General features: G+C 58.8%; 56 protein-coding genes (2 of these 56 only partly in view). 26 read left to right on the top strand and 30 right to left on the bottom strand.

Annotation, left to right across the window (positions count from 1 at the left end; genetic code table 11):
• The 3 genes from glmU to ASC90_RS10415 form a co-directional block, all read left to right on the top strand.
• Nucleotides 1–1,113 carry the 3' portion of a bifunctional UDP-N-acetylglucosamine diphosphorylase/glucosamine-1-phosphate N-acetyltransferase GlmU gene (gene glmU / locus ASC90_RS10425; RefSeq protein ID WP_056539301.1) on the top strand. The gene continues 249 nt to the left of window position 1, outside the view, so the window shows 1,113 of its 1,362 coding nt (coding positions 250–1,362); its start codon lies beyond the left edge, outside the window; the stop codon is at nt 1,111–1,113.
• 108 nt (nt 1,114–1,221) lie between these two features.
• Nucleotides 1,222–3,048, top strand: coding sequence for a glutamine--fructose-6-phosphate transaminase (isomerizing) (gene glmS / locus ASC90_RS10420; RefSeq protein ID WP_056539298.1), 1,827 nt, complete (start codon nt 1,222–1,224; stop codon nt 3,046–3,048).
• A 119-nt stretch (nt 3,049–3,167) separates the two neighbouring features.
• Complete coding sequence (locus tag ASC90_RS10415) at nt 3,168–3,872, top strand: DUF502 domain-containing protein (protein WP_056539295.1); 705 nt, start codon at nt 3,168–3,170, stop codon at nt 3,870–3,872.
• 24 nt (nt 3,873–3,896) lie between these two features.
• Here ASC90_RS10415 and recG read toward each other — a convergent pair whose 3' ends face one another.
• Nucleotides 3,897–6,002 (bottom strand): ATP-dependent DNA helicase RecG, encoded by a 2,106-nt coding sequence (recG, locus tag ASC90_RS10410; protein ID WP_056539290.1) that lies wholly within the window; start codon nt 6,000–6,002, stop codon nt 3,897–3,899.
• Between the two features lie 92 nt (nt 6,003–6,094).
• Here recG and ASC90_RS10405 point away from each other — a divergent pair, with 92 nt between their 5' ends.
• Both ASC90_RS10405 and mfd read left to right on the top strand, forming a co-directional pair.
• Nucleotides 6,095–6,412 (top strand): succinate dehydrogenase assembly factor 2, encoded by a 318-nt coding sequence (locus tag ASC90_RS10405; protein ID WP_056539287.1) that lies wholly within the window; start codon nt 6,095–6,097, stop codon nt 6,410–6,412.
• On the top strand, nt 6,409–9,915 hold the full coding sequence (gene mfd, locus ASC90_RS10400) for a transcription-repair coupling factor (protein ID WP_056539284.1): 3,507 nt from the start codon (nt 6,409–6,411) through the stop codon (nt 9,913–9,915). The genes ASC90_RS10405 and mfd overlap by 4 nt, the downstream gene beginning before the upstream one ends.
• Nucleotides 9,916–9,922: 7 nt before the next feature.
• Here mfd and ASC90_RS10395 read toward each other — a convergent pair whose 3' ends face one another.
• Together ASC90_RS10395 and ASC90_RS10390 are read right to left on the bottom strand one after the other, a co-directional pair.
• A complete protein-coding gene (locus ASC90_RS10395; RefSeq protein ID WP_056539281.1) occupies nt 9,923–10,594 on the bottom strand; it encodes a DsbA family oxidoreductase in 672 nt (223 codons plus the stop codon).
• Between the two features lie 86 nt (nt 10,595–10,680).
• Nucleotides 10,681–12,486 carry an extracellular solute-binding protein gene (locus ASC90_RS10390; protein ID WP_056539278.1) on the bottom strand — a complete coding sequence of 602 codons (1,806 nt, stop codon included), beginning with the start codon at nt 12,484–12,486 and terminating at the stop codon, nt 10,681–10,683.
• Nucleotides 12,487–12,755: 269 nt separating this feature from the next.
• On the opposite strand from ASC90_RS10390, the gene ASC90_RS10385 reads away from it, so the two are divergent.
• On the top strand, nt 12,756–13,415 hold the full coding sequence (locus ASC90_RS10385; protein WP_056539275.1) for an invasion associated locus B family protein: 660 nt from the start codon (nt 12,756–12,758) through the stop codon (nt 13,413–13,415).
• A gap of 115 nt (nt 13,416–13,530) precedes the next feature.
• On the opposite strand, the gene hspQ is transcribed toward ASC90_RS10385, so the two are convergent.
• The 3 genes from hspQ to ASC90_RS10370 all read right to left on the bottom strand — a co-directional run bounded on the left by hspQ (nt 13,531) and on the right by ASC90_RS10370 (nt 15,821).
• Nucleotides 13,531–13,860 (bottom strand): heat shock protein HspQ, encoded by a 330-nt coding sequence (gene hspQ, locus ASC90_RS10380; protein WP_056539272.1) that lies wholly within the window; start codon nt 13,858–13,860, stop codon nt 13,531–13,533.
• 156 nt (nt 13,861–14,016) lie between these two features.
• Nucleotides 14,017–15,426 (bottom strand): type I glutamate--ammonia ligase, encoded by a 1,410-nt coding sequence (glnA, locus tag ASC90_RS10375; protein ID WP_056539270.1) that lies wholly within the window; start codon nt 15,424–15,426, stop codon nt 14,017–14,019.
• 56 nt (nt 15,427–15,482) lie between these two features.
• On the bottom strand, nt 15,483–15,821 hold the full coding sequence (locus ASC90_RS10370; RefSeq protein ID WP_003539626.1) for a P-II family nitrogen regulator: 339 nt from the start codon (nt 15,819–15,821) through the stop codon (nt 15,483–15,485).
• Nucleotides 15,822–16,161: 340 nt separating this feature from the next.
• Between ASC90_RS10370 and ASC90_RS10365 the strand changes: the two genes are divergently transcribed.
• Nucleotides 16,162–17,637: a bifunctional ADP-dependent NAD(P)H-hydrate dehydratase/NAD(P)H-hydrate epimerase gene (locus ASC90_RS10365; RefSeq protein WP_056539267.1), complete on the top strand. Its 1,476-nt coding sequence runs from the start codon at nt 16,162–16,164 to the stop codon at nt 17,635–17,637.
• Between the two features lie 10 nt (nt 17,638–17,647).
• Here ASC90_RS10365 and ASC90_RS10360 read toward each other — a convergent pair whose 3' ends face one another.
• Both ASC90_RS10360 and uvrA read right to left on the bottom strand, forming a co-directional pair.
• The gene (locus ASC90_RS10360; RefSeq protein ID WP_056539264.1) at nt 17,648–18,454 is read right to left on the bottom strand and encodes a DUF72 domain-containing protein; all 807 of its coding nucleotides are present in this window, start codon (nt 18,452–18,454) and stop codon (nt 17,648–17,650) included.
• Nucleotides 18,455–18,500: 46 nt separating this feature from the next.
• A complete protein-coding gene (gene uvrA / locus ASC90_RS10355; RefSeq protein ID WP_056539261.1) occupies nt 18,501–21,425 on the bottom strand; it encodes an excinuclease ABC subunit UvrA in 2,925 nt (974 codons plus the stop codon).
• A gap of 249 nt (nt 21,426–21,674) precedes the next feature.
• Between uvrA and ASC90_RS10350 the strand changes: the two genes are divergently transcribed.
• Entirely contained in the window at nt 21,675–22,238 is a 564-nt protein-coding gene (locus ASC90_RS10350) for a single-stranded DNA-binding protein (protein ID WP_056539257.1), read from the top strand.
• 59 nt (nt 22,239–22,297) lie between these two features.
• Here ASC90_RS10350 and ASC90_RS10345 read toward each other — a convergent pair whose 3' ends face one another.
• Nucleotides 22,298–22,939 (bottom strand): MarC family protein, encoded by a 642-nt coding sequence (locus tag ASC90_RS10345; RefSeq protein ID WP_056539254.1) that lies wholly within the window; start codon nt 22,937–22,939, stop codon nt 22,298–22,300.
• A 225-nt stretch (nt 22,940–23,164) separates the two neighbouring features.
• Between ASC90_RS10345 and gyrA the strand changes: the two genes are divergently transcribed.
• A complete protein-coding gene (gene gyrA, locus ASC90_RS10340; protein ID WP_056539251.1) occupies nt 23,165–25,951 on the top strand; it encodes a DNA gyrase subunit A in 2,787 nt (928 codons plus the stop codon).
• Nucleotides 25,952–26,143: 192 nt separating this feature from the next.
• Here the strand turns inward: gyrA and ASC90_RS30255 are convergent, their stop codons facing one another.
• From ASC90_RS30255 to ASC90_RS10335, 3 genes are all read right to left on the bottom strand, one after another.
• On the bottom strand, nt 26,144–26,278 hold the full coding sequence (locus ASC90_RS30255; RefSeq protein WP_280138318.1) for a hypothetical protein: 135 nt from the start codon (nt 26,276–26,278) through the stop codon (nt 26,144–26,146).
• A 33-nt stretch (nt 26,279–26,311) separates the two neighbouring features.
• Entirely contained in the window at nt 26,312–26,467 is a 156-nt protein-coding gene (locus tag ASC90_RS29305) for a hypothetical protein (RefSeq protein ID WP_200950873.1), read from the bottom strand.
• Nucleotides 26,468–26,557: 90 nt separating this feature from the next.
• Entirely contained in the window at nt 26,558–26,875 is a 318-nt protein-coding gene (locus ASC90_RS10335; RefSeq protein WP_082519868.1) for a hypothetical protein, read from the bottom strand.
• A 79-nt stretch (nt 26,876–26,954) separates the two neighbouring features.
• Here ASC90_RS10335 and coaD point away from each other — a divergent pair, with 79 nt between their 5' ends.
• The 5 genes from coaD (at nt 26,955) to tgt (ending at nt 30,870) form a co-directional block, all read left to right on the top strand.
• Nucleotides 26,955–27,449 (top strand): pantetheine-phosphate adenylyltransferase, encoded by a 495-nt coding sequence (gene coaD, locus ASC90_RS10330; protein WP_056540206.1) that lies wholly within the window; start codon nt 26,955–26,957, stop codon nt 27,447–27,449.
• A 26-nt stretch (nt 27,450–27,475) separates the two neighbouring features.
• A complete protein-coding gene (locus tag ASC90_RS10325; RefSeq protein ID WP_056539247.1) occupies nt 27,476–28,048 on the top strand; it encodes a peptidylprolyl isomerase in 573 nt (190 codons plus the stop codon).
• A gap of 23 nt (nt 28,049–28,071) precedes the next feature.
• On the top strand, nt 28,072–28,581 hold the full coding sequence (locus tag ASC90_RS10320) for a peptidylprolyl isomerase (RefSeq protein ID WP_056539244.1): 510 nt from the start codon (nt 28,072–28,074) through the stop codon (nt 28,579–28,581).
• Between the two features lie 72 nt (nt 28,582–28,653).
• Nucleotides 28,654–29,736, top strand: a complete 1,083-nt coding sequence (gene queA, locus ASC90_RS10315; RefSeq protein ID WP_056539242.1) for a tRNA preQ1(34) S-adenosylmethionine ribosyltransferase-isomerase QueA — start codon at nt 28,654–28,656, stop codon at nt 29,734–29,736.
• A complete protein-coding gene (gene tgt / locus ASC90_RS10310; RefSeq protein WP_056539239.1) occupies nt 29,737–30,870 on the top strand; it encodes a tRNA guanosine(34) transglycosylase Tgt in 1,134 nt (377 codons plus the stop codon).
• Between the two features lie 83 nt (nt 30,871–30,953).
• Here tgt and ASC90_RS10305 read toward each other — a convergent pair whose 3' ends face one another.
• Complete coding sequence (locus ASC90_RS10305) at nt 30,954–31,382, bottom strand: DUF4864 domain-containing protein (protein WP_056539236.1); 429 nt, start codon at nt 31,380–31,382, stop codon at nt 30,954–30,956.
• 410 nt (nt 31,383–31,792) lie between these two features.
• On the opposite strand from ASC90_RS10305, the gene ASC90_RS10300 reads away from it, so the two are divergent.
• From ASC90_RS10300 to ASC90_RS10275, 6 genes are all read left to right on the top strand, one after another.
• Nucleotides 31,793–32,101: an MliC family protein gene (locus tag ASC90_RS10300; RefSeq protein ID WP_162246966.1), complete on the top strand. Its 309-nt coding sequence runs from the start codon at nt 31,793–31,795 to the stop codon at nt 32,099–32,101.
• Between the two features lie 178 nt (nt 32,102–32,279).
• The gene (locus tag ASC90_RS10295) at nt 32,280–33,416 is read left to right on the top strand and encodes a calcium:proton antiporter (RefSeq protein ID WP_056539230.1); all 1,137 of its coding nucleotides are present in this window, start codon (nt 32,280–32,282) and stop codon (nt 33,414–33,416) included.
• Between the two features lie 87 nt (nt 33,417–33,503).
• A complete protein-coding gene (locus ASC90_RS10290; RefSeq protein WP_056540201.1) occupies nt 33,504–34,061 on the top strand; it encodes a DedA family protein in 558 nt (185 codons plus the stop codon).
• A gap of 150 nt (nt 34,062–34,211) precedes the next feature.
• On the top strand, nt 34,212–34,688 hold the full coding sequence (locus tag ASC90_RS10285; RefSeq protein ID WP_056539227.1) for an Rrf2 family transcriptional regulator: 477 nt from the start codon (nt 34,212–34,214) through the stop codon (nt 34,686–34,688).
• A gap of 59 nt (nt 34,689–34,747) precedes the next feature.
• The gene (locus ASC90_RS10280; protein ID WP_056540199.1) at nt 34,748–34,987 is read left to right on the top strand and encodes a hypothetical protein; all 240 of its coding nucleotides are present in this window, start codon (nt 34,748–34,750) and stop codon (nt 34,985–34,987) included.
• An 8-nt stretch (nt 34,988–34,995) separates the two neighbouring features.
• Entirely contained in the window at nt 34,996–35,661 is a 666-nt protein-coding gene (locus ASC90_RS10275) for a DUF2161 family putative PD-(D/E)XK-type phosphodiesterase (RefSeq protein WP_056540196.1), read from the top strand.
• Nucleotides 35,662–35,715: 54 nt separating this feature from the next.
• Here ASC90_RS10275 and ASC90_RS10270 read toward each other — a convergent pair whose 3' ends face one another.
• The 7 genes from ASC90_RS10270 to ASC90_RS10240 form a co-directional block, all read right to left on the bottom strand.
• Nucleotides 35,716–36,480 (bottom strand): FadR/GntR family transcriptional regulator, encoded by a 765-nt coding sequence (locus ASC90_RS10270; RefSeq protein WP_244480360.1) that lies wholly within the window; start codon nt 36,478–36,480, stop codon nt 35,716–35,718.
• A gap of 25 nt (nt 36,481–36,505) precedes the next feature.
• Nucleotides 36,506–37,564 carry a four-carbon acid sugar kinase family protein gene (locus ASC90_RS10265; RefSeq protein WP_056539219.1) on the bottom strand — a complete coding sequence of 353 codons (1,059 nt, stop codon included), beginning with the start codon at nt 37,562–37,564 and terminating at the stop codon, nt 36,506–36,508.
• On the bottom strand, nt 37,561–38,553 hold the full coding sequence (locus ASC90_RS10260) for an oligopeptide/dipeptide ABC transporter ATP-binding protein (protein ID WP_056539216.1): 993 nt from the start codon (nt 38,551–38,553) through the stop codon (nt 37,561–37,563). The genes ASC90_RS10265 and ASC90_RS10260 overlap by 4 nt, the downstream gene beginning before the upstream one ends.
• Nucleotides 38,553–39,557: an ABC transporter ATP-binding protein gene (locus ASC90_RS10255; protein WP_056539213.1), complete on the bottom strand. Its 1,005-nt coding sequence runs from the start codon at nt 39,555–39,557 to the stop codon at nt 38,553–38,555. Before ASC90_RS10255 ends, ASC90_RS10260 begins: the two co-directional genes overlap by 1 nt.
• Entirely contained in the window at nt 39,557–40,516 is a 960-nt protein-coding gene (locus ASC90_RS10250) for an ABC transporter permease (protein ID WP_056539209.1), read from the bottom strand. The genes ASC90_RS10255 and ASC90_RS10250 overlap by 1 nt, the downstream gene beginning before the upstream one ends.
• Before the next feature lie 2 nt (nt 40,517–40,518).
• Nucleotides 40,519–41,475 (bottom strand): ABC transporter permease, encoded by a 957-nt coding sequence (locus ASC90_RS10245; protein ID WP_056539206.1) that lies wholly within the window; start codon nt 41,473–41,475, stop codon nt 40,519–40,521.
• A gap of 140 nt (nt 41,476–41,615) precedes the next feature.
• A complete protein-coding gene (locus ASC90_RS10240; RefSeq protein ID WP_056539202.1) occupies nt 41,616–43,265 on the bottom strand; it encodes an ABC transporter substrate-binding protein in 1,650 nt (549 codons plus the stop codon).
• A 302-nt stretch (nt 43,266–43,567) separates the two neighbouring features.
• Here ASC90_RS10240 and ASC90_RS10235 point away from each other — a divergent pair, with 302 nt between their 5' ends.
• The 4 genes from ASC90_RS10235 (at nt 43,568) to pdxA (ending at nt 48,117) form a co-directional block, all read left to right on the top strand.
• Nucleotides 43,568–44,482, top strand: coding sequence for a dihydrodipicolinate synthase family protein (locus ASC90_RS10235; protein ID WP_056539199.1), 915 nt, complete (start codon nt 43,568–43,570; stop codon nt 44,480–44,482).
• Nucleotides 44,483–44,484: 2 nt separating this feature from the next.
• Nucleotides 44,485–45,666, top strand: coding sequence for an exo-alpha-sialidase (locus ASC90_RS10230; RefSeq protein WP_156392899.1), 1,182 nt, complete (start codon nt 44,485–44,487; stop codon nt 45,664–45,666).
• A 296-nt stretch (nt 45,667–45,962) separates the two neighbouring features.
• On the top strand, nt 45,963–47,096 hold the full coding sequence (locus ASC90_RS10225; RefSeq protein ID WP_056539197.1) for an iron-containing alcohol dehydrogenase: 1,134 nt from the start codon (nt 45,963–45,965) through the stop codon (nt 47,094–47,096).
• A 31-nt stretch (nt 47,097–47,127) separates the two neighbouring features.
• Complete coding sequence (pdxA, locus tag ASC90_RS10220; protein WP_056539194.1) at nt 47,128–48,117, top strand: 4-hydroxythreonine-4-phosphate dehydrogenase PdxA; 990 nt, start codon at nt 47,128–47,130, stop codon at nt 48,115–48,117.
• Nucleotides 48,118–48,311: 194 nt separating this feature from the next.
• Here the strand turns inward: pdxA and recX are convergent, their stop codons facing one another.
• From recX to msrB (ASC90_RS10195), 5 genes are all read right to left on the bottom strand, one after another.
• Nucleotides 48,312–48,872 carry a recombination regulator RecX gene (gene recX / locus ASC90_RS10215; RefSeq protein WP_056540191.1) on the bottom strand — a complete coding sequence of 187 codons (561 nt, stop codon included), beginning with the start codon at nt 48,870–48,872 and terminating at the stop codon, nt 48,312–48,314.
• Between the two features lie 40 nt (nt 48,873–48,912).
• The gene (gene msrA / locus ASC90_RS10210; protein ID WP_056539191.1) at nt 48,913–49,437 is read right to left on the bottom strand and encodes a peptide-methionine (S)-S-oxide reductase MsrA; all 525 of its coding nucleotides are present in this window, start codon (nt 49,435–49,437) and stop codon (nt 48,913–48,915) included.
• A complete protein-coding gene (gene msrB, locus ASC90_RS10205; protein WP_056539188.1) occupies nt 49,434–49,883 on the bottom strand; it encodes a peptide-methionine (R)-S-oxide reductase MsrB in 450 nt (149 codons plus the stop codon). Before msrB (ASC90_RS10205) ends, msrA (ASC90_RS10210) begins: the two co-directional genes overlap by 4 nt.
• A 30-nt stretch (nt 49,884–49,913) precedes the next feature.
• Entirely contained in the window at nt 49,914–50,561 is a 648-nt protein-coding gene (gene msrA, locus ASC90_RS10200; RefSeq protein ID WP_244480367.1) for a peptide-methionine (S)-S-oxide reductase MsrA, read from the bottom strand.
• 155 nt (nt 50,562–50,716) lie between these two features.
• Nucleotides 50,717–51,208 (bottom strand): peptide-methionine (R)-S-oxide reductase MsrB, encoded by a 492-nt coding sequence (msrB, locus tag ASC90_RS10195; RefSeq protein ID WP_056539182.1) that lies wholly within the window; start codon nt 51,206–51,208, stop codon nt 50,717–50,719.
• 361 nt (nt 51,209–51,569) lie between these two features.
• Here msrB (ASC90_RS10195) and ASC90_RS10190 point away from each other — a divergent pair, with 361 nt between their 5' ends.
• On the top strand, nt 51,570–52,028 hold the full coding sequence (locus ASC90_RS10190) for a GNAT family N-acetyltransferase (protein WP_056539178.1): 459 nt from the start codon (nt 51,570–51,572) through the stop codon (nt 52,026–52,028).
• Nucleotides 52,029–52,072: 44 nt separating this feature from the next.
• On the opposite strand, the gene ASC90_RS10185 is transcribed toward ASC90_RS10190, so the two are convergent.
• The 4 genes from ASC90_RS10185 to ASC90_RS10170 all read right to left on the bottom strand — a co-directional run bounded on the left by ASC90_RS10185 (nt 52,073) and on the right by ASC90_RS10170 (nt 54,881).
• Nucleotides 52,073–52,330 (bottom strand): hypothetical protein, encoded by a 258-nt coding sequence (locus tag ASC90_RS10185; protein ID WP_056539176.1) that lies wholly within the window; start codon nt 52,328–52,330, stop codon nt 52,073–52,075.
• A gap of 121 nt (nt 52,331–52,451) precedes the next feature.
• A complete protein-coding gene (locus ASC90_RS10180; RefSeq protein WP_056539173.1) occupies nt 52,452–53,144 on the bottom strand; it encodes a TfuA-like protein in 693 nt (230 codons plus the stop codon).
• Nucleotides 53,141–54,295, bottom strand: coding sequence for a YcaO-like family protein (locus ASC90_RS10175; RefSeq protein ID WP_056539170.1), 1,155 nt, complete (start codon nt 54,293–54,295; stop codon nt 53,141–53,143). Before ASC90_RS10175 ends, ASC90_RS10180 begins: the two co-directional genes overlap by 4 nt.
• Nucleotides 54,296–54,431: 136 nt before the next feature.
• Nucleotides 54,432–54,881: a helix-turn-helix transcriptional regulator gene (locus ASC90_RS10170; RefSeq protein ID WP_056539167.1), complete on the bottom strand. Its 450-nt coding sequence runs from the start codon at nt 54,879–54,881 to the stop codon at nt 54,432–54,434.
• Nucleotides 54,882–55,317: 436 nt separating this feature from the next.
• Here ASC90_RS10170 and ASC90_RS10165 point away from each other — a divergent pair, with 436 nt between their 5' ends.
• Nucleotides 55,318–55,515, top strand: coding sequence for a hypothetical protein (locus tag ASC90_RS10165; protein ID WP_056539165.1), 198 nt, complete (start codon nt 55,318–55,320; stop codon nt 55,513–55,515).
• A 213-nt stretch (nt 55,516–55,728) separates the two neighbouring features.
• Here ASC90_RS10165 and ASC90_RS10160 read toward each other — a convergent pair whose 3' ends face one another.
• A protein-coding gene (locus ASC90_RS10160; protein ID WP_056540189.1) for a GntR family transcriptional regulator crosses the window boundary here: on the bottom strand, nt 55,729–56,210 show its 3' portion. It continues 211 nt past the right edge of the window; only the last 482 of its 693 coding nucleotides appear in the window; the start codon falls outside the window, past its right edge — the gene reads right to left on this strand; its stop codon occupies nt 55,729–55,731.

The following is a 56,210-nucleotide window of genomic DNA, read 5'->3' as shown; positions in this document are numbered from 1 at the left end:
GGTCATGCGGTGCTCGCGGCGCGAGAAGCGATCGCGCGCGGATATGACGACATCATCGTCACCTACGGGGACGTTCCCCTGCAGACAGAGGAGCCGCTGAAGGCAGCCCGCCAGGCGTTGGCCGACGGGAGCGACATCGTCGTGATCGGCTTTCACACCGACAAGCCTACGGGCTACGGCCGTCTTTTGGTCAAGGACGGTGAACTGATCGCCATTCGCGAGGAAAAGGATGCCACAGATGCCGAGCGCGCCGTTACGTGGTGCAACAGCGGCTTGATGGCGATCAACGGCCGCAAGGCACTCGATCTCCTGTCGCGCATCGGAAACAGCAACGCCAAGGGCGAATATTACCTGACGGACCTCGTCGAAATCGCACGCTCGGCGGGTGGCCGCGTTACGGCTGTCGACGCGCCAGAAGTCGAGATGACCGGCTGCAACAATCGCGCCGAACTCGCCGTCATCGAAGGCCTTTGGCAGGCGCGGCGGCGGCACGACATGATGATTTCGGGCGTGACGATGATCGCACCCGAAACCGTGTTCTTGTCGTACGACACTGTCGTCGGTCAGGATGCATTGATCGAACCGAACGTGGTGTTCGGGCCTGGTACAGTGATCGATGGCGGAGCGGTCATCCACGCGTTTTCGCATATCGAAGGAGCACATGTCAGCGCCGGCGCAACCGTCGGACCCTATGCGCGGCTGCGGCCCGGCGCCGATCTGGGAGCAAGCTCAAAGGTCGGAAACTTCTGCGAGGTGAAGAACGCGAAGCTCGGCGAGGGCGCCAAGGTCAACCACCTGACCTATGTCGGCGACGCGACCGTAGGCGCCGGAACGAACATCGGCGCGGGGACGATTACCTGCAACTACGACGGCGTCAACAAGCACGAGACGCTGATCGGCGAGAACGCTTTCATCGGGTCCAACTCCTCGCTGGTGGCGCCGGTCAGCATTGGCAACAACGCCTATGTCGCTTCAGGCAGTGTCATCACTTCGGATGTTCCAGCAGGTGCGCTTGCACTCGGTCGGGCGCGCCAGGAACTGAAGCCAGGTCGGGCAACTGTGCTGCGCGAACTTGCACTCGCGATAAAGGCTGCGAAGAAGGCAAAAGGCTAGCCGCCTTCCGTAACGGCCGGACATCGAAAGTGACCGCTGAGCCGATTGAGAAAAAAGAGAAAATTGCTACGACTGGCCTCCGATAGCGGACGGCTTTTGGGGATTTATATGTGCGGAATTGTTGGGATCGTCGGAAACAGCCCGGTCGCGGAGCGCCTCGTTGATGCGCTGAAGCGACTTGAGTATCGCGGCTATGATTCCGCCGGTGTCGCGACCATTCATAACGGTGTGATGGAGCGTCGCCGTGCCGAAGGCAAGCTGTTCAATCTCGAGAAGCGATTGGATAGCGAACCGTTGCCGGGAACGACCGGGATCGCTCATACGCGGTGGGCAACGCACGGTGTGCCCAACGAAACCAATGCGCATCCGCATTTCGTCGAGGGCGTCGCTGTCGTCCACAACGGCATCATCGAGAACTTTTCGGAACTTCGCGACGAACTGACACACGAAGGCGCTGTCTTTGAGACCCAGACCGACACCGAGGTGATTGCGCACTTGATGGCGAAGTATCTGCGCGAGGGATTCGCACCTCGTGCAGCGATGCTGCGGATGCTCAATCGGGTGACGGGTGCCTATGCCTTGGCGGTCATGCTGAAGATCGACCCCGGCACGATCATGGCCGCGCGCTCCGGTCCGCCGCTGGCGATCGGCTACGGCAAGGGGGAGATGTTCCTCGGTTCGGATGCGATTGCGCTTTCTCCATTCACCAACGAGATCACCTATCTCGTCGATGGTGACTGGGCGGTGCTAACGACCACTGGCGCGACGATTCTCGATTTCTCGGGTAACCAGGTAGAGCGGCCGCGACAAATCTCGCAAACGACTGCCTATGTTGTGGACAAAGGCAACCACCGTCACTTCATGGAGAAGGAAATCTACGAGCAGCCGGAGGTGATTTCCCGTGCTCTCAGCCAATACATGGATTTCGCCAGCAATACGATCAGTCCCAGTGCCGCGGCAATCGACTTCAAAACGGTGACAGGGCTCGCCATCTCTGCTTGCGGGACGGCATATCTGGCAGGCCTCGTCGGCAAATACTGGTTCGAGCGCTACGCGCGTCTGCCGGTCGAGATCGATGTCGCCTCCGAATTCCGCTACCGCGAAATGCCCCTTTCACCTTCGCAGGCCGCACTGTTCATTTCACAGTCGGGCGAAACAGCCGATACGCTGGCTTCGTTGCGCTATTGCAAGGAGAACGGTCTCAAGATCGGGGCGGTCGTCAACGTCAAGGAATCGACAATCGCGCGCGAGGCCGATGCGATCTTCCCGATCATGGCCGGGCCGGAGATCGGCGTAGCGTCGACCAAGGCGTTCACCTGCCAGCTCGCAGTTCTGGCTTCGCTGGCACTCGGCGCTGGCAAGGCGAGGGGAACGATGAGCGTAGAGGAGGAGAAGGTGCTCGTCCGGCATCTCGCCGAAATGCCACGCATCATGAGTCGTGTGTTGAACCTCATTCAGCCGCAGATGGAAAGTCTGGCTCGCGAACTTTCGAAGTGCCGCGACGTTCTCTACCTCGGCCGTGGTACCAGCTTTCCGCTTGCGATGGAGGGGGCGCTAAAACTCAAGGAAATCTCCTATATCCACGCAGAAGGGTATGCCGCGGGCGAACTCAAGCACGGGCCGATCGCCCTGATCGACGAAAACATGCCTGTCATCGTTATTGCTCCGTGTGACCGTTTCTTCGAGAAGACTGTGTCCAACATGCAGGAAGTCGCGGCGCGCGGTGGCCGAATCATCTTCATCACGGATGAAGCGGGTGCCGCCGCATCCAAGTTGCCGACGATGGCGACGATCGCGCTTCCGAACGTGGATGAAATCATCGCACCGATGATCTTCTCGCTGCCGATCCAGTTGCTGGCTTACCACACTGCCGTCTTCATGGGGACCGACGTTGACCAGCCGCGCAACCTGGCGAAATCGGTAACGGTTGAGTGAGGGGTATTCCTCCGTCTGACGCTTGTGCAGCACGGTAAAGTCTGGCAGCTTTGGCGTGGAAGCGGAGGGGGAACTGATTTCCGGTTGCCGGTACACTCAACGGAGTTCATCTGCAAGCGATGAAGGAAAATTTGCCCCGACTGCCGATTGCCACACGCATCAGAAACAACTTTCTGGCTGGTTTGATCATTTGTGCGCCAATTGCGATCACGCTTTGGCTGACCTGGTCGGTCGTCCGCTGGGCCGACAGCTGGGTAAAGCCTTATATTCCGGCGCGATACGATCCCGACAGCTACCTGAACTTTGCCGTGCCAGGGTCGGGTCTACTGATTGCGCTTATCGCGATCACCGTCATCGGATTCCTCGGCAAGAACCTGATTGGACAGACGATCGTCCAGTTCAGCGAGTCGCTGGTTCGACGGGTACCGCTGGTGCGAAGCATCTATGTGAGCGTGAAGCAGATTTTCGAGACCGTATTAAAGGAACGCAGGAACTCCTTCAAACGGGTAGGGCTGATCGAGTATCCGAGCGCCGGCCTTTGGGCACTGGTCTTTATCGCGACGGATGCGCGAGGCGAAATCGCATCGAAGTTCAATGCCATGGGGCACGACATGGTGAGCGTCTTCCTGCCGCCGACTCCGGTGCCGACGGCTGGGTTCCTGATATTCATTCCTCGGGAGAAGATCGTTTTGCTCGACATGTCGGCGGAGGATGCAGCCAAGCTCCTTATTTCCGGCGGCCTTGTTACGCCGGAGGAGTTGATTGGACGACTGCCTAAGCAGGAACGCCCGGTTGCAGCGATGCCGGCTCCTATCGAGATGTGAACTGCCAACGCGTCACGCCTGCCATCAACCTGCATGCAGGAAGCGAATGGCTTCGTCGCGCCGGAACAGGTAGAGCAACGTGCGCACGGCTTTCCCGCGTTCGCTGGTCAGTTCGGGATCGCGCTCGATCAAATAGGCTGCGTCGCGCCTGGCGATCTCGAGCAGATCGGCATGCGCCTCCAGGCTAGCGATGTGAAACCCGGGCGTTCCGGATTGCCGTGTGCCGAGAAGTTCGCCTTCGCCGCGCAGCTTCAGATCCTCCTCGGCGATGCGGAAGCCATCCTCCGTTTCCCGCATGATGGCGAGACGCGCGTGGCCGATTTCGCCGAGTGGCCCCTTGTAGAGCAGAATGCAGGTGGAGGCCTCGTCGCCGCGCCCGACACGGCCGCGCAGCTGGTGGAGCTGCGCTAGGCCGAAGCGCTCGGCGTGCTCTATTACCATGATGGTTGCGTCCGACACATCGACGCCAACCTCGACGACGGTCGTCGCCACCAGCAGACGGATTTCGCCGTTCTTGAACGCCATCATCGCGGCGTCCTTTTCCTGCCCCGACATTCTGCCGTGGATAAGGCCAACTCCGGGGCCGAGTGCCGAAGTCAGCGTCGCGTGGCGCTCCTCGACCGACATCAGGTCGAGCTCTTCGGACTCTTCTACGAGCGGACAAATCCAGTAGGCCTTTCTGCCCTCCTTCAAGGCGCCCTGCAATCGTGCAACAATTTCGCCGGTGCGTTCCGTTGGAACAGTGATGGTCTGTATCGGTTTGCGACCTGACGGCTTTTCCGTAAGTTTCGAGACATCCATGTCGCCGAAGGCCGCCAGCACCAGCGTGCGGGGGATCGGCGTGGCAGTCATCACCAGCATGTGCGGCGAGATGCCCTTTGCCGTCAGCCGCAGGCGCTGGTGGACACCAAAGCGATGCTGTTCATCGACAACGGCGAGCATCAGGTTGTGATAGTTCACGCTGTCCTGGAATAGCGCGTGCGTCCCGATGATGATCTGCGCATCTCCTGATGCAATCCGGCCGAGGATCTCATCGCGTTCACGGCCCTTCGTGCGTCCGGTGAGTACCTCGATGCGAAGGCCGACCGTCTCCGCGAACCTCGAGATGGTCGCATGATGCTGACGCGCCAGGATTTCCGTGGGTGCCATGAGGACAGCCTGCCCACCGCTCTCGATCACCGCCGCCATCGACATCAGCGCGACCAGTGTCTTGCCGGATCCGACATCCCCCTGCAGCAACCTTAGCATTCGATCCTCGCCCGCCATATCCTTCAGAACCTCGGCGATGGCGATGGTCTGGCTTTGGGTAGGCAAGAATGGCAGCGCCTCCAGGAGCTGTCGACTGATGGTGCCCGTCGCACGTACCGGCGTTCCCGCAACCTTGCGCAACCGCTGGCGCACCAGCGTCAGAGACAGCTGGCCCGCCAGGAATTCGTCATAAGCAAGTCGGCGGCGGGCAGGGGCTTGCGCGTCGATATCGGAAGGGTCGCGCGGCGCGTGCAACATGTGGAAACTGTCGGCAACTGTCGGGAGACCCTGCTTCTGGGTGAGCGCAAGGTCGATCCATTCCGGTAGTTCAGGGGTCCGCTGCAAAGCCGACTCGATGACCTTACGGAGAGTTTTCGGCGACAGCCCAGCCGTCAATGGATAAATGGGCTCGACCAGCGGCAGGTTTTCGGCCGCGCTCGCCCTGACGATATAGTCGGGATGCACCATCGAAGCGCGACCGTTGAACCACTCGACCTTGCCGCTGACGGTTACCTCCTCGTCCAGTGGAAGCTGCTTCTCAAGCCATGCCGCCTGTCCGCGGAAGAAGACGAGCGCAAGCTCGCCTGTCTCGTCGTGCAGAAGGACACGGTACGGAATATTGCTTTTGCCGCGGGGCGGCGCCTGGTGACGATCGACGCGTCCCGTTATCGTCACGATCGCGCCTTGTGGCGCGTGCGCTATACCGGGCTGATTGCGCCGATCAACGAGTGAGTGAGGCGCATGAAAGAGCAGGTCGACAACCCGACAACCTTCCGGTGTCTCGCGCCCGAGCAGTTTCACCAGCAGCTCGGCAATCTTCGGACCGACACCGGGAAGAACCGAAACGGGTGAAAACAGCGGATCGAGGATGGTGGGGCGCATGGCGGCAAAATGCGATGAATAATGGGGCCTTGGCAAGGCTGACAAGCTGCTTTCGAGAGTCTATAGAGGCGGATCAACAGGAAGGTAATGCCATGACAGGTATCACGCTCTCGAGCGCCGATCTCGACCCGCGCCGCCGCCGGATTCTTTTCCGCTGCTGGCATCGCGGTATCCGCGAGATGGACCTGGTCTTCGGCCAGTTTGCCGAGAAGGAGATCGCTGAACTGTCCGAGGTCGAACTCGACGAGTTCGAGACCATCATGGCGGAAGAGGACAATGATCTGGTGCGGTGGATCATGGGTACATGGCCGGTGCCTGCACGGTTCCAGACTCCGATGTTTGACCGCCTTGCCGCTTACAGACCGGACTTCGAATATCCGGCCCATGTCTCGTCCAGGAATGCCGAATGATCCCAGGTTTTGATGCAAAGAAGCTCGCAGCTCTCGCCGAGACGCTGACGATTGGCAATGTCCCGGCAGGACTCGAACCGCTCCTGCTCGCAGAGTTGGTGCGTGCCGGCGAACCCATCGCCTATGTACTGTCGGATGGACAGCGTATGGCCGACCTGGAGCAAATGCTGGGCTTTGTGGCGCCGGACATTCCTGTCCTCACGCTGCCGGCTTGGGACTGTCTTCCCTATGACCGCGTATCGCCGAGCGCTGACACGTCTGCCCGCCGCCTGGCGGCGCTGAGCGGCCTCATTGCTCATCAGAAGAAACCACATGCGGCGATCGTCCTCGTCACGGTCAACGCTATGCTGCAGAAGGTGGCGCCACAAGATGTTATTGAGAGCCTGGCGTTCTCTGCCCGTCCCGGCAATCAGGTGCGCATGGACGACATTTCGGGTCGGCTTGAGCGCAATGGTTTCGATCGCGTCGCGACGGTTCGCGAAGTCGGCGAGTATGCCGTGCGCGGCGGTATTCTGGATGTCTTCGTCCCAGGCTCGGAGGAGCCAGTTCGGCTCGATTTCTTCGGTGACACACTGGAGAGCATTCGAAGTTTCGACCCCGCGAGCCAGCGCACCACAGGGCAGGTAAGATCGCTCGATCTCAACCCGATGAGTGAAGTGACGCTTACGCCCGACACCATCGCCCGCTTCCGCAAGAACTACCTGTCGACATTCGGCGCCGCCACCCGCGACGACGCGCTCTACCTCGCCGTCTCCGAAGGTCGCCGCTATCCCGGCATGGAGCATTGGTTACCGCTCTTCTACGAAAAGCTGGAGACTGTCTTCGACTACCTCAAGGGGTTCCGTCTGGTGACCGATCATACGGTGCGCGAAGCCGCCGAAGAACGGTCCAAGCTGGTTCTCGACTACTACGATGCGCGTCTGAACACCGGCCAGCCGACGAAAGGCCCGATGGCGCAGGGTACGCCCTACAAGCCGGTCTCGCCCGGCCAGCTCTATCTCGAAAGCAAGACCTTCGCGAAGACACTCGAAGCCCTCAACGCCATCCGGATATCGCCCTTCAACGAGCACGAGGGCGAAACGCGGCGCGTGACCAATGTTGATGCGCGACAAGGCGAACGATGGGCACGTTCAAACGCCGAGGGCAATGCAACCGCCGAACGCGTCAATATTTTCGACACCGTCGTTAAACATATCGCCGAGAAGCGAGCCGGTGGCGCAAAGGTCCTGATCACCGCTTGGACCGAAGGGTCACTGGAGCGGCTGCTGCAGGTTTTGAACGAACATGGCCTGGAACGGGTCAAGCCCATTTCGGCGCTAAAGGATATCGACGCGCTAGAGCGAGGCGAAGCGGCGGCCGCCGTCTTCAGCCTGGAGTCCGGTTTCGAAACCGGAAATCTGGTCGTCATTGGCGAACAGGACATTCTTGGCGACCGCATGGTGCGCCGTTCAAAGCGGCGCAAGCGTGCTGCGGATTTCATCTCGGAGGTCGCGGGGCTCGATGAAGGATCGGTCGTCGTCCACGCCGAGCACGGTATCGGTCGCTTCATCGGATTGAGGACGATCGAAGCGGCAGGCGCGCCACACGCCTGCCTAGAGCTTCAGTATGCCGACGATGCCAAGCTCTTCCTGCCGGTCGAAAACATCGACTTGCTGTCGCGTTATGGCGGCGAGGGGACCGAAGCCCAGCTCGACAAGCTGGGCGGCGGCGCTTGGCAAATGCGCAAGGCGAAACTGAAGAAGCGCCTGCTCGACATGGCCGATGCGCTGATCCGAATCGCTGCGGAGCGGCTGACACGGCACGCACCTGTCCTAACGACGCCGGAAGGGTTGTACGACGAGTTCGCGGCGCGCTTCCCCTATGAAGAAACGGAAGACCAGGACACCGCCATCGAGGCCGTGCGCGGCGATCTCGGCGCCGGGCGCCCTATGGATCGCCTCGTCTGTGGCGATGTCGGGTTCGGCAAGACGGAGGTCGCGCTCCGCGCTGCCTTCGTGGCCGCAATGAACGGTATTCAGGTGGCCGTCGTCGTGCCGACGACGCTGCTTGCGCGCCAGCATTTCAAGACATTCTCCGAGCGGTTCCGCGGTTTGCCGGTCCGCGTGCAGCAGGCCTCGCGGCTCGTCGGGTCGAAGGAACTGGCGCTGACGAAGAAGGAAGTTGCCGATGGCAAGACCGATATCGTGGTAGGAACCCATGCCCTGCTTGGCGCCGGCATCAGATTCGCCAACCTCGGCCTTCTGATCATCGACGAAGAGCAACACTTCGGGGTCAAGCACAAGGAGCGATTGAAAGAACTCAAGAGCGACATTCACGTCCTCACGCTGTCCGCGACGCCGATCCCGCGCACGCTGCAGCTTGCCATGACGGGCGTTCGTGAGCTCTCGCTGATCACGACTCCGCCGGTAGACCGCATGGCCGTGCGCACCTTCATCTCGCCCTTCGATTCGCTGGTGATCCGTGAAACGCTGATGCGCGAGCACTATCGCGGTGGCCAGAGCTTCTATGTCTGCCCGCGGCTGGCCGATCTGGAGGACATTTACGCCTTCCTGCGTTCAGATGTTCCGGAACTGAAAGTAGCTATCGCCCACGGACAGATGCCCGCGGGCGAACTGGAAGACATCATGAACGCCTTCTATGAGGGCCGCTACGATGTCCTGCTGTCGACGACGATCGTCGAGTCCGGCCTCGACGTGCCAACCGCCAACACGCTGATCGTACACCGCGCCGACATGTTCGGACTTGCGCAACTCTATCAGCTTCGTGGTCGCGTGGGACGCTCGAAGGTCCGTGCCTTCGCCCTGTTCACGCTTCCGGTCAACAAGGTGCTGACTGCTACAGCCGAGCGCCGCCTGAAGGTGCTGCAGTCGCTCGACACGCTGGGTGCAGGTTTCCAACTCGCAAGCCACGATCTGGACATCCGTGGCGCGGGCAACCTGCTGGGCGAGGAACAGTCCGGTCACATCAAGGAAGTCGGCTTCGAATTGTACCAGCAGATGCTCGAAGAAGCCGTTGCCGAGGTGAAGGGAGTCGACGAGATACAAGATACGGGCTGGTCGCCGCAGATCTCGGTCGGAACCTCAGTCATGATTCCGGAAGGCTACGTGCCCGATCTGCATCTGCGCATGGGGCTCTATCGCCGCCTCGGTGAAATCACGGAACTGAAGGACATCGATGGCTTCGGCGCGGAGATGATCGACAGGTTCGGGCCGATGCCGATCGAAGTCCAGCATCTGCTGAAAATCGTCTATCTGAAGTCACTCTGCCGGATCGCCAATGTGGAGAAGCTGGACGCCGGCCCCAAGGGCGTCGTCATTCAGTTCAGACACAAGGAATTTCCGAACCCGGCCAATCTGGTTGGCTACATCGCCAAGCAGGGCGTCATGGCGAAGATCCGTCCCGACCACAGCGTGTTTTTGACGCGCGATCTGCCGACGCCGGAAAAAAGGCTGCAGGGCGCAGCCGTGATCATGACGCAAATGGCCGAAATGGCGAAAACCTAGGAGGCCGTCAGTTCATGCCAGCGCGCGCCTCGGCTTTAGCTTTGGCGATGTCGCGCAGCGCATTGACCAACACGTCGGGCGTCTGCGCACCACTGACGGCATACTGCTGGTCGAATATGAAGAACGGCACGCCGTTGACGCCCATTTTCTGCGCGGACTCGATTTCCGCAATGATGAGGTCGCGATCCGCGTTGGATGCGAGTAGCGATGCCGTCACAGATCGGTCGAGCCCCGCCTGCTCGGCAATATCGAGCAGTACCGCATGGTCGCCGACGTTGCGACCTTCCTCGAAATTCGCCTTGAAAAGTGCATTGACCACACGGTCCTGCTTTTCACGATCCTCGACCATTGCCCAGTGGACAAGGCGATGCGCGTCGAGCGTATTTGGGCCAATCTTGATCGCCTCGAAATTGAATTCTATGCCAACCTCGCGCCCGTAGTCCGCAAGCATCTTGTGTCCCTGGGCGACGCGCTCGGCGCCGCCAAGCTTCTGTTCCAGGGCCTTCTTTTGATCGACTCCCTCCACCGGATAGTCTGGGTTGAGACGGTATGGACGCCAGTTGATATCGACGCCCACCTCGTCCTGCACCTCCGCAATCGCGAGTTCCAAGCGGGCTTTTCCGAGATAGCACCATGGGCAGACGATGTCCGATACGACATCAATGATAATGCGTTCCATGGCGTTTTCCTTTCACGAGATAGAGAATTTCCAGCCATCTAGCCCCTGCGGCTGGAGACTTCAACCAGGCAGAAAAAGGGAACTACCTACTGCACGCTTTGATCCCACCACGCGGGCAGCTGATAGCCGTAAAGCGGCACCACATCCGGATGCCCGATCCTTTTACTTCGCGCGACCCATTGCTGGTCGACATGATAGAGCGGAAGCACATAGTGCCCGGATAGCAGCATGCGGTCATGGGACCGAACGGCCGCCGTAAAATCCTCTGCTGAACGCGCGGTCAGGATATGATCGATAAGCGTGTCGACATCGGGATCAGCCACGCCGGCGAAATTATCCGTACCCTCTCGGTCTCTGGCGGCAGACGACCACCGCCCCACCTGCTCGATCCCCGGTGAAAGAGATGCCGTGTAGGACTTGATGATCATGTCGTAGTCAAAGTTGCTTGTCCGGCTTTGATATTGGGAGTCGTCGACCGTTCGGATCGAAACTGAAATGCCCAGTAGCTGCAGCGAGCGCTGGTAGGCGACTGCAAGCTTCTCCTGATCGGCATTCTGGGTCATGATTTCAAATGCAAGCGGTTTGCCCTTGGCGTCGCTCATCTTGCCGTTCTGGATCGCATAGCCAGCCTCCTTGAGCAACGCTGCGGCCTGCTTCAGGACGTTTCGGTCCCTGCCTGAACCATCTGTCACCGGCAATTTATATGAGCCGTCCAGGATGGACGGGTCGATCCGATCCTTGATAGGGCCGAGCAATTTCAACTCGCGCTCATCGGCCGGAACGCCGAAGCTCGATAGATCCGAGTTCTGCCAGAAGCTCTGCGTTCTGATGTAGGCGCCGGAGAACAGGTTCTTGTTCGCCCATTCGAAATCGAAGATCAGCGAAAGCCCTTCACGCAGCTTGGGGTTGGCGAAGACGGGCCGCCTGGTGTTGAAGACGAAGCCGAACATGCCGCTCGGCAATTTGGGCTCGAAGGTATCCTTCACGACGACACCCGAAGTCACTGCTGGAAAATTGTAGGCGTTTGCCCAGTGACCCGGGCTCCCGTCCGCGTAGATGTCGACATCACCCTTCTTGAATGACTCGAACAGCGTTGTGTCCTGCAGGAAATACTGCACAGTAATCCGGTCATAATTGTCGAGGCCCACCTTGGATGGAATGTCCTTGCCCCAGTAGTTGGGATCGCGCTCAAAGCTGATGCTCTCGCCGGGTTTGACTGTCTGGACCATGTATGGCCCAGATCCAACCGGCGGCACTAGCGATGATCGGTCAAACGTTTCCGGGTCGATGGCATGCTTCGGCAGGATCGGTGTCGAGCCGGCCAGAATCAGCGGAAACTCCCGGTCAGCCTTGTCGTTGAATGTGAACTTTACGCCATGGACGCCGACTTGTTCGACTTTTTCGACGGCGTTGAGCCGGGTGCTGAACGGTACTCGGCCCTTTTCCTTCAACAGGTTGAGTGTAAAGATCACGTCGTCGGGCGTCACCGGTTGCCCGTCAGACCACTTTGCATCCGGATTGAGGTTGAACTGGATAAACCGCCGGTCGTCATCCCACTCGACCGATTGCGCCAGGAGGCCGTAGAGCGTGAACGGCTCGTCGCGGGACCTGAGCATCAACGTTTCGTAGACCAGATTTCCGTACTCGGGATCCCACATTCCGCGCGCCGTCGTACGCATGCTCTTCAAAATAAACGGGTTCAGACTGTCGAAAGTGCCCACCACTCCGTAGCTGATTTTGCCACCCTTTTTGATTTCCGGATTGGCGTAGGGAAAATGCTTGAAGTCCGACGGCAGGGCAGGTGTGCCGTGCATGGCAATTCCATGCACGGGTTCCGCCAACGCGGCGCCGCAAGACAGGGCGAGGACAAGCGGGATAACGATCCGGAGCATCGCTGAATTCCTTTCCGGAGAGCGGCACGATTCGAACAAAGACTATCATGCACCTCGCTGAATTCACCATCGGCGTGGAATTCTTTCGGACGACGCCGAAATGGCCAAAGAATTACTGGATATCTGAAGCGACGCAATGTAACAGGTGAACCCGAAAGTTCGGGGTCATGCATTTGCCTTATTGTTTTAAGAGGTGGGATGTGAACGACCCCGTTGGTGAGGACGGCACGTTGTCGTCCCTTAGGGGATATCAGGAGACGGAATTCGTTATGATGTTCAAGTCTGGAAAGAAAACGCGCGCAACCCTGTCTGTCATGGCAGTGATGCTTGGCGCCGCTGCAGCTCCGGTTTCTTCCTTCGCGCAGGAAGCCGCCGCGCCCGCCGACGGTTCGGCGCAGGCCGCAGGCGCACCGCGCCTCGGCTGGTACAAGACCTGCAGCAAGCAGGAAGACAACGACGTCTGCGTCGTTCAGAACATTGTGCTTGCCACTGGCGGGCAGCTCGTCACGGGCGTTGGCATAATCTCCGTTTCGGGAAAGATCAACAACAAGAGCCTTCAGGTTTCGGTTCCGCCGGCGCGCCTCATTCCTCCGGGCATAGGCATGCAGATCGACGGCGGCAAGCCACAGAAGATCGACTATCTGATGTGCATGCCGGATCGTTGCGTCGCGCAGATCCCACTGACGGACGCCATGGTCGCCAGCCTGAAGAAGGGCACAGACCTCGTCCTCACGTCGATCAACTTCCGCCGTGCGCCGAATCCGATCAAGCTTTCGCTTGAAGGCTTCACCGGTGCGTTCGACGGCGAAGCAGTGTCGGCTTCCAAGCTGGCCGAAAGCCAGAAGAGCCTGCAGGACAGCATGCAGAAAAAGGCTGACGAAGCTCGCAAGAAGCTCGAAGATGCCCAGAAAGCTGCCAAGGCGCAGTAATTCGAGCCATTGGAAATCGCAAAAAACCCGGCCTCAGTGCCGGGTTTTTTTGTTGGATATCGGGGCGAAGAAAACCCCGCTTTTTGAACGGGGTTTTTAAAGACAACACTAGACCTTAGTGGGCGAAGCTCATCTTGGGTTTGAACTCGCCAGTCGGTGCCATATCGAAAATCTGGTAAACCTGCTCGTTGCGGAGTGGTACACCGCTCTCGTCGTTTATGAGGTTCTGCTCGGATACGTATGCGACGTATTCATTTTCGTCATTTTCGGCGAGCAGGTGGTAAAACGGCTGGTCCTTGCTGGGGCGCACTTCGGCGGGGATGGAGTTCCACCACTCGTCGGTGTTTGCGAATTCCGGATCGACATCGAAGATGACGCCGCGAAACGGAAATACCTTGTGCCGAACCACTTCGCCGATACTGAACTTAGCTACTTTTTCTTTCATGGTGCGACTTCCTTTCATCACCTGATTTGGTGATTGCTCTCGCTCAAATCAAGATTTGTGCGAGATGCGTCACATGAGCGTCACATACACCGAAAGCCGTGGACGGCATCGTGAGGCTAGAAAGCCCCGGCATCAGACCGGGGCTTTCGTTTTCTGCTAGGACGAATAGTACATGTCATACTCTACCGGGTGAGGCGTCATGTCGTAGCGCATCACCTCGACCATCTTGAGCTCGATGAAGCTATCGATCTGGTCGTCGTCGAAGACGCCGCCAGCCGTCAGGAACTTGCGATCCTTGTCCAGACTTTCGAGCGCCTCGCGCAACGAGCCGCAGACGGTCGGAATCTTCTTCAGTTCTTTCGGCGGCAGATCGTAGAGATCCTTGTCCATGGCCTTGCCAGGGTGGATCTTGTTCTTGATGCCGTCGAGGCCGGCCATCAGCATCGCTGCGAAGGCGAGGTAAGGGTTTGCCATCGGATCCGGGAATCGGACTTCGACGCGCTTTGCCTTCGGGTTGCTGCCGAAGGGAATGCGGCACGAAGCCGAACGGTTGCGGGCCGAATAGGCGAGCAGAACCGGGGCTTCATATCCCGGGACGAGACGCTTGTAGGAGTTCGTCGACGGGTTGGTGAAGGCGTTCAGCGCCTTGGCATGCTTGATGATGCCGCCGATGAAATAGAGGCAGCTCTCGGACAGGCCCGCATACTCGTCACCGGCGAAGCTTGGCTTTCCGCCCTTCCAGATCGACATGTGGACGTGCATGCCCGAACCGTTGTCGCCGAAGATCGGCTTCGGCATGAAGGTGGCCGTCTTGCCGTATGCATTGGCGACCTGGTGCACGACGTACTTGTAGATCTGCATCTTGTCGGCGTTGCGAACGAGCGTGTCAAACTTGATGCCGAGCTCGTGCTGGGCAGCGGCAACCTCGTGGTGATGCTTTTCGACGACGACGCCCATCTCCGACAGAACCGTCAGCATCTCGGACCGCATGTCCTGGCAGCTGTCGATCGGCGGAACCGGGAAATACCCGCCCTTGACGCGTGGACGGTGACCGAGGTTACCGGTTTCGTATTCGGTGTCGTCGTTTGAAGGCAGTTCCGTCGAGTCGAGCTTGAAGCCGGTATTATACGGATCAGCCTTGTAGCGAACGTCGTCGAAGACGAAGAATTCTGCTTCAGGACCAACGAAGATCGTATCGCCGATGCCCGATGCCTTCAGGTAGGCTTCCGCCTTCTTTGCCGTGCCACGCGGATCGCGGTTGTAGGCCTCTCCCGAAACCGGATCGAGGATGTCGCAGAGAATAACCATGGTGGATTGCGCAAAAAACGGATCCATGTGGACCGTTTCCGGATCAGGCATCAGCACCATGTCGGATTCGTTGATGGCCTTCCAGCCGCCGATCGAGGAGCCGTCGAACATGACGCCATCGGCGAACATGTCTTCGTCAACGCATACGACATCCATAGTGACATGCTGCAGCTTGCCCTTGGGGTCCGTGAAACGCAGATCCACGAACTTGACGTCGTTGTCCTTGATCTGCTTGAGAATTTCGCTTGCGGTCGCCATTAAATATTTCCTTTATTTGAGATGACGATACGTTGTTTCGCCACTATGCGACAAAGCTATATGGCATCGATACCGGTTTCGCCGGTGCGAATGCGGATAACCTCTTCGACATTGGATACGAAAATCTTGCCGTCGCCGATCCGACCGGTTTGGGCGGCCTTGCGGATCGCGTCGATGACGGCTTCCGCATTCTCATCAGCGAGCACGACTTCCACCTTTACCTTCGGCAGGAAATCAACGACGTATTCTGCGCCACGATAGAGTTCCGTGTGGCCTTTCTGGCGACCGAAGCCCTTCGCTTCAGTGACAGTGATACCCTGCAGGCCAACTTCCTGAAGGGCTTCCTTCACCTCGTCGAGCTTGAAAGGCTTAATGATCGCTTCGATCTTTTTCATGAGAAAATGACTCTCCGCTTCTCTCGTTAAAGCGGGCTTGAACCCGCTTCCCGGCATGATGCAGTTATCGTGCCAGTTGGAAAGCGGATTTTTCAAAAATTCGTCGGAATGACACAAAAACACTCGGAAACCCGTCGCTTCATGGAGTGTTTTTGAAAAAAATCACCGCAAATTCGTTCTCGAAAGCGAAATCAAGCAGAAATCCAGAACATTCACAATCGCTTATTCAGCAGAGCGGTCGCTTTCTTGTGATTATTTTATCATCATATGCATATTTTTACATCATTTGCTATTGGCTTTAATCGATTGTTATTTAGGCTATTTCTGCTTCAATGTACCGATGATCGAAAACATCCGTGAACTTCTCCTTACCCCTGCGGAAATGGCAGCGGTCGATTTAGCAGCAGCCGCCTCCGGGATCGACAGCTTCGCTCTTATGGAGCGCGCAGGAGCTGCTGTTGCATCCGCAGCGCTGCGCTTCTACCCCGAGGCTGGTCGGGTGGCGGTGCTTTGCGGCCCGGGGAACAACGGGGGCGACGGCTATGTTGCCGCACGTCATCTGGTGATGACCGGCGCGACGGTCGAGGTCTTTCACTGGGGCAACCCCTCGAGACTTGCCGGTGACGCAGCCCGAGCGCGCGACACATATGCGTCTCTCACTTCGCCGCTTGACAACTACATGCCCAAGCCCGGCGATTTGATCATCGACGCATTGTTTGGGGCCGGCCTCACGCGAGACCTTCCCGCAGAGGTTCGCGACGCATTCCAGCGCGCCAAGGACGCAAACACGCCGGTGCTGGCCGTTGATCTGCCGTCGGGCCTGGACGGGCGCACAGGGGAAGTGCTGGGCGAGTGCCTCCGCGCCGACCACACCATCACCTTCATGACCCGAAAGCCAGGCCACCTGCTGATGCCGGGCAGAGAGCTTTGCGGCACTTTGGAAATTTTCGATATTGGTATTCCAGCCCGCATCGTGCGTGCCGAGACAGAGGGAGGAATTGCGGAGAACAGGCCGGAGCGATGGCGCCACCTGACGCCTTCCTCGTCGCTTGAAACGCACAAGTACAGACGCGGCCATCTGGTTGTCTTTTCGGGTGGGGCAAGCAAGACCGGCGCGGCAAGGATGTCCGCGACGGCAGGGCTGAAAGCCGGCGCTGGGCTCGTCACCATTGCATCTTCGGCTGAGGCGATGGACGCCAACGCGGCTCACCTGACGGCGATCATGCTACATCCGGTGGAGGATGAAGAAGCGCTTCGGGAGTGGCTAGAAGATCAGCGGCTGCAAACGTTCGTGCTCGGGCCCGGTTTTGGCATAGGTGCGAAGGCCCGCGCCTTCGCGGCAGTCCTTTGCGAGCGTCGTCTCGTGCTCGATGCCGACGGCATATCCTCGTTCAGCGACGAACCGGGAAAGCTATTCGACCTCTTTGAGAACGGGGAACCGCGGCTGGTGCTCACCCCGCACGAAGGTGAATTCGGCCGCCTCTTCCCCGATATCGCAGCGGATCGAACGCTTGGCAAGGTCGGCAGGGCGCAGGCTGCGGCGTCTCGTTCAAATGCTGCAATCGTCTACAAGGGCGCGGACACCGTGATCGCCGCACCGGATGGCAGAGCCTATATCAACACCAATGCCCCGCCTTGGCTTGCCACCGCCGGGTCGGGCGATGTGCTTGCCGGCATCATCGGGGCACTGATGGCGCAGGGGATGCCCACCTTCGAAGCAGCGGCGGCCGGCGTCTACCTGCATGGGGAGGCAGGGCTGCGCGCGGGCAAGGGATTGACTGCGGAGGAATTGGCCGCGCACGTCCTCCCGCTTTGACAAGGCGGGTTTACTGCGCGACCTCCTCCTGCAGGGCAATTGCGCCAAATGGCGCGTTGATCTTCCCTTCATGGATCATGAACGCGAAAACATCGCGCGGTTCGGCTTTGACCTTGCGTTCAGGGTCGATCAGCGGAAGATCATCGGGAACAGAACCTTGCGCCCAGGCCTCCAGCCGTTGCGCCCAGGCGCTCAGGTCGCCAGGTGCATAGCAGGTCCTGATCTCGTCCGAACCTTTCTGCAGCCGCGTATAGACGAAGTCCGCCGTCACATCTGCTATCATCGGATAGTCGAAATGCTCCGCACAAACGGGTGCGACGCCATACTTCTCCAGCATCGCGACAAATTCAGGTGTCTTGAAGGAATCATGCCGCACCTCGACGACATGCTTCAGCGGCAATCCATCCTGCGTATTCGGCAGCAGCTTCAGAAACGCCTCGAAATCATCTGGATCGTATTTCTTGGTCGGCGCAAACTGCCAGAGGATCGGGCCTAGACGAGATCCGAGTTCGCTCAGTCCCTGCGTCAGAAAGCGCTGCATCGATTCGCCCGCTTCCGCCAACACGCGTCGGTTCGTCACGAAACGGCTGGCCTTGAGCGAAAAGACAAAGCCGTCAGGCACATCGGCAGCCCACTTGGCAAAGGTCTCAGGTTTCTGCGAACTGTAGTAAGTGCCGTTGACCTCGATGACCTTCAGCTTCCGGCTGGCGTAGTACAGTTCGTCCTTCTGCTTTAGGTCACCGGGATAGAAATGATCCCGCCATGGTTCGAAGGTCCAGCCGCCGATGCCGACACGGATAGTGCCTGATTTTTTCATCGAGTCCTCTCCTGTAGATCGCACCGGATCTCACCCATCTTAAAAATCACTCCGCCGCTGCGACCGCTTTCCTTGCGGGGCGCCGCTCCAGAAGCTCCTTCAGGAAATGCCCCGTATAGGACCGCGTCTCGTTGACGATCGCTTCAGGCGTACCCGTTGCCACGATTTCTCCACCCCCATCGCCACCCTCGGGCCCGAAGTCGAGAACCCAGTCAGCCGTCTTGATGACCTCGAGATTATGTTCGATGACCACCACCGAATTGCCCTGTTTGACCAGTTCGTGCAGCATTTCGAGCAGCTTGGCCACGTCATGGAAGTGCAAGCCCGTCGTCGGCTCGTCGAGGATATAGAGCGTGCGGCCCGTCGAGCGCTTCGACAACTCCTTTGCGAGCTTGACGCGCTGCGCCTCGCCGCCAGAAAGCGTGTTCGCCTGCTGGCCGACCTTGATATAGCCGAGGCCGACATCCTTCAGGGATTGCAGCTTATCGCGGACGGCGGGGACGGCCGCAAAGAAATCGACGCCTTCCTCAACCGTCATATCCAGCACGTCGGCGATTGATTTCTGCTTGAAGGTGACGTCAAGGGTCTCCCTGTTGTAACGCTTGCCATGGCAAACGTCACAGGTGACGTAGACGTCGGGAAGGAAGTGCATCTCGATCTTGATGACACCGTCGCCCTGGCAAGCCTCGCATCGACCGCCCTTGACGTTGAACGAGAAGCGGCCGGGCTGATAGCCACGCGCCTTTGCCTCCGGCAGACCCGCAAACCAGTCGCGGATGGGCGTGAAGGCGCCGGTATAGGTCGCCGGGTTCGAGCGCGGGGTGCGACCGATCGGTGACTGATCGATGTCGATGACCTTGTCGATATGTTCGAAGCCGTCGATGCGGTCGTGGTCGGCCGGGATCTCACGAGCGCCCATGACGCGGCGGGCCGCGGACTTGTAGAGCGTCTCGATCAGGAAGGTGGACTTGCCGCCGCCGGAAACGCCGGTAACTGCCGTGAACACGCCCAGCGGAATGGCGGCGGTGACATTCTTCAGATTGTTGCCGCGGGCACCGACAACCTTGATTTCCTTGCCCTTCTTCAGCTTGCGGCGTGCATCCGGAACGGGGACGCCGAGTTCACCCGACAGGTATTTTCCAGTGATAGACCTGGGGTTCGCCATAATGTCCTGCGGCGTTCCATGCGCGATGACCTGACCGCCATGGACGCCAGCAGCCGGACCGATATCGACCACGTCGTCCGCCGTCATGATGGCGTCCTCGTCGTGCTCGACGACAATGACCGTGTTGCCGATATCGCGAAGGTGCTTCAGCGTTTCGAGCAGCCGGGCGTTGTCGCGCTGATGCAGGCCGATCGACGGCTCGTCCAGAACGTAGAGTACGCCCGTTAGCCCCGATCCAATCTGCGAGGCGAGACGAATGCGCTGGCTTTCACCACCGGAGAGCGAGCCGGAGTTGCGCGACAGACTGAGGTAGTCCAGGCCGACATCGTTCAGGAAGCGCAGGCGATCGCGGATCTCCTTGAGAATGCGGACGGCAATCTCGTTCTGCTTCGCGGTGAATGTTCGGGGCAGCGTTTCGAACCAGTCTCGCGCCACACGGATCGACATGTTGCTGACTTGGCCGATATGCAGCTTGTCGATCTTCACGGCGAGCGCTTCCGGCTTCAGACGGAAGCCGTTGCAGGACGGGCAGGGCGCTGCCGACATGTAGCGTTCGATCTCCTCGCGCGCCCAAGCGGAGTCTGTCTCCTTCCAGCGGCGTTCGAGGTTGGTGATGATGCCCTCGAAAGTCTTGTGTGTTGTGTAGGAACGCGCGCCGTCGGCGTAGTGGAATTCGATCTTCTCTTCCGTGCCGTTGAGGATAACGTCCCGCGCCTTTTCGGGCAGGTCGCTCCAGCGAGCACCCAGTTTGAAACCGCAATGCTTGCCGAGAGCTTCCAGCGTCTGGTTGTAGTAGGGCGAGGAGGACTTCGCCCATGGTGCAATGGCACCGTCGCGCAGCGTCCGCTCGGGCTCGGGCACGATCAGATTTGCATCGATTTTCTGCTGCGCACCAAGCCCGTCGCAGGTCGGGCATGCGCCGGCCGGATTGTTGAAGGAGAAAAGTCGGGGTTCGATTTCCGAAATGGTGAAACCGGAAACCGGGCAGGCGAATTTCTCCGAGAACAGCACGCGCTCATGCGTTTCGTTGAGCGACTTGTTCGCGGAGCCGCCTGCGGCAGTTTCCTCCAGTGGCAGCGGCTTATCGGCGAACTCGGCGATGGCAAGGCCGTCGGCAAGCTTCAGCGACGTCTCGAGGCTGTCTGCCAGACGTGCAGAGACATCCGAGCGCACGACTATGCGGTCGACGACGATGTCGATGTCGTGCTTATATTTCTTGTCGAGAACAGGCGCATCGGTGATCTCGTAGAATTGGCCGTCGATCTTGACACGCTGGAAGCCCTTCTTCATCAGCTCCGCCAGTTCCTTCTTGTACTCGCCCTTACGCCCGCGCACGAGCGGCGCGAGGATAAACAAACGGGTGCCTTCCTCGAACGCGAGGATGCGATCAACCATCTGGCTGACCGTCTGGCTCTCGATCGGCAGGCCGGTGGCAGGCGAATAGGGGACACCGACGCGCGCAAACAGAAGGCGCATGTAGTCATGGATCTCGGTCACGGTGCCGACCGTCGAGCGCGGATTGCGCGAGGTCGTCTTCTGCTCGATGGAGATTGCCGGCGACAGGCCGTCGATCTGATCGACATCCGGTTTCTGCATCATCTCGAGGAACTGGCGCGCATAGGCCGAAAGGCTTTCGACATAGCGTCGCTGGCCTTCTGCATAGATCGTATCAAACGCAAGCGAGGACTTGCCCGAGCCGGATAGGCCAGTCATGACGATGAGCTTGTTCCGTGGCAGATCGAGATCTATGCCCTTCAGATTATGCTCGCGCGCGCCACGGATGGAGATCGTCTTCAGTTCGCTCATCTTTTTCTGCTTCTGTGCTGGAACAAGCCCCTTATTTAGTGATGCCGGCTGGCGAGTCGAGGCTGATAGTCCATCTGTTGCAAGGTTTTCGATTCGATTGACAGGATCATACGGGTAAAATAGAACAAATAAAGAACAACTTCCTTGTGGATGAACCGGCGATGGACGCCCCCTGGCGGCGCTCTATAGTTTAAGGTGCACCGATTATTTCAAGCGCCGCCGGGCAGGGCGGCAGGTAGGGTGAAAAGTATGGCTGGCAGCGTGAACAAGGTAATTCTGATTGGAAACGTGGGCGCGGACCCTGAAATCCGGCGGACGCAGGATGGGCGCCCGATCGCCAACCTTCGTATTGCAACGTCTGAAACCTGGCGCGACCGCAACTCCGGCGAGCGCCGAGAGAAAACCGAGTGGCACACTGTCGTCGTGTTCAACGAAGGTCTCTGCAAGGTCGTCGAACAATATGTGAAGAAGGGTGCAAAGCTTTACATCGAAGGCGCGCTGCAAACCCGCAAGTGGCAGGACCAGCAGGGCCAGGACCGCTACTCGACGGAAGTGGTGCTGCAGGGCTTCGGCTCGACCCTGACGATGCTGGACGGTCGCGGCGAAGGTGGTGGAGCTGGCTCCGGCTTCGGCGGTGGTCGTGGCGGCAATGCTGGCGGCGACGATTTTGGAGGCGGCGGCGGTGGATATGGCGACGATTACGGCGCTCCGTCGAAGTCGTCGGGTCGCGGTGGCTCCGGTAGCGGAGCGGGCGCGGGCTCCGGTAGCGGCGGCAACTTCTCGCGCGATCTGGATGACGACATTCCGTTTTGATCCGGGCACAAGTTGGAGAAAAGCGGCGCGCCTCGTGGTGCGCCGTTTTTCGTTCTGGCCTAGGCGGGCGGAACGAGGTTCATTGCCGACTTGATGCCGTCAACGACGAACTGGGTGGCCAACGCCGCCAGGATGACGCCGAGCAGCCGCGTCAGGATCGCACGGCCAGTGACACCGAGGAAGCGGTCCAGACGGTCTGCTATGAGCAGGGCCAGAAACAGCAACAGCAGGCTGGCAGCTATGACGATGATCAACTGCGCGCGCTCGAAGGATGTCTGCATCGATCCGGCAATCAGGATCGTCGCCGAGATCGCGCCCGGACCCGAGATCAGCGGAATGGCAAGCGGGAACACGGCGATATTGTGGATATGATCGACGGTGATCGCCGCCGTGCTTGTCTTTTCCTTACGATCGTGCCGCTTCTCAAACACCATTTCAAAGGCGATCCAGAAGAGCAGCAAGCCGCCGGCGATGCGGAAGGCGCCTATCGATATCCCGAGCACGCCGAGCACGCTGGCGCCGAACAGAGCGAAGACCGCAAGGATGATGAAGGCGATGATCGTACCGCGCAGCGCCACTTGCTTGCGTTGGCCGCGGCTCATCCCGACCGTCAGCCCGAGAAAGATCGGCGCCAGGCCCGGCGGATCGATCGTGACGAGCAGCGTGGTGAAGGCGTTGATCAGTTGGTCGGCGCTTGCCATCGTGTCTCCATGAGCCCATATACAGGCTTGATTTTGTGCGATTGTGGTGTGGAGAAATCAATTTGGCAAATAGCGCTGCTCGGATATCGCGAAAGCCGACCCAGAAGCCTGGATTTGCCTATTTTTGACCGCAAAAGCCTGTTCAAAACTCCGTGCAAAATTGGCGTAGGAACAGCCTTTCCGCTATAAATCTTCAAGTGATTCTAGAAGAGATCGTGATCCGTTTTGACTGAGCAAACACCCCCCGGCGGCGGGAAGCTCCCGCCAGGCATCGAGCCCATCTCCATCATGGAGGAAATGCAGCGGTCGTACCTCGATTACGCGATGAGCGTCATCGTCAGCCGCGCACTTCCCGATGTGCGTGACGGCCTCAAGCCCGTGCACCGGCGCATCCTTTACGGTATGTCCGAACTCGGCATCGACTGGAACAAGAAATACGTCAAATGCGCCCGCGTCACCGGGGACGTGATGGGTAAATTCCATCCGCACGGCAACTCGGCGATCTATGACGCGCTCGCCCGCATGGCGCAGGACTGGTCTCTTCGTCTTCCGCTCATCGACGGTCAGGGCAATTTCGGCTCCGTCGATGGCGATCCGCCAGCGGCCGAACGTTACACCGAATGCCGCCTGGAAAAGGCAGCGCATTCGCTGCTTGACGACCTCGACAAGGAGACGGTCGACTTCCGCGACAACTATGACGGGACGCTTTCCGAGCCCGTTGTGGTTCCCGCTAAATTCCCGAACCTGCTGGTGAACGGGGCAGGCGGCATTGCAGTCGGCATGGCGACGAACATTCCGCCGCACAATCTCTCGGAGGTCATCGATGGCTGTATCGCTCTGATCGACAATCCGGCGATCGAGTTGCCTGATATCATGCAGATCATCCCTGGCCCGGACTTTCCGACCGGCGCCAAGATCCTCGGTCGTGCCGGCATCCGCTCAGCTTACGAGACGGGTCGCGGCTCGGTCATAATGCGCGGCGTTGCTGCCATTGAGCCGATGCGCGGTGACCGCGAACAGATCATCATTACGGAAATCCCGTTTCAGGTGAACAAGTCGACGATGATCGAGAAGATGGCCGAACTTGTGCGCGACAAGCGCATCGAGGGCATCTCCGACCTGCGCGACGAATCCGACCGCCAGGGCTACCGCGTTGTCGTCGAGCTGAAGCGCGATGCAAATGCTGACGTCATTCTGAACCAGCTCTACCGCTACACGCCGCTGCAGACCTCGTTCGGCTGCAACATGGTGGCGCTGAACGGCGGCAAGCCGGAGCAGCTGACGCTGCTCGATATGCTGCGCGCCTTCGTCTCCTTCCGCGAAGAGGTCGTTAGTCGGCGAACGAAATTTCTGCTTCGAAAGGCGCGTGACCGCGCTCACGTCTTGGTCGGCCTCGCGATCGCGGTCGCGAATATCGACGAGATCATCCGCACCATCCGCCAGGCACCGGATCCACAGACCGCACGTGAACAGTTGATGACGCGCCGCTGGCCGGCCTCCGACGTCGAGAGCCTGATCCGGCTCATCGATGATCCGCGTCATCGCATCAACGAGGACCTGACCTACAACCTCTCGGAAGAGCAGGCTCGCGCCATCCTCGAACTGCGTCTCGCTCGTTTGACGGCGCTCGGCCGCGACGAAATCGGCGATGAACTCAACAAGATCGGCGAAGAGATCAAGGATTACCTCGATATTCTGTCATCGCGCGTCCGCATCCAGACGATCGTGAAGGACGAACTGACAGCTGTTCGCGACGAATTCGGCACGCCGCGCCGCACCGAGATCATGGACGGCGGCCTCGAGATGGACGATGAAGACCTCATCGCCCGCGAAGATATGGTCGTTACGGTCTCGCATCTCGGCTACATCAAGCGCGTACCGCTGACCACTTACCGCGCGCAGCGCCGCGGCGGCAAGGGCCGCTCCGGCATGACGACGCGAGACGAGGATTTCGTTAGCCAGCTATTCGTACTGAACACCCATACGCCAGTTCTCTTCTTTTCCTCGCGCGGTATCGTCTACAAGGAGAAGGTCTATCGCCTCCCGATCGGCACTCCGACCTCTCGCGGCAAGGCATTGATCAATATGCTGCCCCTCGAACCAGGGGAGCGCATCACCACGATCCTGCCGCTGCCTGAAGACGAAGACAGCTGGGATAACCTCGATGTGATGTTCTCGACAACGCGCGGCACTGTCCGCCGCAACAAGCTATCCGACTTCGTACAGGTTAACCGCAACGGCAAGATCGCCATGAAGCTTGAGGAAGAGGGTGACGAAATCCTCTCCGTCGAGACCTGTACTGACCAGGATGACGTGCTGCTGACGACGGCGCTCGGCCAGTGCATCCGGTTCTCTGTCGATGACGTCCGAGTGTTTGCGGGCCGCAATTCGATCGGCGTGCGCGGCATCAATCTGGGCGAAGGCGACCGCATTATCTCGATGACGATCGTTGGCCATGTCAATGCAGAACCGTGGGAGCGCGCCGCCTACCTGAAGCGCTCGGCGATCGAACGCCGCGCAACGGGTGTGGATGAAGATGATATCGCGCTGGTGGGCGAGGAAGTCACCGAAGAGGGACAGCTTCTCGATGAGCGCTATGAAGAACTGAAGGCGCGCGAACAGTTCGTGCTAACCGTCTCCGAAAAGGGATTTGGCAAGCGATCTTCCTCCTACGATTTCCGAATTTCGGGTCGTGGCGGCAAGGGCATCCGTGCCACCGACACCTCGAAAACAGGCGAAATCGGCGAACTCGTCGCGGCTTTCCCCGTGGACGACGGCGACCAAATCATGCTGGTGTCCGATCGCGGTCAGTTAATCAGGGTACCGGTGGGCGGTATCCGTATCGCCAGCCGCGCGACGAAGGGCGTGACGATTTTCTCGACGTCCAAGGATGAAAAGGTGGTTTCGGTCGAGCGCATCAGCGAACCAGATGAAGAAATCGAGGACGTTGTCGAGACAGTTGACGGCCTTCCGGTGACCAACGGCGACGCTTCAGCCGAGCCAGAAGCGTAGACGCAGAAAATGGCAATGCAGCAAACGGGCGGTTATTCCGCCCGTTTTGTTGCGCGACGCGGGATTGGTTTTGACCACTGATTGGGCACCGTCTCGGCTGATGATCGGTTGGAAGATCCGCTTGCAAACCCACAAAAAAGCCGGAGGCGTAACATCCGGCTTGAGGTAGTACTGAAACGTGTTTGCTCTCGTTCAGAAAACGCTGCGTTTGTGTTCGAATTTCTTCATGTCTTCGCTTTCGCGACGCAAAGCGCTGATGGTGGACGCCACGGACACGATAAACATCACGCTGATCAGAGCGGTAAGAAGAGTCAAGATCGTGAACATCGGCAATCCTCCGTGGTTTTGCGGTCACATTCCTCAGTATTGGCTGCTTACGGCGACACGGGCCGACGCATAGGGGCCATAAACTTTGGACGTATCAATTTTCTGATCGTAGAGCGCGATAGTCGCTGCAAGCATACCGGTCATCATTACCATCCAGACTGCGTTGATCATGGTAATCTTATTTGGCATTTTATCTTCCTTGTGCGGCGTATCGCGTTACGCTTCGGTTGGATGAACGCATCCCTCGGGAAATGGTTCCCTCGGATATTGAGCGGTCGTTTAGCAAGCCCGGTCTGAAGAGACTTTGAATGTCCCGTTCATCTGGCGTTCAGAAACTCTAATCGGTTTAAATTTCACACCGCCGGCAAGCGCTATTAGGGCACGATGTTGCTGTAGTGCGGGCCGCACCCAACGTTGCCGACCGTCCTGAAAATGGCCATAGAGAAATTCTGCGACCAGCGAGAGCGCTACGGCTAGAACAACAAGAACGATGAGCATGGTTGCTTCCGGGGAATGCCGATGCGGGATGACATCAGCTGCGTTGACGATTTCCTTTGTAAGGATCACTGGTGAAGCGGCCTTGAATGGCGCATTCATCCACCGTTCAGCCGTGGGCAAATGACTTGCGGCAAGCCATCATCCGTGACAAAAGGCGTCGAACCAAATGGCCGGGCACATGACGACAGCTTTTTATCCAGGATCCTTCGACCCGATCACGAACGGACACGTGGATGTTCTCATCCAGGCGCTGAATGTCGCTTCGAGGGTGATCGTGGCGATCGGCATCCACCCTGGAAAGACAGCGCTTTTTTCTTTCGACGAGAAGGCCGATCTGATCCGCAGATCGCTTGCGGAAGCGCTGCCGGAAAAGGCCAACGATATTTCTGTCGTCGCCTTCGACAATCTGGTGGTCGATGCAGCACGCTCCCATGGCGCAACGTTGCTTATCCGAGGTTTGCGCGATGGCACCGATCTCGACTACGAGATGCAGATGGCGGGCATGAACCGGCAGATGGCATCTGATATCCAGACCATCTTTTTACCCGCCGGCACGGCCTCGCGGCCCATAACCGCCACATTGGTCCGCCAAATCGCGGCTATGGGAGGCGACGTCAGTGCATTTGTGCCGACAGCCGTCTTGAAAGCCCTTCAATCCAAGCGCAAATCCTAGGCGCCTTTCGCCGCAATGGAGCTCACATGAAACTCTTTTATCTCGCATTTGCAGGCGTGCTCTATCTCGCCTCGTTTGCCGGCGACGCTTTTGCACAGCCGGCTGACCACATGCTAACGATCCAGTTGAAGAGCGGACCGGTTGTGATCCAGCTGGAGCCGGACGTCGCACCGAAGCACGTTGCGCAGATCGAAGCACTTGCGAAGAAGGGTGCGTATGACAACGTGGCCTTCCATCGCGTTATTGAAGGCTTCATGGCACAGACGGGCGACGTGCAGTACGGCAACATGGAGAAGAATTTCAACGCGAGCCGTGCCGGCACGGGCGGTTCCGATATGCCGGACATTCCCGCCGAATTCTCCAAGACCCCTTTTGTACGCGGCACGGTCGGCATGGCCCGCTCGCAGGATCCGAACTCGGCCAATTCGCAGTTCTTCATCATGTTTGCTGACGGTGACTTCCTGAACGGTCAGTACACTGTCGTCGGCAAGGTCGTATCCGGGATGGAGAACGTCGACAAGATCAAGCGCGGCGAAGGTCAGAACGGTGAAGTCACCGACCCCGACCGGATGATTAAAGTCACCGTCGGCAATAAGTAAGTTTCAAGAAGTAGGAGAAAAAAATGGCAGAGATCAAGGATCCGGAAAACACCATCATCCTGGAAACGACCAAGGGCAAGGTCGTTATCCAGCTTCTGCCGGAAGTCGCGCCGGAACACGTCGCCCGTATCAAGGAACTCGCCCGCGAGAAGGCCTACGACGGCGTCGTCTTCCACCGCGTCATCAACGACTTCATGGCCCAGACGGGTGACGTGAAGTTCGGCAAGAAGGGCGGCGAAAGCTTCAACCCGGGTCGCGCCGGCATGGGCGGCTCTGAAAAGCCAGACCTGAAGGCCGAATTCTCGGCAATCAGCCACGTTCGTGGTACTTGCTCGATGGCCCGTTCGCAGAGCCCGAATTCTGCCAATTCGCAGTTCTTCATCTGCTTCACGGATTCCCCCTGGCTGAACAAGCAGTATTCCGTATGGGGCCAGGTCATCGAAGGCATGGACAACATCGACAACATCAAGAAGGGCGAACCGGTTGCCGATCCGGATTCGATCGTCTCGATGCGGGTTGCCGCTGACGTCTGATTGTGATTTCCGCTGGAACCCGCCCTTGCGCGAAAGCGCGGGGCGGGTTTCGCGTTGACTGGGACTGGCTCCATGCGCGTAGACCTTTTCGACTTCGACCTACCGGATGAACGGATCGCGCTGCGGCCAGCCGAGCCGCGCGACAGCGCGCGCCTGCTCGTCGTCGCCCCTTCAGCTGACGCGATGTTGTCTGATCATATCGTCGGTGAGCTACCGTCGTTTCTGAGGGCAGGGGATGCGCTTGTTTTCAATGACACCAAGGTCATCCCCGCGCAACTCGAAGGCGTTCGCGAACGCGATGGCGCCGGCATCCAGCAGGTTTCGGCGACTCTGCACATGCGGGTCGGCGCAAACCGGTGGAAGGCCTTCGCCAAACCCGGCAAGCGCATCAAGATCGGCGATCGCATCTCCTTTGGCCACGGCGGCAGCAGCTGCCTGCTTGGAAAGCTCGAATGCACGGTCGAAGAAAAGGCCGAGGGCGGCGAGGTGACACTCTCCTTCGATCTATCGGGACCCGCGTTGGACGAAGCGATCCATTCCGTCGGACACATACCGTTGCCGCCCTACATCGCCGCAAAACGTGCGGAAGACGAACGCGACCGTTCCGATTACCAGACCATTTACGCCCGGGAGGAGGGCGCTGTCGCAGCTCCCACCGCAGGGTTGCATTTCACTCCGACACTCTTCGATGCTTTGGACAAAGCTGGGATTGAACGGCATTTCGTGACGCTACATGTCGGCGCCGGCACCTTCCTGCCCGTGAAGGCCGATGATACCGACAATCACAAGATGCATCTCGAAAGCGGCTATGTCAGCGGCGAAACCGCCGCCAAGCTCAACGCCGTCAAGGCGAGGGGCGGACGGATCATCTGTGTCGGCACGACATCCCTCAGACTGATCGAAAGCGCCGCCCAAGATAGCGGCGAAATCCGTGGTTGGGCAGGCGCCACCGGTATCTTCATCACGCCAGGCTATCGCTTCAAGGCCGTCGACATGCTGATGACGAATTTCCACCTGCCGCGATCGACGCTTTTCATGCTGGTTTCGGCCTTTGCCGGCTTCGAGACCATGCATACAGCTTACAAGCATGCCATTTCCACGGGCTACCGCTTCTATTCCTATGGCGATGCGAGCCTTCTTTTCCGGAAAGACTAGATGACCGAGAACTTCCAGTTCACTCTTCAGAAGACCGACGCCGGAGCCCGCCTTGGCGAGGTTTCCATGCCGCGGGGCACGATCCGCACACCCGCTTTCATGCCGGTCGGCACGGTCGGCACGGTGAAGGCGATGTATCTCGATCAGGTGCGCGATACCGGCGCGGACATCATCCTCGGCAACACCTACCACCTGATGCTGCGTCCGACGGCAGAACGCGTCGCACGGCTCGGCGGACTTCACAATCTCATCCGCTGGCAACACCCGATCCTGACGGATTCGGGCGGTTTTCAGGTCATGTCTCTCTCCGGTCTGCGCAAACTCGACGAGCAGGGCGTGACATTCAAATCGCATGTCGACGGTAGCCTTCATCACATGTCGCCGGAGCGCTCTATCGAGATCCAGGGCCTTCTCGGTTCCGACATCCAGATGCAGCTCGATGAATGCGTGGCGCTTCCGGCCGAGCCGCGCGAAATCGAGCGGGCCATGGAAATGTCGCTGCGTTGGGCCGAGCGCTGCAAAGTGGCCTTCGGCAATCAACAGGGCAAGGCGATGTTCGGAATAGTGCAGGGTGGTGACGTGCCGTCGCTGCGTATCCGTTCCGCAGAAGCGCTAACTGAGCTGGACCTCAAGGGTTATGCCGTCGGCGGCCTGGCTGTGGGCGAGCCGCAGGATGTGATGCTGAAGATGCTCGAGGAGACGCTTCCGGTTCTGCCGACCGAAAAGCCCCGCTACCTCATGGGGGTCGGGACACCGGACGATATCCTGAAATCCGTCGCTCGCGGCATCGACATGTTCGACTGTGTGATGCCGACCCGCTCAGGTCGTCATGGGCTGGCTTTCACGCGCCGCGGCAGGGTCAATATCCGCAACGCGCGCCACGCCGAGGACATGCGGCCGCTGGACGAGCAGTCGAGCTGCCCCGCGTCGCGGGACTATTCGCGTGCCTATCTGCACCATCTCGTTCGCTCCAACGAGGCGCTTGGGGGAATGCTGCTCTCCTGGAACAATCTCTCCTATTATCAGGACCTTATGCAGGGCATCCGCAAGGCGATCGCCGAAGGCAGGTTTTCCGACTTCATGGCGGAGACACAAGAAGAATGGGTGCGGGGTGATATTGAGCCGGTGAAATAGAGTGGGACCGCTCTTGCCAATTGGATAGAGGCCTGAGGCTCTTCTGATCGTGCCTCCTTTAGATATCAGTGGCCACGAGGCTTTCAGATGCCTTTGCTGTCGGCATTCGGCACGATCTGAACACCATTGATCTTATAGCCGCCGTCAGGCTGACGCATCAGCTGGTAGATCGCCGTCCAATCCTTACCGTCACGACCGCTGATCAGCACCTCATGGTAGATCATTGCGCCGTTGTCGATAGACCGGCTGCGGCCGAAGGCGTAGTTGCCGGGATGATAGACCGGTTCGTAGCTTCTCTTCACCATCGCGAAGAAGACGTTCTTGTCAGGATAGAGCGCCTTGATGCCCGGTGCCGCAAAGGCATATGCCGCGTCAGCGTCATCGCGCAGGAAGGCATTGATTTGCTTCTCGATCATCGAGCGTGTCGCATCGACTGGATCTTCGGCACGAACGGTGGGAAGACAAACAAGCGACGCGGCAGACAGGATAACAACGGCGAAAAAGGCGCGCATGGCAACAGCTCCGGCTATCCCGGTAATTGTAGCGCGCTTTGCCCGGAAGGAAACGAGTGTTTCTTCCTTGCGAGCGACAACCCATCGGCATCTATCGCAAGTCGCGTCGCACTTCATCCCTGAACCCACGCCCACACAAACACCAATCGGATAAGATAGATTATGGAACTATTCAATTCTCTGCCAAGCCGCACGTCACCGCCGTGACTTTGATTGGCCGCGTTCAATGACAAGTTCCCAGCTAGCAGCTACCTCACAACAAGCTCACGCATTCCGCATAACCTTCTCGAGCGCATTTCGCGCCGGATTGACTACGCCGTAATCCGCGGCAACAACTAAGGTCAGCAAGAACGAGTCAATTTGGAGCTTTGGCCCCGAAGCCAATCTCCGTCGTTCAGAGGATGGCCAAAATGCATGGAAAGATAATTGTTTGCGCTGGAGTTCTCGTGATTTCCGTTGCGCCCCTCGACGCCTTCGCCACCGATGTCAAGTACACTTGCGCGAACGGCTCACGGCTGATGGTTCATTTCAGCCCGCCCAACGATCCCTCCGGCAAGGCCCGGCTTGTTTTTGCGGGATCAGGCAAGACCTACACCTTGCCTTTGGCCGTCTCGGCAGACGGCAGTCGCTACGCCGGCGCCGGTACCGAATTCTGGATCAAAGGCAGAAGCGCTACGTTGACGCGCGGCAGCTCCGCAATCATCTGCCAGGCCGACTAGAACGATGCGCAAAGCTACGCTCTCGGCCATCCTGGCATGCCTGCTGTCTGCAGCCGGAATGGCACCGGCGCGCGTCACGGCCGCCAATATAGGTAGGCTCAGGGGATCCCAAACCGTGCAATGGATAGCGGAGTTTTGCCAGAAATGGTGAACCAAATGAACGCGGAGGGACGATGAAATGACGGCCAACTCGGTTACGCCGCCTCGCCCCGGCGCCTCCCGGCTAGTGCGTCGCGAACGTTTTCTCGGCGTCAGCATTATTACCAGCATAGCGTTTCTGATCTACGGCGACGTGCTTCTTGGTCAATTCGCCCACCCATTCTGGCTGGCCTTGATCTTCGTGTGGCTGTTCTCGGTCGTTCTCGGTTCAGCACTATCGGTCGTACGGCATGCCGAACACCTCGCTGAACGGCTTGGGGAGCCGTACGGCACGCTCATTCTGACGCTGTCAATCACGTCTATCGAGGTGATGGCAATATCCGCGGTTATGACGCATGGCGAAAACAATCCCACGCTCGTACGCGACACGCTGTTCGCGGTCGTGATGATCATCCTCAACGGCATGGTCGGTCTGTCATTGCTTGTGGGCGGCTGGCGGCGGCCCGAGCAGCGTCACAACCTGCAGGGCGCCAATGCCTATCTCGGCGTGATCGTTCCTCTGGCGACGTTGAGCATGATCATGCCCAATTTCTCCCATCCCGCGGATGCGCCTGCCTACTCGACGGCCCAGCAAAACATCTTGATCTTCATATCGGTCGGACTGTACAGCGTGTTCCTCGCGCTCCAAACAGGTCGCCACCGCGGTTTCTTTGTTGACGAGACCGGCGGCGAATATGCAGCTGCCAGGACCGGTGTACATGACGATCCGCTGTGGCTGTCCGTCGTCCTCTTACTTTGCTACATGGCGCTCGTCGTCTTTCTCGTCGAACAGCTTGCGCCACCGGTGGACTACTTCATCGAAACGTTGCATGCTCCCGCTGCGCTCGGCGGTGTCGTCATGGCGGTGCTCGTTGCCACGCCCGAAGCCATAAGCGCCGTGCGCGCCTCCGTCGCCAACCACCTGCAGCGATCGGTAAACATCTTTCTCGGCTCGGTTCTCTCGACCATCGGATTGACGGTTCCCGCAATGCTGGCCCTCAGCCATATTACCGGTCACCCGATCGTGCTCGGGCTGGGACGCACAGATTCAGTGCTCCTTATATTGACGCTTTCCGTCAGCATCATCACCTTTGCAAGCGGCCGGACCCACCTGATGCAGGGTGCGGTTCATCTCGTGCTGTTTGGTGCGTATTTCCTGCTCATTTTCGCGACATGATCGTGCAGGTCGGACCTTCTTTGGACGTGTCCCTTCTGTTCGCGCCACTGCTATGGCACCACCATGCCAATTTTGGAGCTAGCCGACGTGTCTCTTGAACTCCTGATTGAAAACTACGGTCTGATCGCGATATTTCTGGGGACGGCGATCGAGGGAGAAACGGCGGCTTTTCTCGGCGGGGTGGCCGCCCACCGCCACCTGCTGAGCTACCTCACCGCATCTCTTGCGGCGTCCGCCGGGTCTTTCGCAGGTGACCAGATGTTCTTCTTCTTGGGACGGTATCTGCGGCGCCTTTCTTTCGTGCAGAGGATCATCGAGAAACCGGCTGTCGCGCGGGTCAACGGTCTACTCGAGCGCCATCCCATCGGTTTCATCTTCGCCTTTCGCTTTCTGCCGGGCTTGCGAACAATAAGTCCGGTTGTCATTGGAACAACAACGGTTCCTACAACCACCTTCCTTCTCCTGAATGTGGCTGCGGCGATGGTTTGGGGACAATTGTTTACAAGCGTGGGCTACATTTTCGGCCACGGCGTCGAACAACTCCTCGGGCATTTGTCGCTCCACCTGCACCTCATAATTGCCATGGCGGCCGCTCTCCTCTTGGTTTTTGCGGGGTCAGTTGTGCGCAGACGTGGATCTGTGTAACGCAATGTTTGATTGTCGCAGGTCGAAGGCTCACGACCTGCGACACCATCGTAATGGATAGATGGGCGTAATTGTTATGCAGGCGCAATTGATATACGGGCAATCTATCTTTAAACCCAGGCCAAACTATTTTCCTTGTGAGTTGCGCCGATGCGGCTGACCGTCTACTCCGACTACGCACTGCGCCTGATGATGTATCTCGCCCTCAACGGCGAGAGGCTGTCGACGATCGCCGAGATCGCCAAGGCCTATGACATATCCAAGGCTCATCTGATGAAGATCACCCACGAACTGGGCCAGAAGGGCTTTATCGACACGGTGCGAGGCCGCCAGGGCGGAATGCGTCTGGCGCGAGACGCCGGGCGGATCGGGATAGGAGAAATCGTGCGGGCCTGCGAGCCGGATTTTGCCATCGTTCCGTGCATGGAGGAAGGCTCCGGGATAGTATGTGTGGTCCAACCGGCATGCGTTCTCAAGCGCGCGCTCGCGTCCGCAACCGTGGCATTTCTGGACGTCCTCGACGGCTATACGCTTTCCGACCTTATTCTACCGTCAACACCACTGCGACAACTCCTGTCTCTTCCCAGCGAGAAGGCAGACCCGGCCTCCCGTCAGCGAAACCCATGAAGGTTGACATTCTTCAGCAAATCAGAACATTTCACGAACATAAATCAGGAATTGCAGCGATGTCATCTGGCGAAAAGTTCATTGTCCTCCCCTACCGCAAAAACCGGGGCAATCTGATCCCGGGAGAAATGCGACAGGCTTCAAATGCGGTTAGCGCAGAGAGGATCGCCTCCGCGATGTCGGCTCGCTTTGTCGGCGTGGCTGCTTATGCCGTTTTCGTTGACGAGGAGACCGGGGACATGTCCTCGCCACGGCTGCTGGCACGCCACGGCGAGATCGCCGATCTCAACGCTGCTTGATTGCCGCCGTGGAAACGTCACTCTACGCACCCGTCAAAGGCTTCCTAGAAGCGGCTGGCTACGAGGTAAAGGGAGAAGTCGGTGGCTGCGACCTCGTGGGCCTGAGTTCGGGCGAGCCCCATTTGGTGGTCGTATGTGAGCTCAAGCTTTCATTCAATCTGGAACTCATCCTGCAGGCAGTCGACCGCGCATCCATTTGCGATGAAGTATGGATTGCCGCACGGGTTTCGGCCACGGGGCGCGGGCGTGAATCGGACAAGCGTTTTCGCCATCTATGCCGTCGTCTCGGAATTGGCATGCTTGGCGTCGCAGACACCGGCGAAGTCAGCATCATCGTCAGTTCGGTCTCGCCGATGCCTCGCACGAATTCCAAGCGAAGGTCGCGTCTTGTCGACGAGCATCGCCGTCGACGCGGCGACCCGACCCCCGGTGGTGGATCAAGAGCACCCATCCTGACCGCTTACCGGCAACAGGCACTGGCGTGCGCATCTGCGATTCAGCGTGGCCATTTGCGACCTCGCGACATGAAGACGGTTGCTCCTGACGCCGGGAAAATTCTGCTGAGCAACGTATATGGCTGGTTCGAGCGGCGCGAAAAAGGTGTGTACGCCCTGACTGAGGCAGGTGAAAGCGCCCTCATCCGCTGGCCTCAGGCCGTTCCCAGCGCACTCTAATACGCGCTTAGGCTCCGCATCCAACGCAGGTCATTGCCGTCCCCACTCCGACCTCTAGAACGAAAGGTCGAGCGCCCGGCCCTCGAATAGCCTGTCTCTTGACCCTTCGAGGTGCAATTGCATCAGATCGCGTGCTTCCTCGGCCCTGCCTTCGGAAATCGCCTTGTAGATCGCGTTGTGTTCCTGGAATACCTGCTCGAGGCCTGGCCGTGGTCCCAGCAACGAAAGCCCGTGAAGGTGCATGCCAACGGCGATATGTGCCTTCAGGGCATCGATGGAGGCCGTATAATAGTGATTGTTGGCAGCTTCTGTCACCGAGCGGTGAAAGTTGAAATCGGCATCCGTGCGATGCAACTGATGGCTGGTTGCCTCTCTAAGGTCGGCGAGCGCCGACGCAATCTTCTGGACGGCCGCGTCATCGCGCCTCTTGGCTGCGAAAAAGGCGGCAGCTGGTTCAATCGTCAAACGGAATTCATAGCAGCGTTGAATATCCGCAATCGTCTTTACCGGTGAATAGGCAAGCTGCGTGGTCGGCAAGCCGTGGGCGCTGACAAAGGTTCCGGCCCCCTGGCGCGCATAGACCATCCCCTGGTCCCGCAGGCGAGCCAAAGCGTCGCGCACGATGGGACGAGAGACGCCCAGCAGCGAGGCAAGCTCGTGCTCACCCGGCAGCCGCGAGTCCGCCGGATAGTTGCCGGAGCGGATGCGTTCCAGGAGTTGGTCAAAAACGCGATCGACCAGCTTCACGGCCTTGCCTCGCCCGGACTTGCCTACCGGGTTCGCTTGTCCGCCCGCCGATACACCGTTCGCTTCATCCACGTTCATTCTCCCCGTCGGCATCGCCTCACGCCGCCTGATTCTGTGAAATCAGTCTTAGCAAACTATCATAATTCCCGAAGCCCCCGGACTTCACGGCACAACGGAAGCGAGCTCCATCAGAGGCCATTACCTCAAACCAAGGAATTCCTGCCTCGATTTCGCCCTTCGGAATCAGGATCCGAATTCCAAGCCTGCGCAGGACAGCAAGCGCGGTATCTCCTCCGCCCACCATCAGCATATCCGGACGCGTATTCTCTATCACCAATTGTACGCCCTGTGCAAAGCGGTCTGCTACGACGGCGGCGTCGGTAGCGAGTTCGCCAGTGCAACGCAGCAAGAGCGGAAGGGTTTGTCCTATCCCCTGCCCTACAATTCCCATGGGCGCATCAACCACGCCACACAAGGCGCCCGCCCCCTCCAGCATACGCATCTGGCTTGCGGTAATAGGATCACGCGTGCCGAAAGCGAAGAGGGTCTTGCGAGCCGGCTCATACTTTTGCCGTGCCAAGCCTGCCTGGCCGACGCTGCGCGCAAGTGCACTACCGAGACCCCGCGCGCCAACCGCGAGAGTGAGCTTCCAGTCGTGCGCCGTTGCGATCCTGTCGAGATCGGCATCACTTGCTGCATCGGCAATGAGGACGCCGTGGGGCTCTTGGAAGAGTTCAGCGATCGGCAGCGCCCGCTCGACGCCGCGCCCCACGACGTGGCCGTCTCGTGTATACCGAAGTTGATCCGGAATGGCTGGCGCAACCACGATCCGCGAATGACCGAATACTTCCGCCAGGCGCACGCTTTCCGAAGCCACATTCCCCTTCAGGCGTGAATCGATTTTCTTGAGGACGATCTTCGGGAAGGCGGCAAGAAGGGCGCTGGCCGCGAGACCGACCCTCCTTGCCGCTTCCTCCTCCGGGAGAGCCCTTGAGGCGGTATTGACCACGACTACCTCCGAACCCGTTGCGAGCGCCTCCGGTATGGCTTCGATGTCGATCGCAACGACGACGGAAAGACCAGCGTCGACGAACGGGGTTCCCGTGTCGAGCGCACCGGTCAGATCGTCGGCGATGATAGCGACCTTCAGCGTCATGCAGTCTGTCCTGTGTTGACCGCGTGGCAGGCGACGAGATGACCGGGTCTTGCTTCCTTCCACTCCGGCACTACCGTGCTGCAAACATCCATGGCCACTGGGCAGCGGGTGTGGAAACGGCAGCCGCTCGGCGGGCTGAGCGGACTCGGCACGTCGCCCTGCAGGATCTGGCGGTTGCGGGTACGCTCCAGTTCCGGATCGGTTTCCGGCACGGCTGAAAGCAATGCCTTGGTGTAAGGATGCAGCGGGTTTTCGAACAATTCCTCGCGGGTGGCGAGTTCCGCCAGACGGCCGAGATACATGACGCCGACGCGGGTGCTGATGTGGCGAACCACCGCCAGATCGTGGGCGATGAACAGGTAGGTCAGGCCGTATTTTTCCTGCAGGTCGAGCAGCAGGTTGATGATCTGTGCCTGGATCGAGACGTCGAGCGCAGAAATCGCTTCGTCGCAGACGATAAATTTGGGCTGGCAGGCCAGTGCGCGGGCGATGACGACGCGCTGGCGCTGGCCGCCGGAGAGTTCGTGCGGATAGCGCTGCGCAAAACGCGTCGGCAGGCCCACGTCGGTCAGGAGCGCCGCGACCTTGTCCTTCAGCTCGGCCTTGGTGCAGAGCTTGTGGAACAGGATCGGCTCTCCGACCGCCTCACCGATCGTCATGCGCGGGTTGAGCGTCGAATAGGGATCCTGGAAGACGATCTGCAGGTCGCGGCGGAACGGCCGCATCTGCTTTTCATCCAGTGTCGCCAGATCCTGGCCCTTGTAGACGACCCTGCCGCTGGTCGCCTTGTAGAGGTTGAGGATGGTGAAGCCGGTGGTCGACTTGCCACAGCCGGATTCGCCGACGAGGCTCAGCGTCTCGCCTTCCATGATGTCGAGGTTGACGTTGTCGAGCGCATAAACGGTGGCCGAGCGCTCGCCGAAGGCGCCGAGCCTGACGTGGAAATGCTTGACAAGGTTTTCGATCTTGAGCAGCGGTTGGGCACCCATCACGCAGCCTCCTGCATTCTCTGGACGACGAAACAAGCGGCACGGTGGTTTCCGCCGCCTGATATAGGCTCGAGTTTCGGCACGCTTTCATGGCAGATGGCTTCCGCCAGCGGACAGCGTGGGGCAAAGGGGCAACCTTTGGGACGGCGGCCGGGCTCGGGCGGCGTGCCGCCGATCGAGCTCAGGCGGCTTGCCGGCGCATCCGACAGTTTCGGGATCGAGGCAAGCAGGCCGCGGGTATAGGGATGGCTCGGGCGAGCGTAGAGCTCGTCGACCGGTGCGTCCTCGACGACCGTGCCTGCGTAGAGCACGGCGACGCGGTCGACGAGCCCGGCGATCAGCGCCAGATCATGGGTGATCCAGACGACCGACATGCCGAGCTTGGCACGCAGATCCTTTACCAGATCCACGATCTGCGCCTGGATGGTGACGTCGAGCGCCGTCGTCGGCTCGTCAGCGATCAAAAGTTTCGGATTGCAGGCAAGGCCGATGGCGATCATCACGCGCTGGCGCATGCCGCCGGAGAGTTCGTGCGGATAGGCCTGCAAACGCTCTTCCGGGCCGGGAATGCCGACGAGGCGCAGCAGTTCGACAGCGCGAACGCGGGCCTCCGGCTTCTTCATGCCGCGGTGATAGATCAGCGGTTCACAGATCTGGTCGCCGATGCGCATGACCGGGTTGAGCGAGGTCATCGGGTCCTGGAAGACGAAGCCGATATCGCCGCCGCGAACCTTGCGCAACTCGCGGTTCGACATCTTCTGCAGATCGCGGCCATCGAAGCTCGCCGAGCCCTTGGTGACCTTGATCTTGTTCGGCAGCAGCCGCATCAGGCTCAGCATCGTCAAGCTCTTGCCGCAGCCGGATTCGCCGACCACGCCTAGCGTTTCGCCCTTGTTGACATAGAGGTCGATGCCATCGACCACCACGGCAGCGCCGTTGCGACCGTCGATCTCGACGGTCAGGTCGCGGACATCGAGCAGTTTCTCGTTCGACTTGATGTTCATCACTTGCTGCCCCGCGGATTGAGTGCATCGTTGAGGCCATCGCCGAGGAAGCTGAAGGCGACCGAGGCAAGGCCGAGAACGGCTGCCGGTGCGGCGAGCAAGTGCGGATAGTGTTGCCAGACGCGAAGGCCGTCCGAGATCATGTTACCCCAGCTCGGAGTTGGCGGATTGACGCCAACGCCGAGGAAGCTGAAGGCACTTTCCAGCACCATCGCCGTGCCAAGACCGGCGCTGACGGAGACAATCAGCGGACCTAGCGCGTTCGGAATGACGTAGCGCTTCATGATGATCCAGTTGGAAAGGCCGAGCGCCTGGGCTGCCGTGATATAGGGCCGGCTGCGGATCGACAGCACCTGGGCGCGTACGAGGCGCGCATAGGGCGGCCAAGAGATCAGCGCCATCGAGCCGAACACCAGCATGAAATCGACCCAGATGGTCTGGCGATAGAAGGGATTGAGGGTCGCGAGATACTGCGCTTCCATCCACTTGGTGATCGGCGACTTCAGCGATGCGTTGATGACGACGACGAGCAGCAGGTTCGGCACCGACATGGTCATGTCGGTCAGCCACATGATGACGCGATCGAAGGGATTGCCGAAGAAGCCGGCGATGGCGCCGAGGGTCGTACCGATGAATACGGCGATCAGGGTGACGATGACGGCGACCAGAAATGCGGTGCGCGTTCCGAAGACGACGCGGCTGAAAACATCACGACCGAGGTCGTCGGTTCCAAAGAGGTGGTTCAACGAGGGTGCTGCGTTTCGCGCCTGTAAATCCTGGCTCAGATAATCATAGGGTGTGAGATACGGTCCAAAGATCGCCGCGAAGGCGAGGATAAGCACGACGACAAGACCGAAGACCGCGAGCTTGTTGCGCTTCAGGCGATGCCAGGCGTCGCGCCACAGACTGACAGGTGCTTCGTCCTGGACTGCGACGGGTGAGAGAGGGATGGCGGACATGGTCAGCGGCTCCTTCTTGCATCATTGGCACGCGGATCAAGCAGCGGGTAAAGCACGTCCACCAGAAGGTTCGACATCATCACCAGGAAAGATCCGATGAGCGTAATTGCCAGGATGACCGGATAATCGGAATTGGTCAGCGCCTGCACGGTGAGACGACCGAGACCCGGCAAACCGAAGACGAGCTCCACAAAGATAGCGCCGTTTACGATGGTGATCATGATCAGTCCGAGTTGAGTGACGACGGGCGTCAGCACGGGGCGCAGGATATGGCGCAGCGCTACGATAATCTCGGGCACCCCCTTGGCGCGGGCCGTGCGAACAAAATCCTCGGACAGCACCTCGATCACAGCGGCGCGGGTCTGCCGCACGATCAACGCGATCGGCTGGAAGGACAGCACGACGAGCGGCAGCAGGATGCGTACGTCGAAGATACCGCCCCAGCCATAGGGCACACTGGCGCCTGGCAGGAGAACAATGAGGCCTACCATCAGCAGTGGGCCAGCGACATAGGCCGGTATCGCCCACAGGAAGAGGGCCGAACCGAGAATCGCATAGTCGAGACGACTGTTTTGGTTCATCGCGGCGATCATGCCAAGCGGGATTGCAACGACCGTCGTGAGGATGATGGAACAGAGAGCAAGCTTGAAGGAGACGGGAGCTGCGGCCGAGACCATCGCCCAGACCGAGCGACCGGAGGTCAGCGAATTGCCAAACTGGCCATGCAACAGGTTCCAGATGTAAAAGCCGAACTGCTCGATAAATGGCTTGTTCAGGCCGGCGCTCTCGCGGATCGCCTCGATGCGCTGCGGATTGTATGCAACATCGCCCGGGGCACGCAGAAAGATCAACTTGATCGGATCGCCGGCGCCGTAGAAAGCCAACGCGTAAACGGCCAGCATCACAATCAGCACGGACGGAATCCAGATGGCAAACCGCGTCAGCACGTAGCGTAACAAGGTCACCTCCCACCAGTTTGCAGACACGTTTCCGCTCAACGCGGACATGCGATGTCTTTTTGAAACTTGCGCGAAGGCCTTGCGGTCTTCGCGCGATTACTATTGCCTGGAGGCTATCGGTCTCGACGATTCGTGTCGGCTCAGCCGATCGAGATGTCCCAGGGCGCCACGACCTGCCAGTCGAGGTTCTTCTCCATGCCCTTTACCTCCTTGGTAGCCCAGCGCGACATCGCCTGAGAGTACCACGGAATGAAGACCCAATCTTCGCGGAATGCTTTCTGGGCATCCTGTGCGAGCTTGATGCGCTCGGGATCGGCGGCAGCTTTGGTAGAGGCTTCAGCGAGTGCCGCATCCACCTTGTCGTTCTTGTATCCGCCGAGCTTGTTCTGCGCGTTCGACGAGGTCGAGGCAATCGAACCCGCAAGATAGGAAACGGCATCGGGCACGCGAGTGCCGACGTCGTCACGGAAGATCTGGACAGCGTTCTGGTCCGGACCCGCATAGGCGTCTTGCTGCGGCTTCATGTCGACGGCGGTGATGCCGAGGTTTTGGCGCCATTGTTCGGCGATGAATTGGGCAGCCGCCTGAATCGCCGGGCCTGAGATGCCGACGAAGAGGATCTTCGGCAGGCGCTCGGGGCCACCGTAACTGGATTCGGCAAGCAACTTCTTGGCTGCTGCGGGGTCGTATGAATAGGGCTCAAAGCCGGAGTTGTCGGCACCCGGCACCGAGTTCAGGATCTGGTCGGCCTTCTTGTGCGGACCGTCGGGATAGGAGGCCTTGAACAGACCATCACGATCGATCGCCATGATGAGCGCCTGGCGAACCTTCGGATCGTCCATCGGCGCGCGGGAAATGTTGAACCAGAAGTGCTGACTGGTCGGGATCAGCGGGCCTGCGGAGAATTCTGGGCCGAGGTCCTGGATGATCGTCGAGGTCACCAGTTCGGTGTGAGCGTTGAATTCGCCAGACTTGATGAGCGACGTCGCGGTGACATTGTCTTCGATCGAGGTGATCTCGATACGCGCCAGCTTCGGTTTCGGTCCGAAGAAGTTCTCGTTCGGCTCGAAAACCAGCTTGCCGGCGTCGATGTCGATGCTGGTCAGCTTGAAGGGGCCGGAGTAAACCGCGCTGCTATCAGGCTTGTACCAGTCGGCAATCTCTTCGCCGTCACTGCCACGCGATTGCGCCGCCTTGGTGATCGGCGCGATATGATTGGCAAGCCGCATGAAAAAGATCGGATCGGCTTCGGTCAGGGTGACCACGACCGTACCTTCGTCGGGCGTCGCAACCCCAGTCAACTCGTTGCCTGCGCCGGCGCCGATTTCCTTGTAACCCTGAACCTTGCTCAGGACCTGATCCGCACGCTGGCTCTTGGTGTTCGGCATCGAGGCCACTTCCCAGGACCCCTTGACGTCAGCCGCCGTGATCTTGCTGCCGTCGGAGAAGACAGCCTTGGGGTCGATCTTGAAAGTCCAGACCTTGTTGTCCGGCGATTCCCAACTGGTGAAGACGTAAGGGTTGATCTTGCCTTCGCTATCGAAATACATCGGCGAGGCCCACCAGATCGAATTCCAGCGGAACGGCACGCCGCCGCCGCGCAACGGCGACCAATCCTGGTTGAAGGCCGGGTTGGCGACCTTCAGCACCTGGCCTTCGTCGGCCATCACTATGCGGGCGTTTAGGCCGAAAACCGTAAGGCCTACGCCGGCAGCAAGGCCGAGCTTCAGCGCATCCCGGCGCGACATCTGGGCTTTCGGCGATGTATTCCCTTCATTCCGATCAGTCATCTTGTCCTCCCATGACGAAATCAGTGACGCGCCCGCTTTTCACTCATCCCGAGGGTGCGTCACGACATGACGTTGACACTCGCCCGTTAATGTAAATATGTCAATGAAAATTAATTTTCAAAAACACATTTGGCACAATCGAAATATTTCATCGATATTTTTCAATGTGTTGAAAAATCGTCATCACCCCATCTCGCATTGTCATATTGACAACAATGTCGATCAGGAACAAGAAAACGGCATTCTGCGGGCCAGTCGCGCCCTGCCGCCCAATGCGCGACGTCCATTCGAGGAGCAACGAAATGAACAACCACGCGATTACAGGCGTATTCAGCGCTGCCGCCACGCCCCTGAATACCGACGGGAGCCCCGACCTCGGACTGTTCGCCGAGCACTGCAAGCGCCTCCTCGCCGAGGGCTGCCATGGCGTGGCGCTTCTTGGCACAACCGGCGAAGCAAATTCGTTCTCCTCCAGCGAGCGGCGCACGATCCTCGAGGCTGCGCTGCGGGCTGGCGTCCCGGCTGACAAACTGCTTCCTGGCACCGGCGTCGTCGCGGCCAGCGAAACGGTGGAGCTTACAAAGCATGCGCTTTCCCACGGCGTCACCAAGGTGGTGATGCTGCCTCCGTTCTACTACAAGGGTGTTTCAGACGACGGCCTTTTTACTGCCTATTCTCAGATACTGGAAAAGATCGCGGACAGCCGTTTGCAGGTCATTCTCTACCATATACCTCAGGTCTCAGGGATCCCACTCTCGATAGCCCTGATAGGCCGGCTGATCGCGGCTTTTCCGGACACTGTTGTCGGCATCAAGGAATCTGCCGGTGATTTCAACAACATGCAGGCAATCGTTGCTGCCTACCCAGGATTTTCGGTTCTTGCCGGTGCCGATCCGCTGCTGTTGCCACTATTGAAGGTGGGCGGCGCCGGCTGCATTACCGCCACGTCCAATCTCGTTGCAGGTTCGTTGCGCACCGTCTACGACAAGGTCGACGACGCTTCACAGACCGCCGTCGTCGAGAAAGCGCAGGCGCGGATCAACGCTTATCGCACGCTTTCCAACTCCTATGTACAGATCCCGACGATCAAGGCCATGATCGGACTGAAGACCGGAAACCCCGCATGGAAGCGGACGCGTGCGCCGCTGATGCCGATCAGCGACGCCGACTACGCCTCACTTTCGGAAAACTACGCGAAGTTGCCAGAAGGAGAGTGACCGTGATTTCAACAGGCCTGAGGCCGGAAGATGTTCCGGCATTTATGACTGGCGAGATCGCCACGAGCCAGACACAAGACGGGCGAGCGGATGCCTATCTGCCCTCCCCCTGCATTCAGAACCACGCAGCCAATCTTGCCTTCCTTCCCGATGGCACGCTGACATGCGCATGGTTCGGCGGGACGATGGAGGGAATGGGTGACATATCGATTTACATGTCACGGCTTTTGCCGGGCAAGTCGCGCTGGACAACCCCTGAAAAAATGTCGGACGACCCTGCCAAATCTGAACAAAACCCATTGATTTTCAATGCACCAGACGGAAAAATCTGGCTGCTTTATACTTCGCAAACGGCTGGCAACCAGGATGGCTCCGTTGTCAAATGCCGTATTTCCGAAGACGGTGGCAAAACGTTCGGTGACGTCAAGCTGCTGTGCGATATTCCGGGCACATTCGTTCGCCAGCCGATCGTCGTCAACAATCGCGGCGCATGGTTGCTACCGGTGTTCCGCTGTGTCGGGCTGGCAGGCGAACGCTGGACAGGCGACGCCGATACGGCTGGTGTTCTGATCTCGCGCAATCACGGCAAAAGCTGGGAGATGACAGACGTTCCCGACAGCCTGGGCGCGGTGCACATGAACATCGTGCCTCTCGAAGGCGACAGGCTTGTAGCCTTCTATCGCAATCGCTTTTCCGAATGCGTGCTCTCCAGCCAATCAACGGACGACGGCGAAAGCTGGAGTGCGCCAGCGCCGGTGGATCTTCCAAACAACAACTCGTCGATCCAGGCCATCATGTTGGAAAGTGGCCAAATTGCAATGGTTTACAACCATGCGAATGCATTGACATCCGACTCTCGCAGGCTTTCGCTCTACGACGAAATCGAGGGAGAGGAAAGCGCTGCGCCGGTGCCGACATCCGATCGACGCAAGGCCGTCTGGGGCGTCCCGAGGGCGCCGCTCAGCCTGGCATTCTCCAGTGACGGCGGCGTCAGCTTCCGGCACCGTATCGACCTTGATACCGGCGACGGCTATTGCCTGAGCAACAATTCAAAAGACGCGCTGAACCGCGAGTTCTCCTACCCTTCGATCACCCAAGGGCAGGACGGCTCGATCCATATCGCCTACACCTACTACCGGCGAGCGATCAAATATGTGCGTCTCTCGCCTGACAGAATGGCCTGAGCCCGCCTCCAGAACGAGCGGTCGCCCTCCGGGGCGCCGTTGGCAGCATTGGCACGTGCTTTTACAACTGACGATACTGGCGAGCTTGCGCCTCTAGATCCATACTACGAGCCAACAGATTCACCTAAGCACACATACATCTGTATTTGTTATCTTTTTCCGATTGAATCAGTTGAAGCGGTTAGATATTTGGACAAATTTACTTTGAAAGCTTGCCAATCGAAGCGAGCTTGTATAACAACTTTACATCTATTCGGCATGTACCGTGCCAGTGCATTCACGAAGGGAGTGGTCCTGTGGTCAGCTTGGATTCACCTATCACAATCGTCCGGCCGCATCTGATTGAATTCGGCGTCGGGACGGCGGAGCGCCTGGGGATGTGGGCAAGCCAAAAGGGTTATGCGCGCATTCTTGTCATATCCGACGCTTTCAACGCCACCAGGATTGATGCACTTGGCTTGAGAGGGGAAGTGACGGTGTTCGCCGACGTGACGCCCGAGCCGGATACCGCCAATCTCGACAGGGTGCTATCTGCGGCCAACGCGGCAGACGCCCAGCTCGTAGTGGGGTTCGGCGGCGGAAGCGCCATGGATCTGGCAAAGCTTGCCGCCGTTCTTGCTGGCTCATCGCAGACCCTGCGTGACGTGGTCGGTCCCAACAGGGTAGCCGGCCCTCGCCGCGTGGCGCTGGCACAGGTGCCGACGACATCCGGAACGGGCAGCGAGGCTGGTATCCGGGCTCTGGTGACCGATCCGGTGACCATGGCCAAGCTTGCCGTTGAAAGTATTCACATGCTTGCGGACATCGCTGTGATAGATCCGGCGCTGACATTTTCAGTTCCTGCGCGCACCACAGCTGCAACTGGTGTCGATGCCATGGCGCATTGCGTCGAAGCCTTCACAAACCGCAAGGCGCACCCGATGATCGACCTCTACGCGATAGAAGGTACGCGACTTGTGGGAAAATATCTGGCGCGCGCAGTCAGAGATGGTGATGACGCTGAGGCACGTGCCGGCTTGTGTCTGGCGTCACTGTATGGCGGCTTTTGCCTGGGCCCGGTCAACACCGCAGGCGGACATGCGCTGGCCTATCCGCTTGGCACCCGATGGCATGTTGCCCATGGCGCGGCAAATGCGCTGATCTTCCCCCACGTGCTCGCCTTCAACACGCCGGCTGCTGCGGAGAAGACCCAAGCCATCATGGATGCTCTCGGCTGTAAAACCTCAACGAGTACACAGTCGGTTTTCGATGCGGCCTATGCCTTCTGTGCCGAGCTCGGCATCGAAATGAGGCTGTCCGGCCTCGGCGTGCCAGAGGGTGATCTCGACGCCATGGCGGACGATGCCTTTGCCATCCGCCGCCTGCTCGACAATAATCCGCGCGATCTGTCGCGCGAAGATATCCGCTCGATTTACGAAGCAGCCTTCTAGGCGCGTCACGATTCAAGAAGGAATGAGAGTGATGGACAGGAATGCGAAAGTCGCGGTGACACTCGGCGACCCGGCGGGCGTCGGCCCCGAGGTGATCGTCAAGGCGCTGGCGGCGATGCCGGAGGTAGAGCGCGACGATTTCGTCATCGTCGGGAACATCGATGCGCTTGAACGGGCAAATCGCACCGCGAGCACCGGTCTTTCGTTTACCACGGCCGGATCTGCCGTAGCAGGAAGGATCACAGTCGATGAGGTAGAGCTTGGTGCCCCTTTACCGGACATCGGTAAAGTCAGCCCGGTCGCCGGCGATGCTTCGGTGCGCTATATCACCCGCGCCGTCGATCTGGCGATGTCCGGCTTAGCCGATGTCATCGTCACCGCACCGATCAATAAGGAAGCAATGAACCTTGCAGGCCACCATTTCGACGGACATACGGGCTTGCTGGCGCATCTGACCGGATCGAAGAGTTCCTTTATGCTGCTTGCCTCCGAGCGGCTAAACACCATTCACGTGTCAACGCATGTCTCCCTCAAGGGTGCCATCGAACGCGCGAAGACCGAGCGCGTGCTGGCAACGATCGAGGCTGGGCACAATCACTTCATGCGGCTTGGTCAGAAAGCTCGCATCGCGGTCGCCGCACTCAATCCGCATTGCGGCGAGAACGGCCTATTTGGCAACGAAGACATGGAATTCCTGGCGCCTGCTGTTGAACTGGCGCAGGCAAAAGGCATCGACGTTGTCGGTCCGATCTCGGCGGATACAGTATTCGCACGCGCCTATAATGGCGCATTCGATCTGGTGATCGCGCAATACCACGATCAGGGTCATATCCCGATCAAGCTGGTTGCTTTCGAGACCGCAGTGAACGTCTCGCTCGGCCTTCCGATCGACCGGGTTTCCGTCGACCACGGCACTGCCTTCGACATTGCCGGAACGGGCAAAGCCAATCACGCCAACATGCTATCCGCCATCGCCTATGCACGGCTGATGGCTCGTTCGCCTCGTCGACAGATGGCCTGACGGTTTTGTAAGCCTGTAGCCAAGCGGCAGCAGGTCTGTCATCGCACCGGAACGGCTCAGAGGCGGCGGGAGCGCGGTGGCCCTCGCCGCAATTCCATATAGATGGAGAGGCGGTCACGAACGCCGATTAAGGGATATCGTGACAACTGTCGCTGCGGGAAGAGACGACGCGACTCCCTCGACATCGCACAAAGTCAAGAGTTGCCGCTCCGTTTGGTCTCAATGAGACCTTCCGCTCCGTCCCGGGTCATCTCAAGCACCGCACGCCCGATCTCGAAGCCAAACCCGTTTCGCGCAAATGCGGACACCTCCTTCGCGCGCTGCTTGTCATCCGGTGCGTCACGGCGAAAAGGACCAAAGGAGCGTTTGCGCGCGAACACGACGGCGGCGAACAGATCATCACTATCTTCCAACGCCGCTGTCGCGATCTCACGGTCAATGCCTTTCAGCGACAGCCTTTGGGCAATGACCCTTTTTGATTTGCCGTTGCGGACACCGGCGCGGGTGCTCATCTCGGCATAGGCAACATCATTCAATGCCCCCTGCCCGTAAGCGAATTTCACCGCCGAGTCGGCAACGGCTTCCACCTGCAGCGCATTGATGCCCTCGAATTTCTGGCGGGCCTTTCTTGCGATGGCATCAAACAACTGCTTTTCCGTCATCATCCTGCGTCCCAGTCGATAAATCGCAGAATTTCGCGCCCAACTGAGCATGCGAGCAGTCGGGATGTCGGTTTGCACCTCGTCATCAGTCAACGTTGGCTGGCCACCAGCAGACATTTCGAAGGCGTTACGCTCAGGACGCCTGGCGCGCTGAGGCAGCATGCCTGCTCGGGAGCTTCCAGCCCGGCCGCACAAAGTGGCAGGTGTAACCGTTCGGAATGCGTTCCAGATAGTCCTGATGTTCCGGCTCCGCTTCCCAGAAGTCGCTTACAGGCGTTACCTCGGTCACGACCTTACCCGGCCAAATACCAGACGCTTCCACATCGGCAATTGTCTCTTCCGCCACCCGCTTCTGCTCGTCGCTCGCGTAGAAGATCGCCGAGCGGTAGCTGGACCCGAGATCATTACCCTGGCGGTTCAACGTGGACGGATCGTGGATCTGGAAAAAGAACTCAAGGAGGTCGCGATAGCTGATCCGTGAAGGATCAAAGACAATCTCGATCGCCTCGGCATGATTGCCATGATTGCGATAGGTCGCGTTGGGAACTTCACCACCGGTGTAACCCACGCGCGTCGAGATGACGCCGTTGTAGCGGCGAATGAGATCCTGCATGCCCCAAAAACAACCGCCAGCGAGCACAGCGCGTTCCGTAGTCATTGAACTTCCTCCACCTGATCGAGATAGGCGCCATAGCCTTCCGCGTCCATCCTGTCACGAGGAACGAAACGCAAGGACGCTGAATTGATGCAATAGCGCAAGCCGCCGCGGTCGATCGGGCCGTCCGGGAAAACATGCCCCAGATGACTGTCGCCATGGGCCGAGCGCACCTCAGTCCGCAACATGCCGTGTGAACGGTCGGACAACTCGCTAACGTTTGCAGGCTCGATCGGCTTCGTGAAACTGGGCCAACCACAACCAGATTCATACTTGTCGGATGAGGCGAACAGTGGCTCGCCGGAGACCACATCCACATAGATGCCCGGCTCCTTGTTACCGAGATACTCGCCGGTACCGGGCCGCTCCGTGCCAGCCTGCTGCGTCACGCGATATTGTTCAGGAGAGAGCTTCGCTATGGCATCGGCGCTCTTACTGTAAGACTGCATTTCAAATCTCCTATCGATTGATGCCGTCGCTCAATTCGACCCCGAATCCGCCACGAGGACAGGTTTGGCGCGATAATCCGCCGGGAACAACTGCTTGAGGCTTTCGATCTTGGGCAAATCGTTGACCACTATATAGGGATAGGTCGGGTTGTTTGTCAGGAAGTTCTGATGATATTTTTCGGCGGGATAGAATGTTTTGCCGAGCTCGATCCGCGTGACAATCGCAGCATCGAAGACACGAGACTGATTGAGCTGGCTGATGTAGGCCCTTGCAATCCTTGACTGCTCGGCATTTGTGGGAAAGATCGCCGAGCGGTACTGCGTGCCGGTGTCCGGTCCCTGACGATTGAGTTGCGTCGGATCGTGGGCCACCGAGAAATATATCTGCAGTAGATGGCCGTAGCTGATCCTTCTCGGATCGAAGGCGACACGGACGGATTCGGCGTGGCCGGTGTTGCCGCTGCTCACCATTTCGTACTGGGCAGTATTCTTATTGCCTCCGGCATAGCCTGATTTGGCACTGACGACGCCCTTGACGTGCTGAAACACGCCCTGGACGCCCCAGAAGCACCCACCGGCGAAAGTAGCGACCTCGGTGCCTGGGCCCGGCTGCTGATCCATCGCCGGAGCCGGAATCGTTCGTGCCTCCTCCGCTAACGAGGGCGTGACATGAAGCATGACGCATGCAGTAAGAATGGTGGCTGCGCATGTGAGGACGCCCAACGGACGTCGGAACAAGGTGGATTTGTGTTGGTCGTGCATGATGCTTTCCCTTGGTCTACGTGAGCACAGTCCTGAAAGCCGGGATCGATGAGGTCCCAGGCTCCGGCCGATCAGGCAAACGCCGGATGAAACTTCAACGCTAATCCGTTGAGGCAATAGCGCAAGCCTGTCGGCTTCGGTCCATCGTCAAAGAGATGTCCGAGGTGACCACCACAGCGACTACAATGAACCGCCTCGCGGACCATGCCATAAGAAGTGTCGCGCGTTGTTCCTATCGCCTGGTTATTGAGTGGAGCCCAGAAACTGGGCCAGCCCGTCCCACTGTCGAACTTGGTACTCGAAGCGAAAACGTCCTGTTCACAGCCAGCACAAGCAAAATTCCCCTTGCGTTTCTCATGCAGCAAAGGGCTGGTATACGGCCGTTCGGTTCCCTCCTGGCGAAGAACCGCGTATTGATCGGCCGTCAGCAATTTGCGCCATTCAGCTTCGCTATGGACAACGGCATAGCCGTCACCAGCCATCGCCGCCCCCTGACCAATGCCAAGCCGCAAGCCAACTCCAGCAAGCCCGGCATTCAAAAGCAGCTGCCGTCTATTCAGCATCTCACTCTCTCCCCATCCGATCTGGCTTGTACGTGTCCGGCACGGATTTTGTTACATGTCATCGTAAGAAAACCTCCCTGGGGATCAGCCTTGGACCCATGCCATCAAGGCAAGCTGCTCCAACCCGATGTAGCAGAATGCCTACGCCGCCCTACGACAAGCGTAAGCTAGGTCATATGGTCGCTTTTAAAAGGTGCCGATCTGCAACCCGTCTCGGGTGCCGATCTCGCGGAAAACAGGTGTCACGACGAAGTCACAACACATTGGGTCGAGCGTGTGCTTAATTGCCACCACGGAGTTTGCGGCAAGCTACGCCAAGTGAGCGAGCCTTCTCCGCGGGAGCGTATCATAGCAGGTTTGAATGCTTATTAGCTTGAGAAGAATAGATCGCGCGGACGTGGTGCGAGGCGGACACATCATCGTCAAGGCCTACGCCGAGCCTCCATGGGAGGAAAATTGGACGATCGAGAACGCGACCTCACGGCTCGATGAACTGGCGACCACCCCCGGTTATCTGGCTGTTGCGGCGTACGACGCGGATGATCTCGTCGGGTTCGCCTTCGCTGTACCGCACACCTCGGCGATCGGCCGCGGCCTCCAACTAGCAGAGATCGCGATACTGCCCCAACATCAGCGGACCGGGATAGGAACACGGCTGCTGCGCCATATCGAGCACGAGGCTCTTAGCCTCGGGTACGCGCAGATATGGCTCGTGTCACAACGCGCTGGTGCAGTCGCTGACTATTACACAGCCAACGAATACTCTCCGTCCTGCAAGCTATGTGTCTATTCCAAGCGTTTGGGCGATCACGCTCTGTAGATAGGTTCGGAAACGACGTTGGGACCGGCGTGTGAGGTGACCTGCTAATGGGTCTTCCGGCTCACCGCTGCGGTACAAAGGGCTGGCACCGGCAGTTCGCCGCTGGGCATATCGAGAATCTCTCGGTTCACGGCTTGCAGCGCCAGTTCAAGCCAATGCATGGCACCTACAAGTTCAGCATCGTGCGCGGCGCCTTGCGCATAGGTGATCAACCGCGAGAGCGCGAGGAGTTCATTCAGGTCCTCCACGGACCTTCCCTGTCGAACCATAGCCGCCGGGTCTTTTTCGGAGGTGGCGCTCATTTACGTTCTCCAACAATCTCAGAAAATTATAGGAGTGGCAGGAGCTGAGAGCCCGTGAATAACGCGTGACACCATCTCTGATTGCAATCTATAAAGCATTCAATCGGGAGCAGTCTGAGATCTAGGAAAGACGTGTATGGTTGAGCCGCCAAAGCCTGGCTCGGTCATCACGAACGCCGCCCGCCGAGCGCATCGCATCGACAAGTTCGAGTGCATCGATCCTCTTTTGATCAACAGCGTTTGATGTCAGCGTCGAGAGCAGCTCCTGCCGCTGCGGCGAATTGATCCCGTCGCAGGTCGCGACGATCATGCTCCACGTGCGCTGCTTGAAAAACAACCTGGAAGCTGCCTGCTCCAGGAGAACGCGCAACTGGCCCTTAATCCGCCCTTCGACTTCAAGCCTGTCGAGAGTTGCTCTGACATTCACAAGGGGCACCGTCAGGGGCGCATATCCGTATTCCAAGGGGGCATGCTGGAGAGCGACGTCGGCATCATCCATGGTCAAGCCGCTCGCATATTCCCCGAAGATCCGACCTATACCGATCATTCCGTACGTCTGGCATTCCGCCGCACGCAACGCCCCCATGCTCGCGGCACCGAACACAGTCACGTTTTGGGAAAGCGCATAAAGTATCTCCTTGTGTCGGACGGGAGCCACGTATTCGAACCCACCATCAACGATTCCGATTACATCAGCACCTTGCTGGACTGCCGCTAGCACATCTCCTTGAATCGCCGGGCCGAGCGTGGTGATCTCGCCACCGACGAGTGACCTGGCATCCGGCAGACTGGGACCGACAAAGATGATCTTCACGGACCCAGGGCTTTCGAAATCGCCCGCGCGCCATAGCGTCGTGCACGTTTTCCATCCGGGTTTTCGAGGTCGGGAACGAACACCTTCGCGACACTGAAAGGGAGCCCGGGATCACTCAGAGGCACGACCAGGACAGAGCCTATCTGACGTTCTCGCAAGGCATTCAGTGTGTTGTCTAGATGTTCCGAAAGTGATTTCGGTTCCATCGAGAAACCTGTTGCCGGAGCTGCCGGTTTGGCATCGAACGCCCTGCGTATCTCCTCTGGAAGAGGCATCAGAAATGTATTCGGCGATATGTCGTCGCGCGCGCCGCCAATGTAGGTCAAACGGGATTGCGCCGCTTCGGTTATTGCCCGTATCGCCGCTCTCACGGAGTATGGATGTGCACCACTTCCCCCCGTTACCTCAACGAACCGGATATGCCTGTCACGTTGAACCGCACAGGGACCCAGAATAGCTGTGAAACATGGAATTGTAACATCGCTGGTGATGTCAAAAAGCCGAAGAGAGAGGCCCGCTGCTTCGATCCTTCCAATCAAATCAAGCAAAGCAGGATCACCGAAGGCGCAGGGATCGACACACCGCGAATACCGTTCACTCTCGTCCGCTATGCGCCAAAGGACCTGGGCATCCCGTTCGATACGCTCGAGGATTCCATGGAAGGTCGCCTCTTCCAGAGTATTGCCGGAAGCCAACCCGTCGGAAGACATCCAGAATCTGGTGTCTCGTGTTCGGTCAAGAAGCGTGGCCTCGAAGGGCACATAGGTTTCCGCCCCGGTCAGCAAATCCCTCGCCAGGGCCCACTGAAGCTCGTCATCCAATTCGATATCGTCCTTGTGGAGACCGATCAGCACCTCGAGCGTATCGACAGTGTGTCCCGAATCCTGGAGCTGGCGCGCGCTCGCCTTGACGGGACTGACGGCGGGATCGCTGGCTACGGCGCGCTCCAATGCCTCCATTGCCGCCGATACCTTGGCGTCGTCGTCACTCAATCCCTTACCCTGCGCGACGACGATCGACCGCGCGTTGGGTGTAAAAGCGCACCAGACCGGAATGCCGAGGAAATCCAGACCTGTGTGACGTGCAAGGCGGGTCACGCCGAAATCAGCCAGGATCGGCATGATCCGAGCCAGGGTTTGCGCCGACGACATCGCCCGGTCGGAGTATTTAAAGGCTTGAAAGGCGTCCAGGGCAGCGCCTCAGCTCGTGACAGCAAAATTCGGCATCGACCACTCTCTCCCTCTGGTGGTGTAAGTGATTTCCTCGGCTGGCCGTAGGTCCGAGACGCTAGACGCCTACGCCGGCTCCCGTCTGATCCCAGTGATCGCTTTCGCTCCCAACCGCGCCGCTTGGCGAACCAAGGCTTCTGGCAAGAGCAAGCAGCTTCTGACGAACGTTGGCGTCTTCGATCGCGAGAAACGCCTTGCTGAGCGCAAGCCCCTCCTTTGACGTCATGAAAAGCGCCACCTCATCTGTTTCGGCCTTGGCCCCAGCCTCTCGTGACAAGCCGGGCTCACTCTCGAAAAAGAAGCCAACAGGCACGCCGAAAATCTCTGCGATCAGTTGAAGTCTACTCGCGCCAATCCTGTTCACTCCCTTTTCGTATTTCTGAATCTGCTGGAAGGTGATGCCGAGAGAATCAGCCAAACTGGCTTGGCTCATGCCGATAACCTTGCGCCGGAGTCTGACACGGCTGCCCACGTAGACATCAATGGCGTTCGTAGATTTGGCTTTCATGGCGTTCCTCGCCTATCCCGAATTGCAATGCGCAAAGCATAATGATGCGTTCAACGCAAAATGCAACCAAAAGTATCTTCGGAAAAAGACTATATCACCGATGCAGCGGCAAGTTACATGCGCGCAAATGTTCCTCACCGCCATGGGGTAATCGGTTGCAAGCGATATACTTGCTATTACAGCTCACCACCACGCTGCAACTCTTCAAAAATGCTACTCCTACGCGTGTCACGTCCATTTCACGCAACTTTTTTTGCTTTGCCGCTATACTCCAGGGTGAGAGGTGGGACGCAGTGGTCAAGGCGACGCGTCACAACCGCATTGGCGTAGCAAAATTGCTGTCGCCCACATGAATTGTGGCGGCGTCGTTCCAGAGGCCGCAAGCTCAATGCGCATTACCTGCAATAGCCTGCCATTGAATTGGAGATGGAGCGTCATGGAATCACCTTCCATACAAATCAGTCACGCCGATAGGCTGTCTGCGTGCCGCCAGAAGATCGAAGACGCCGTTCACCAGATAATCTTTGGGGACGGCCAAGTCGAATTCTCACCGGCTGAGATCGCTATGGCGATTGCCGACATTGCTGACGACTATATCCTCACGGTGGCGAAGAAGCACTCCGCGACGCACTAGCCGACGGTCAGCGCGATAAACAGCCAGCGAGCATCCGGATGGTTCTTAGTCGTGGAAACAATCGACGTTCGCTCCGCGATCGTGCGGTTGATCCGCTCGCGAAGCGTTTCCAGATAAAAGCCCTCGGAGTGGTCATACCTTGCGTTGCGAGACGCGATAAAACTTTAGAGCAACTACAAAAAACCTTATATACCAATCAGATATATTGATATGTTAAACCCGCCCAGCAATTCCAACCTTGACCGAAGCGAAGACGATGCTGGCGTCGCTGACGATCGCAACATGTGAATAGGCAGCTTGGCCTGCCGCCGCGGCATCGCCGCGCATGATTGCTGTCACGATCGCGTCGTGCTCGTCGTAGGATTTCGCCAGCCGCCCTGACAGCCTGAACTGCGCGCGCCGGAACGGTGCCAACCGGGCGCGGGTTTGCGTGACCAGTTCGTAGATGTGGTCGTTGTGTCCGCCACGATAAAGCCGGGTATGGAATTCGGTATTGTGCGCTGCATAGTCCTCGTCCGCACCGGCATGGACGAGCTTGGCGGAAGCCCGGTGCGCCATTTCCAGCACGCGCCTTTCTTCGACAGTCATCCGTTCGGCGGACAGCCTGGCACAGATGGCTTCCAGTTCCGACATCGCCTCGAACATGGAATGCAGATAAGCCTCGGTGACGTTCGCGACGACGGCGCTTCTGTTTG

Source organism: Rhizobium sp. Root1220, from assembly GCF_001426265.1.
GTDB lineage: Bacteria > Pseudomonadota > Alphaproteobacteria > Rhizobiales > Rhizobiaceae > Rhizobium.
This window is presented reverse-complemented; position numbering and strand designations above follow the sequence as displayed.

Bases quoted from the DNA above. Each gene is read 5' to 3' on its own strand.
- ASC90_RS10395 (WP_056539281.1), bottom strand. From the start codon at position 10,594: ATGGAACGCATTATCATTGATGTCGTATCGGACATCGTCTGCCCATGG.
- ASC90_RS10295 (WP_056539230.1), top strand. From the start codon at position 32,280: ATGACGGCCAACTCGGTTACGCCGCCTCGCCCCGGCGCCTCCCGGCTA.
- ASC90_RS10240 (WP_056539202.1), bottom strand. From the start codon at position 43,265: ATGACTGATCGGAATGAAGGGAATACATCGCCGAAAGCCCAGATGTCG.
- ASC90_RS10325 (WP_056539247.1), top strand. From the start codon at position 27,476: ATGAAACTCTTTTATCTCGCATTTGCAGGCGTGCTCTATCTCGCCTCG.
- ASC90_RS10300 (WP_162246966.1), top strand. From the start codon at position 31,793: ATGCATGGAAAGATAATTGTTTGCGCTGGAGTTCTCGTGATTTCCGTT.
- ASC90_RS10365 (WP_056539267.1), top strand. From the start codon at position 16,162: ATGATCGAAAACATCCGTGAACTTCTCCTTACCCCTGCGGAAATGGCA.
- ASC90_RS10175 (WP_056539170.1), bottom strand. From the start codon at position 54,295: ATGTCGTCGGCGCAAACCCTGGCTCGGATCATGCCGATCCTGGCTGAT.
- msrA (WP_056539191.1), bottom strand. From the start codon at position 49,437: ATGACTACGGAACGCGCTGTGCTCGCTGGCGGTTGTTTTTGGGGCATG.
- ASC90_RS10320 (WP_056539244.1), top strand. From the start codon at position 28,072: ATGGCAGAGATCAAGGATCCGGAAAACACCATCATCCTGGAAACGACC.
- ASC90_RS10415 (WP_056539295.1), top strand. From the start codon at position 3,168: ATGAAGGAAAATTTGCCCCGACTGCCGATTGCCACACGCATCAGAAAC.
- ASC90_RS10390 (WP_056539278.1), bottom strand. From the start codon at position 12,486: ATGCTCCGGATCGTTATCCCGCTTGTCCTCGCCCTGTCTTGCGGCGCC.
- ASC90_RS10345 (WP_056539254.1), bottom strand. From the start codon at position 22,939: ATGGCAAGCGCCGACCAACTGATCAACGCCTTCACCACGCTGCTCGTC.
- glnA (WP_056539270.1), bottom strand. From the start codon at position 15,426: ATGGCGACCGCAAGCGAAATTCTCAAGCAGATCAAGGACAACGACGTC.
- ASC90_RS10185 (WP_056539176.1), bottom strand. From the start codon at position 52,330: ATGAGCGCCACCTCCGAAAAAGACCCGGCGGCTATGGTTCGACAGGGA.
- glmS (WP_056539298.1), top strand. From the start codon at position 1,222: ATGTGCGGAATTGTTGGGATCGTCGGAAACAGCCCGGTCGCGGAGCGC.
- tgt (WP_056539239.1), top strand. From the start codon at position 29,737: ATGACCGAGAACTTCCAGTTCACTCTTCAGAAGACCGACGCCGGAGCC.
- queA (WP_056539242.1), top strand. From the start codon at position 28,654: ATGCGCGTAGACCTTTTCGACTTCGACCTACCGGATGAACGGATCGCG.
- ASC90_RS10405 (WP_056539287.1), top strand. From the start codon at position 6,095: ATGACAGGTATCACGCTCTCGAGCGCCGATCTCGACCCGCGCCGCCGC.
- pdxA (WP_056539194.1), top strand. From the start codon at position 47,128: ATGGACAGGAATGCGAAAGTCGCGGTGACACTCGGCGACCCGGCGGGC.
- uvrA (WP_056539261.1), bottom strand. From the start codon at position 21,425: ATGAGCGAACTGAAGACGATCTCCATCCGTGGCGCGCGCGAGCATAAT.
- ASC90_RS10260 (WP_056539216.1), bottom strand. From the start codon at position 38,553: ATGGGTGCCCAACCGCTGCTCAAGATCGAAAACCTTGTCAAGCATTTC.
- ASC90_RS10335 (WP_082519868.1), bottom strand. From the start codon at position 26,875: ATGAATGCGCCATTCAAGGCCGCTTCACCAGTGATCCTTACAAAGGAA.
- ASC90_RS10280 (WP_056540199.1), top strand. From the start codon at position 34,748: ATGTCATCTGGCGAAAAGTTCATTGTCCTCCCCTACCGCAAAAACCGG.
- ASC90_RS10190 (WP_056539178.1), top strand. From the start codon at position 51,570: ATGCTTATTAGCTTGAGAAGAATAGATCGCGCGGACGTGGTGCGAGGC.
- ASC90_RS10285 (WP_056539227.1), top strand. From the start codon at position 34,212: ATGCGGCTGACCGTCTACTCCGACTACGCACTGCGCCTGATGATGTAT.
- ASC90_RS10350 (WP_056539257.1), top strand. From the start codon at position 21,675: ATGGCTGGCAGCGTGAACAAGGTAATTCTGATTGGAAACGTGGGCGCG.
- ASC90_RS30255 (WP_280138318.1), bottom strand. From the start codon at position 26,278: ATGTTCACGATCTTGACTCTTCTTACCGCTCTGATCAGCGTGATGTTT.
- ASC90_RS10370 (WP_003539626.1), bottom strand. From the start codon at position 15,821: ATGAAAAAGATCGAAGCGATCATTAAGCCTTTCAAGCTCGACGAGGTG.
- ASC90_RS10265 (WP_056539219.1), bottom strand. From the start codon at position 37,564: ATGACGCTGAAGGTCGCTATCATCGCCGACGATCTGACCGGTGCGCTC.
- ASC90_RS10165 (WP_056539165.1), top strand. From the start codon at position 55,318: ATGGAATCACCTTCCATACAAATCAGTCACGCCGATAGGCTGTCTGCG.
- hspQ (WP_056539272.1), bottom strand. From the start codon at position 13,860: ATGAAAGAAAAAGTAGCTAAGTTCAGTATCGGCGAAGTGGTTCGGCAC.
- msrB (WP_056539182.1), bottom strand. From the start codon at position 51,208: ATGCTGAATAGACGGCAGCTGCTTTTGAATGCCGGGCTTGCTGGAGTT.
- mfd (WP_056539284.1), top strand. From the start codon at position 6,409: ATGATCCCAGGTTTTGATGCAAAGAAGCTCGCAGCTCTCGCCGAGACG.
- ASC90_RS10255 (WP_056539213.1), bottom strand. From the start codon at position 39,557: ATGAACATCAAGTCGAACGAGAAACTGCTCGATGTCCGCGACCTGACC.
- coaD (WP_056540206.1), top strand. From the start codon at position 26,955: ATGACGACAGCTTTTTATCCAGGATCCTTCGACCCGATCACGAACGGA.
- ASC90_RS10360 (WP_056539264.1), bottom strand. From the start codon at position 18,454: ATGAAAAAATCAGGCACTATCCGTGTCGGCATCGGCGGCTGGACCTTC.
- ASC90_RS10170 (WP_056539167.1), bottom strand. From the start codon at position 54,881: ATGAAAGCCAAATCTACGAACGCCATTGATGTCTACGTGGGCAGCCGT.
- ASC90_RS10250 (WP_056539209.1), bottom strand. From the start codon at position 40,516: ATGTCCGCCATCCCTCTCTCACCCGTCGCAGTCCAGGACGAAGCACCT.
- recG (WP_056539290.1), bottom strand. From the start codon at position 6,002: ATGCGCCCCACCATCCTCGATCCGCTGTTTTCACCCGTTTCGGTTCTT.
- msrB (WP_056539188.1), bottom strand. From the start codon at position 49,883: ATGCAGTCTTACAGTAAGAGCGCCGATGCCATAGCGAAGCTCTCTCCT.
- ASC90_RS10235 (WP_056539199.1), top strand. From the start codon at position 43,568: ATGAACAACCACGCGATTACAGGCGTATTCAGCGCTGCCGCCACGCCC.
- ASC90_RS29305 (WP_200950873.1), bottom strand. From the start codon at position 26,467: ATGCCAAATAAGATTACCATGATCAACGCAGTCTGGATGGTAATGATG.
- ASC90_RS10385 (WP_056539275.1), top strand. From the start codon at position 12,756: ATGATGTTCAAGTCTGGAAAGAAAACGCGCGCAACCCTGTCTGTCATG.
- msrA (WP_244480367.1), bottom strand. From the start codon at position 50,561: ATGCTTCATGTCACGCCCTCGTTAGCGGAGGAGGCACGAACGATTCCG.
- ASC90_RS10305 (WP_056539236.1), bottom strand. From the start codon at position 31,382: ATGCGCGCCTTTTTCGCCGTTGTTATCCTGTCTGCCGCGTCGCTTGTT.